Consider the following 54,637-nt stretch of genomic DNA (forward strand, 5'->3'; position numbering starts at 1 on the left):
AAACGCCCGGTTACATTCCGAACCCGGAAGCTAAGCCTCACAGCGCCGATGGTACTGCAGGGGGGACCCTGTGGGAGAGTAGGACACCGCCGAACTCCTTTTACAGCTCCGGCTCTTGGGTACTGCCCAGGGGCCGGAGCTTTTTTGCGTTGAGGTAGGGTCAGGGGGCATCGTTGGCTCATTTCGCACAGGAGGCTCCCGGGTGGAGGTCCAGGAGACCCGTGTCCAGACGGACCGGGTCCTCACCATCCCCAACATCCTCAGCATGGCACGGCTCGTCGGCGTACCCCTCTTCCTGTGGTTGATCCTCAGGCCCGAGTTCGGGGGCCCCAAGAGCGACGGCTGGGCTCTTCTCGTGCTGGCTTTCAGCGGGGTCAGTGACTACCTGGACGGCAAGCTCGCCCGGCGCTGGAACCAGATCAGCAGTCTCGGCCGGCTTCTCGACCCCGCCGCCGACCGGCTGTACGTGCTTTCCACACTGGCCGGTCTCACCTGGCGGGAGATCCTCCCGGTCTGGCTGACTGCCCTCCTGCTGGCGCGAGAGCTGATGCTCCTGGTGATGGTGGGCATCCTCCGGCGTCATGGCTATCCGCCGCCGCAGGTGAACTTCCTCGGGAAAGCCGCCACGTTCAACCTGATGTACGCCTTCCCGCTCCTGCTCCTCAGCGACGGACACACTTGGATCGCGTCACTCGCTGCTGTTTTCGGATGGGCGTTCGCCGGATGGGGTACAACCCTCTACTGGTGGGCAGGAGTGCTCTACGTGGTACAAGTCCGCCGATTGGTTCGCGCGGACACCATGGCCGATTGAGCTCGGCGATTGTCCGGACGTACGCCTCGATGGCCCGTGGTGGAAAAGTGCGGGACAATCTGGACGGGTGAAGTCGGCTAGACCGTCGTCTCTTGGAGGAGGACGCTTCCGACATGAAGGCCGTCGTGATGGCCGGGGGCGAAGGCACCCGCCTGCGCCCCATGACCTCTAGCATGCCCAAGCCGCTCCTGCCCGTGGCCAACCGCCCGATCATGGAGCATGTGCTACGGCTGCTCAAAAGGCACGGGCTCACCGAGACCGTAGTCACCGTCCAGTTCCTGGCCTCGCTCGTCAAGAACTACTTCGGCGACGGCGAAGAGCTCGGAATGGAGCTCACTTATGCCAATGAGGAGAAGCCACTCGGTACCGCCGGAAGCGTCAAGAACGCCGAAGAGGCGTTGAAGGACGATGCCTTCCTCGTCATCTCCGGCGATGCCCTGACCGACTTCGACCTCACGGAGCTGATCAATTTCCACAAGGAGAAGGGCGCGCTGGTCACGGTCTGTCTGACCCGGGTGCCCAATCCGCTGGAGTTCGGCATCACCATCGTCGACGAGGAAGGCAAGGTCGAGCGCTTCCTGGAGAAGCCGACCTGGGGGCAGGTCTTCTCCGACACGGTCAACACGGGCATCTACGTCATGGAGCCCGAGGTGTTCAACTACGTCGAACCGGATGTTCCGGTCGACTGGTCCGGCGATGTCTTCCCGCAATTGATGAAGGAAGGCAAGCCGGTCTACGGCTTTGTCGCCGAGGGCTACTGGGAGGACGTCGGCACCCACGAGAGCTATGTGAAGGCTCAGGCCGACGTGCTCGAGGGCAAGGTCAACGTCGACATCGACGGCTTCGAGATCTCGCCGGGTGTGTGGGTGGCGGAGGGCGCCGAGGTGCATCCCGACGCCGAACTGCGCGGGCCGCTGTACATCGGCGACTATGCGAAGGTCGAGGCCGGCGCCGAGATCCGTGAGCACACCGTCGTCGGCTCGAATGTCGTCGTCAAGAGCGGCGCCTTCCTGCACAAGGCCGTCGTGCACGACAACGTGTACGTGGGACAGCACAGCAATCTGCGTGGCTGTGTCGTCGGAAAGAACACCGACATCATGCGTGCCGCGCGGATCGAGGACGGCGCGGTCATCGGTGACGAGTGTCTGATCGGCGAGGAATCGATCGTCCAGGGCAACGTCCGCGTCTATCCCTTCAAGACCATCGAGGCCGGTGCCTTCGTCAACACCTCCGTCATCTGGGAGTCCAGAGGACAGGCCCATCTGTTCGGCGCCCGTGGAGTGTCCGGCATCCTGAACGTGGAGATCACACCGGAACTGGCCGTACGGCTGGCCGGCGCCTACGCCACGACCCTCAAGAAGGGCACCACGGTCACCACGGCCCGTGACCACTCCCGAGGCGCCCGCGCGCTCAAGCGGGCGGTCATCTCCGCCCTGCAGGCCAGCGCCATCGACGTACGAGACCTGGAGAACGTGCCGCTGCCCGTGGCGCGGCAGCAGACCGCGCGCGGCAGTGCCGGCGGCATCATGATCCGCACTTCGCCGGGTGTGCCGGACTCGGTCGACATCATGTTCTTCGACGGCAACGGCGCCGACCTGTCGCAGGGCAGCCAGCGGAAGCTGGACCGGGTGTTCGCGCGGCAGGAGTACCGACGGGCGTTCCCCGGTGAGATCGGCGACCTGTACTTCCCGGCCAGCGTCTTCGACTCGTACACCGGGTCGCTGCTGCGGAATGTCGACACGACGGGGATCGCCGAGTCGGGTCTGAAGGTCGTCGTCGACGCCTCGAACGGCAGTGCCGGGCTGGTGCTTCCCAGTCTGCTCGGCAAGCTCGGTGTGGACTCCCTGACCATCAATCCCGGTCTCGACGAGTCCCGGCCCACGGAGACGGCCGAGATGCGGCGCAACGGTCTGGTCCGGCTCGGCGAGATAGTGGCGTCCTCGGGGGCCGCGTTCGGTGTCCGGTTCGACCCCGTGGGCGAGCGGCTGTCGCTCGTGGACGAGAAGGGCCGGATCATCGAGGACGACCGCGCGCTGCTGGTGATGCTGGACCTGGTGGCCGCGGAGCGGCGCAGCGGCCGGGTGGCGCTGCCGGTGACCACGACCCGGATCGCCGAGCAGGTGGCCGCCTACCACGGCACCCAGGTCGAGTGGACCACCACCTCGCCCGACGACCTCACACGGGTCGGCGGCGAGGAGGGCACCATCTTCGGAGGTGACGGAAAGGGCGGGTTCATCGTCCCCGAGTTCAGCAGTGTCTACGACGGCACGGCGGCCTTCGTACGGCTGATCGGGCTGGTGGCGCGCACGCAGCTCACGCTGAGCCAGATCGACGCGCGGATCCCGCGGGCGCATGTCCTCAAGCGGGACCTGGCCACGCCGTGGGCCGTCAAGGGTCTGGTCATGCGCCGGGTGGTCGAGGCCGCCGGGGATCGTTTTGTCGACACGACCGACGGTGTGCGGGTCGTGGAGACGGACGGACGCTGGGTGATGGTGCTGCCGGACCCGGCCGAGGCCGTCACCCATCTGTGGGCCGAGGGGCCCGACGACGCCTCGGCGCAGGCCCTGCTCGACGAGTGGTCGGCCGTCGTGGACAGCGCCGGGCGGTAGGGCCGGAGGACAAGGGAGTCCACGCCACCGGACGGCAGAACCCACGCACGCGCGCGTGCCGGACAAGTGTCCCCAAGGGGGCCTGTCCGGCACGCGGGCGGGGCCATTCGGAGGTACTGGTCGCGACATGCGACGATGTGCGGCATGCCGCAGCAACCCCCCGTTCGGAGCAGCCCCACGCGGCCGCAGCGCCCGGACGCCTCCATGTCGTTGATCACCAACGTCATGGACCACAGCCTCGACGACGGGTACGCCGAGGCCGCCGCCCGGAAGAAGTCCCAGGGCGAGGGCGGGCTGCCCAAGACCCTCAGGGCGAAGCTGGGCCTCGCGGCCGGGCTCGTCCTGGCGGCGCTGGTCGTGACCGTCGGTGCGGCCCAGACGCGGGCGGCGGCGCCCGTGGTGGCGAAGGAGCACCAGGAACTGATCGACCGCATCGACAGCGAGACCGCGGCCGCGGACAAACTGGAGGGCACCGTCGACACGCTCCGGGACGAGGTCGGCGCGCGCCAGCGGGCGGCGCTGAAGTCGAGCGGCGGCAGCCCGAAGGCGGACCTGGTGGACGTTCTGTCGGGCGCCACCGCCGTCCACGGGCCGGGTGTCAAGCTCGTCGTGAACGACGCCAAGGAGGCCAGCTCCGGCGGTGACGGCACCAACCCACGGGAGACCTCGGGGTTCTCCGACACCGGCCGGGTGCGCGACCGGGACATGCAGCGCGTGGTCAACGGGCTGTGGGAGTCCGGCGCGGAGGCCGTCTCCATCAACGGGCAGCGGCTGACCGCCCTGTCCGCGATCAGGGCCGCGGGGGACGCGATACTGGTCGACAACAGGCCGCTGGTGCCGCCGTACACGGTGCTGGCGGTAGGGGGCGGGGACAGCTTGAGCAACGGGTTCCAGAACAGCGCCGACGGCCTGTACCTGCATGCCCTGGAGCAGGACTTCGGCATCCGCGCCACCATCTCCGTCGAGCGCGACGTACGGTTGCCCGCCGCACCCAGTGTGATCGTACGCACAGCACAGCCGAGCACCGAGAAGACTGGGAAGGGCACATCGTGATCGCCGTACTGGGCCTCGTCGTGGGAGTCGTGGCCGGCCTGTTGGTCCGGCCCGAGGTTCCGGCGGTTGTCGAGCCTTATCTGCCGATCGCCGTCGTGGCGGCACTGGACGCCGTGTTCGGCGGTCTGCGGGCCATGCTCGACGGCATCTTCGACGACAAGGTCTTCGTGGTGTCGTTCCTGTCGAACGTGGTCGTCGCCGCGCTGATCGTGTTCCTGGGCGACAAGTTGGGCGTGGGCGCGCAGCTGTCCACGGGTGTCGTGGTCGTCCTGGGCATCCGGATCTTCTCCAACGCCGCGGCGATCCGGCGGCACGTGTTCCGGGCGTGACACCGATGAGCGAACAGAACGAGCAGCCGGACAAGCCGGACAAGCCGGATAACCCGGAGCAGCCGGAGAACAGGCTGCGCAAGGAGCTGCCCAAGGAGGTGCCCGCGCGGGTACCGGAGCCGGCGCCCGCGCAGCGGACGCAACAGCCGCTGACCGGCCGGCAGCGGCTGGTCAAGGGGCTGTGGCCGCCGCGGGTCAGCCGGGCCCAACTCATCGTCGCGCTGTTGTTGTTCGGCCTCGGCTTCGGTCTGGCGGTGCAGGTGGCGTCCAACAGCGACAGCGACAGTGCGCTGCGCGGCGCACGTCAGGAAGATCTTGTTCGCATCCTCGATGAACTGGATTCGCGTACTCAGCGTCTTGAGGACGAGAAGCAGGGACTCGAAAAGCAGCGCCAGGAACTGCAGAGCAGCTCCGACCGGGCCGCGGAGGCCCGCAAGCAGACGGCCGAGAAGGAGAAGCAACTCGGCATTCTGGCGGGCACCGTGGCGGCGCAGGGTCCCGGCATCACGATGACGATCGAGGACACGAAGGGGACGGTCAAGGCGGACATGCTGCTCGACGCGATCCAGGAGTTGCGCGCGGCCGGTGCGGAGGCGATCCAGGTCAACGGGGTACGGGTGGTCGCGGGCACCTACTTCACGGACTCCGGCAAGAGTGTCGGCGTCGACGGGAACAAGATCAACGCTCCCTATCGTTTCAAGGTCATCGGCAAGCCGCAGGACCTGGAGCCGGCGTTGAACATCCCGGGAGGCGTGGTGCAGACGCTGGAGAAGGAGCAGGCCACGGTGACCGTCGAGCAGTCGGACAAGATCGTCGTGGACGCCTTGCGGCAGGCGAAGCGGCCTGACTACGCTCGGTCGTCCTCCCAGTGAACCGGCGGTGCATGGGCGACGTCCGGCAGGGGCATGAGGTTGCGGGGGGTCGGCGCACCGAAGAGGTGGTGCGTGATGGAAACTGTCTGGTGGATACGGACGTTGTGAGAATGTCCGGCTCGGCCGGTGTAGGCAATCAGGGTTCGTCCTGCCCCACGGGCGGGTCTGTTTCGGTCAAGGGGAATCGCCCGTGAAGTTGTTTGCGAAGTTGTTCGGCAAGAGCGCACGAGAGGGCAGCGGCAGCAACGCGACCGCTCGGCATCGCGCACAGCCTGACGCAGAGGGCCAGCGCCCGCTGTTCCGGGACCAGGTCGCTGGTCCGGGCGGTGACATTTCCGGAGGTCAGGGCGGGGCGTCGGTTGACCCTGCCCAGTCCGGCGGCATAGGTTTCGGGCAACCGTCAACCTCAGGTGCGGGCGGAGGGTTCGCCCCCGGTCCGTACGCGTCCCATGCCCCGGCGGGGCAGCCGCAGCAGGAGGATCCGTCCATGTCGGCCCTGGTGTGTACGAGGTGCGGTAACCGCAATGCGGAGAACGCGCGCTTCTGCTCCAACTGTGGTGCGCCACTGCGCCCGGGAGTGGCGCCGGAGCGTGCCTCCGAGACGACGTCCACGATCTCGATCTCCGGTCTGGAGGCCTACGACTCCGAGGTCACCGGCCAGACACAGATGCCGATGCTGTCGCCGGAGGCACAGGCCGCGGTGGACGCGCTGCCGCCGGGCTCGGCGCTGCTGGTGGTGCGCCGGGGACCGAACTCGGGCAGCCGCTTCCTGCTGGACAGCGACTTGACCACGGCGGGCCGTCATCCGCAGAGCGACATCTTCCTGGACGACGTCACGGTCTCGCGTCGGCACGTGGAGTTCCGGCGCTCGCCGGACGGCTCCTTCACCGTGGCCGACGTGGGCAGTCTGAACGGCACGTACGTCAACCGCGAGCGGATCGACCAGGTCGCTCTGTCGAACGGTGACGAGGTGCAGATCGGCAAGTACCGGCTGGTGTTCTACGCGAGCCGGCAGGGCATCTGACCCGCCCCCGGACCGGCGTCCGGGGGGATTCCCAGGGAAGTTCCATGCTTCAAACACCGAGCGGCGGTGCCGGAAGCGGTACCGCCGCCAGGGACAGTGGGCTGATGAGCATCGGCACGGTGCTGAACGTGCTGCGCGACGAGTTTCCCGAAGTCACCATCTCCAAGATCCGTTTCCTGGAGTCCGAGGGGCTCATCGAGCCGCAGCGGACCCCGTCGGGGTACCGCAAGTTCAGCGCCGGGGATGTCGAGCGCCTGGCTCATGTGCTGAGGATGCAGCGGGACCACTATCTGCCGCTCAAGGTGATCCGTGAGCGGCTGGACGCCCTGGAGCGGGGCGAGGCCGTCCAGCTGCCCCTCGTGGGGCGTCAGCGCACCGGGGAGGACGTTCCGGAGTCGCCCGGCGCGCCCACGGTGGCCCGGGTGGGCAGGGCCGAGTTGCTGGCGGCGGCGGACATCGACGAGGGGGAGCTGAAGGAGTGGGAGTCCTACGGGCTCATCGCTCCCCTGGAGGACGGGGTGTACGACGCCGAAGCGGTCACCGTGGCCTCGCTCGTCGCCGAACTGGGCCGGTTCGGGATCGAGCCGCGCCACCTCCGGGTGATGAAGGCCGCCGCCGATCGCGAGGCCGGACTCGTCGACCAGGTGGTCGCCCCGCTCAAACGCCACCGCAACCCGCAGACCAGGGCACACGCCGAGGCTCGTACGAAGGAGCTGGCGGCGCTCACCGTGAAGCTGCACGCGGCGCTCGTGCAGACCGCTCTCGGCGTGCGGCTGCCCTGAACTCCGGCGGCTCCCCGGCGGCCGGATCGGGCAGCTGTTCCCGGCCCGACTACCCAAACGTCCCGGGCACGGCCTAGGGTTGCTGTGTGAACGAGCTCGATGTCGTAGGTGTCCGGGTCGAAATGCCCTCCAACCAACCGATCGTGCTCCTGCGCGAAGTGGGAGGCGACCGTTACCTCCCCATCTGGATCGGGCCGGGGGAGGCGACGGCGATCGCCTTCGCCCAGCAGGGCATGGCCCCCGCCAGGCCACTGACCCACGACCTGTTCAAGGACGTGCTGGAGGCCGTCGGCCAGGAGCTGACCGAAGTACGCATCACCGATCTGCGGGAAGGCGTCTTCTACGCGGAGCTGGTCTTCGCCAGCGGCGTCGAGGTCAGCGCCCGCCCCTCCGATGCCATAGCGCTGGCCCTGCGCACCGGAACGCCGATCTACGGCAGTGACACGGTGCTGGACGACGCCGGCATCGCCATTCCGGACGAGCAGGAGGACGAGGTGGAGAAGTTCCGCGAGTTCCTCGACCAGATCTCGCCCGAGGACTTCGGCACCAGCAGCCAGTGATCATGAGCAGCCGGTGAGCGCCGACCCCCGATGAGACGGGCATGTGCCACCGGCCATTGAGAGCGTCCTACGGCTTCCCCGAACGCATTCGGCTAGCCTTTCCCCGCGGCGGGACACGGGAAACCACTCCTAGGGTGATTATCACTCGGCGTGCCGAGTGTGGCGATCGTTGACGCACCCCTGGTGACTGCCTACCGTCGTGAGGGCAGGTCAAGGACGGAGGTCGGCGTGAGAACCAGCGGCGACGGTACGGCTGGGGGTGCTCCCGTGCGTGGTTTCGGGGAGAGCGGTCCGTACCCGGTTCACAGCGGCGCGGTGGATCACGCTCCGCACCGGCCGACGGCGGTGCCGAACGGCGGAGGGGCGGCGTCCATGACATCCGAGCAGATCGGCTATCGCGGGCCCACGGCCTGCGCGGCCGCCGGCATCACCTACCGACAGCTCGACTACTGGGCCCGCACCGGCCTGGTCGAGCCGAGCGTGCGGCCCGCCTACGGGTCGGGCACGCAGCGGCTGTACAGCTTCCGGGACGTGGTCGTCCTGAAGATCGTGAAGCGGTTCCTGGACACCGGGGTCTCGCTGCAGAACATCCGCGCGGCCGTGCAGCACCTCCGAGAACGCGGTTTCCGTGACCTGGAGCGGATGACCCTGATGAGCGATGGGGCCACGGTCTACGAGTGCACCTCGCCGGACGAGGTACACGCCCTGCTCCAGGGCGGTCAGGGGATCTTCGGGATCGCCGTCGGCGTGGTGTGGCGGGACGTGGAAAGCGCGCTCTCCCAGCTGCACGGCGAGCGCATCGACACGGGCGAGACCCTCGTCGGGCACAACCCCGCGGACGAGCTGGCGCGGCGCCGCAACCGGGCGGTCTGACGCTGCTCCTTCCGGGGCGGGCATTGTCAGTGCCGTGGTGCAGCATCGGAGATGTGAGAAACGCGCCCACGATCCTGCATCTCGACATGGATGCCTTCTACGCCTCGGTGGAGCAGGCATCCAAGCCGAGCCTGCGCGGGAAGGCGGTCGTCGTGGGCGGCCTCGGACCACGCGGGGTGGTGGCCACCGCGTCGTACGAGGCCCGGGTCTTCGGGGTCCACTCGGCGATGCCCATGGCCCAGGCCCGCCGGCTGGCACCCAACGCCGCCTATCTGGTGCCGCGCTTCACTCTGTACCGGGCGATCAGCGAACAGGTGATGGCGCTGCTGCGGGAGCTGTCACCGCTGGTGGAGCCGCTCAGCCTGGACGAGGCGTTCGTGGACCTGGAGGCCGGGGGGACGGCCTGGGACGAGGAGTCGGCGCGGCTGGCCGGGATCAGGCTCCGCGCGGATATCCGGGCGGTCACCGGGCTCACCGGATCGGTCGGGCTCGCCGCCTCCAAGATGCTCGCCAAGATCGCCTCCGAGCAGGCCAAGCCGGACGGCCTGGTAATCATCGAGCCGGGGTCCGAGCGGGCCCTGCTGGGGCCCATGCCGGTGCGGACCCTGCCCGGGGTCGGCCCGGCCACCGGCGACCATCTGCGCAGAGCCGGGATCACCACGGTCGGGGAACTGGCGGAGGCGGGCGAGGACGAACTGGTCCGGTTGCTCGGCAAGGCTCATGGGCACGCGCTGTACGCCATGGCCCTGGCCGATGACGAGCGGCCCGTGGTGGCCGAGCGCGAGGCGAAGTCGGTGTCGGTCGAGGACACGTACGACGTGGACATCCATGACCGGCTGCGGATCGGCCTCGAGGTGCAGCGGCTCGCCGACCGGTGTGTGGGGCGGCTGCGCGGGGCCGGGCTGTCGGGGCGGACCATCGTGCTGAAGGTGCGGCGGTACGACTTCTCGACGCTGACCAGGTCGGAGACGCTCAGGGGGCCGACGGACGATCAGGCGGTCGTGCGGGAGGCGGCCGCGCGGTTGCTGGACTCCGTGGACACCACGGGCGGGGTACGGCTGCTCGGCGTGGGTGTTTCCGGGCTCGCCGACTACACCCAGGAGGACCTGTTCGCGCAGGCGTTGCCCGCACGGGCGGCGGAGACGCCGGAGGAGGTCGTGGCTGAGGCCGTTGTGGTGCAGCCGGAGCCGGTCGAAAAGCACTGGCGTGCCGGGCAGGACGTGCGGCACGCCGAGTACGGGCCTGGGTGGGTGCAGGGGAGTGGGCTGGGGCGGGTGACCGTGCGGTTCGAGACTCCGCAGTCCCCTCCGGGGCGGGTGCGGACGTTTTCTGTCGATGATCCTGCGCTGGAGTCCGCCGATCCGTTGCCCTTGGTTTGGGAGAGCGATCAGCTCTCCTCCGACCCCGCCAGCTTGCCGAAGTCGTGGTCCGGGACCGACGGGGGCGGGGTCACGTCGAGACCGTAGTGGTGGTAGAGCTGGAGTTCCTGATCGGGGGAGAGGTGGCGGCCCACGCCGAAGTCGGGAGCGTCCTTGATCAGGGCGCGGTCGAAGGGGACGTGGAGGGAGCCTTCGATCAGTTCGCTGGGCTCCAGGGGGACGAAGGCGTCCCGGGAGAACAGGCCGGTGCGTATGGCCGCCCACTCGGGCACACCGGTCGCGTCGTCGAGGTATACCTCGTCGATGGTGCCGATCTTGGTCCCATTGCGGTCGAACGCCTTGCGGCCGATCAGGTTGCGCGGATCGATCTCGGTCTGCACGGTCCCTCTACCTCCTTCTGGTCGCAATACATCCGTAAGCACTACGAAAGAGCACATTCAGGGAGGCGGCCACTCGAAGGCTCGGGCGTTGACCTCGCTGGTAGGCTGACAACGGCTGCTGACCCCGTGCGGGAGAGTCCTCCGACCACCTCGGAGGCGCCGAAGGAGCAACTCCTCCCCGGAATCTCTCAGGCTCACGTACCGCACGGACGAGGTCACTCTGGAAAGCAGGGCGGGTGTCAACGGCTTCCGCTCTCACCGACGGTGAAAGCCGGGGCTCTCGGGTCCCGGTGAAGCTCTCAGGTTGAGATGACAGAGGGGGAGGCCGTCCGGGCACCCGCGCCGTGGTGCCCTCGAAGGTCGCGTCAGACCAGGAGGCCTCCGCAATGACCGCCCACCGCATTCCGCTCTCGGAGCTCGAAGCGGGCATCCCGTTCGAGCAGCGCCACATCGGGCCCGACCAGGAGGCGCGGGCCAAGATGCTCGCGCACGTCGGCTACGGCTCCCTCGACGAGCTGACCGCCGCCGCGGTCCCGGATGTGATCAAGAACGCCGACGCCCTCGACCTGCCGGGTGCCCGCACCGAGGCCGAGGTGCTCGCCGAACTGCGCTCGCTCGCCGACCGCAACCAGGTCCTCGACTCCATGATCGGCCTCGGCTACTACGGCACCTTCACCCCGCCGGTCATCCTGCGCAACGTCATGGAGAACCCGGCCTGGTACACCGCGTACACCCCGTACCAGCCGGAGATCTCCCAGGGGCGGCTCGAGGCCCTGCTGAACTTCCAGACCGTGGTCGCCGACCTCACCGGTCTGCCCACCTCCGGCGCCTCCCTGCTCGACGAGGGAACGGCCGCCGCCGAGGCGATGGCTCTGTCGCGGCGCATGGGCAAGAACAAGAAGGGGCTCTTCCTGGTCGACGCGGACGTGCTGCCGCAGACCATCGCCGTCATCGAGACGCGCGCGGAGCCGACCGGTGCCGAGGTCGTCGTCGCCGACCTCAGCGAGGGCATTCCGGCCGAGGTGGCCGAGCGGGAGATCAACGGCGTGCTGATCCAGTACCCGGGAGCCTCCGGCGCCGTACGGGACATCAAGCCGGTCATCGACCAGGCGCACGAGCTGGGCGCCCTGGTCACCGTGGCCGCCGACCTGCTCGCGCTGACCCTGCTGACCTCGCCGGGCGAGCTGGGCGCGGACATCGCCGTCGGTACGACCCAGCGCTTCGGTGTGCCGATGGGCTTCGGCGGTCCGCACGCGGGTTACATGGCCGTGCACGAGAAGTTCGCACGCAGCCTGCCCGGCCGCCTCGTGGGCGTCTCGGTCGACGCCGACGGCAACAAGGCCTACCGGCTCGCGCTGCAGACCCGTGAGCAGCACATCCGCCGGGAGAAGGCCACCAGCAACATCTGCACCGCGCAGGTGCTGCTCGCCGTGATGGCCGGCATGTACGCCGTCTACCACGGGCCGGAGGGCCTGCAGACCATCGCCCGGCGCACGCACCGGTACGCCACGATCCTCGCCGCGGGCCTGAAGGCCGGCGGTGTCGAGATCGTCCACGACGCCTTCTTCGACACCCTCACGGCGCGCGTGCCCGGCAGGGCCGCCGAGGTCGTCGCCGCCGCCCGGGACAATGGCGTCAACCTGCGGCTCGTCGACGCCGACCACCTCTCCCTCGCCTGTGACGAGACGACCAAGCGGGCCCAGCTGGCCGCCGTCTTCTCCGCCTTCGGTGTCGAGGGCGACATCGAGGGGCTGGACGCGAGCGCCGAGGACACCCTCCCCGAGGCGCTGCTGCGCACCGACGCCTACCTGACCCACCCGGTCTTCCACCAGTACCGCTCCGAGACCGCGATGCTGCGCTACCTGCGCAGGCTGGCCGACCGCGACTACGCGCTCGACCGGGGCATGATCCCGCTGGGCTCCTGCACCATGAAGCTCAACGCGACCACGGAGATGGAGCCGGTCACCTGGCCCGAGTTCGGCCAGCTGCACCCCTTCGTCCCGGCCGAGCAGGCCGAGGGCTACCTCACGCTCATCCGCGAGCTGGAGGAACGTCTCGCCGAGGTCACTGGCTACGACAAGGTCTCCCTGCAGCCGAACGCCGGTTCCCAGGGCGAGCTGGCCGGTCTGCTGGCCGTACGCGGCTACCACCGCGCCAACGGCGACGAGCAGCGCACCGTGTGCCTCATCCCGTCCTCCGCGCACGGCACCAACGCCGCCAGCGCCGTGATGGCCGGCATGAAGGTCGTCGTCGTCAAGACCGCAGAGGACGGCGAGATCGACGTCGATGACCTGCGGGCCAAGATCGAGCGGTACCGTGACGAGCTGGCGGTGCTGATGATCACCTACCCGTCGACGCACGGTGTGTTCGAGGAGCACGTCGCCGACATCTGCGCTCAGGTGCACGAGGCCGGCGGCCAGGTGTACGTCGACGGCGCGAACCTCAACGCCCTGGTCGGCCTAGCCAAGCCCGGCCACTTCGGCGGTGACGTCTCGCACCTGAACCTGCACAAGACCTTCTGCATCCCGCACGGCGGCGGCGGCCCCGGCGTCGGCCCGGTCGCGGTCCGCGGGCACCTGGCGCCGTACCTGCCGAACCACCCGCTGCAGCCGGCGGCGGGCCCGGAGACGGGCGTCGGCCCGATCTCGGCCGCGCCCTGGGGCTCCGCGGGGATCCTCCCCATCTCCTGGGCGTACGTCCGCCTCATGGGCGGCGAGGGTCTCAAGCGCGCCACTCAGGTGGCCGTGCTCTCGGCGAACTACATCGCCAAGCGCCTGGAGCCGCACTACCCGGTGCTCTACACCGGCCCCGGCAACCTGGTCGCGCACGAGTGCATCATCGACCTGCGTCCGCTGACCAAGGCGACCGGCGTGAGCGTGGACGACGTGGCCAAGCGCCTGATCGACCACGGCTTCCACGCGCCGACCATGTCCTTCCCGGTGGCCGGCACGCTGATGATCGAGCCGACCGAGTCGGAGGACATCACGGAGCTGGACCGGTTCTGCGACGCGATGATCGCCATCCGCGCGGAGATCGAGAAGGTCGGCTCCGGCGAGTGGCCGGCGGAGGACAACCCGCTGCGGGGCGCCCCGCACACGGCCGCCGCGCTCGGCGGTGAGTGGACGCACGCCTACAGCCGCGACGAGGCCGTGTTCCCGGCCGGTGTCTCGGCCGCCGACAAGTACTGGCCGCCGGTGCGCCGTATCGACCAGGCCTTCGGCGACCGCAACCTGGTCTGCTCCTGCCCGCCGCTGGACGCGTACGAGGACTGAGCGAGCGGTGGTTCTCAGGGCCCCGTCCGGTTTCCGGGCGGGGCCCTCGCCGTGTCAGTCCGTCGCCAGGGACACCTCGGTCGCCTTGATGAGAGCGACCACGTCGGAGCCCACGAAGAGGCCCAGGTCGGTGGCGGCGTCCTTGGTGATGGCCGCGGTCAGTTCGCCGCCGGGGACGGAGATCTTCACGGAGGCCATCGCGTCGCCGGTGGTGAGGCCGACTACCGCGCCCGGGAGCTGGTTGCGGATCGACAATCCCTCGACGCGGTGCGTGGCGAGGGAGACCTCTGTCGACTTCACCAGGGCCCGCACGGGAGAGCCGGGAGCGAGGGCGAGGTCCTCGGCGGACTCCTTGGTGATGGCCGCGGTGAGGTTCTGCCCGCCCTCCAGGCGGAGCTTGACGGTGGCCATGGCCTCGCCCGACTGGATCGCGGTCACCGTGCCGGGGAGCTGGTTACGGATGCTGAGTGTCATGGGCACTCACGCTAGAGCGCCCGCCCGATCAGGCCGGGTATGCGTGTGTCTGCGTCGCTTTGACCGTCGCCCAGACGGATGCGCCGGGGCGAAGGTCGAGGTCGGCGGCGGCGAGTGTGGTGAGGTCGGCGGCGAGGGAGAGTTCACCGCTGAGGTCGGCGCGGATCTGGTCGCCGTGCGTCTCCAGTCCGGCCACCTCGCAGCGCCAGAGGTTACGGGCACTGGCTCCGGTGGGCCGGTCCCGGAACAGGGTGACGGCGCTGGGCGGGAACGCCACGAAGACCGGGCCGGACAGGTCTTCCGTGGTGGTGATCGCGGGCCCCGCGTCGAGCCGTACCGTGTGCCGGTCCGCCTGTCCCCGGTAGAGGTTGAGGCCGACGAGCTGGGCGATGTAGTCGGTGCGCGGATGGCGTGCGATGTCCGCCGGGGTGCCCTCCTGGACGACCCGGCCGTGCTCTATGACGACCAGCCGGTCCGCGAGCACCATGGCGTCCAGCGGATCGTGTGTGACGAGGACGGCGACCCCTTCGAACTCGGCGAGGTGGCGGCGGAGTTGGGCGCGCACCTCCAGGCGGGTGCGGGCGTCGAGGGCGGCGAGCGGTTCGTCCAGGAGCAGCAGCCGGGGATTGACGGCCAGCGCGCGGGCGAGCGCCACGCGCTGGGCCTGGCCGCCGGAGAGGCGGCGGGGCTTGGCGCCCGCGTGGCCGGCGAGGCCCATGCGGTCCAGCCAGGCCGCGGCCTGGGCGCGGGCCTCGGCCTTGGTCATGCCCTGGCAGCGCGGGCCGAAGGCGACGTTGTCCAGGGCGGAGAGATGGGGGAAGAGCAGGTAGTCCTGGAAGACCACGCCGACCGGTCGGGACTCCGGGGGGGTGCGGTCCAGGGCCGCGCCGTCGAGGCGGAGATGGCCGTCGGTGAGGGGGGTGAGGCCGGCGAGGGCGCGCAGGGCGGTGCTCTTGCCCGCGCCGTTGGGGCCGAGGACGGCGACGACGTCTCCGGGGGCGGCGGTGAGGGTTACGTCCAGGCGGAATGCGGCTCTGTCGACGAGCAGGTGGGCGTCGAGGCCGGCTGTGGGCGGGTGCGGGTGCGGGTGTGTGGTGGGGTGCCGGGCTTCGGCCGGCTTCGGGTTCCCGCCCGCACCACCCGGGCGGCTGCCGTCGTCGGCTCCGGGTGGCCCCTTCGGGGGCTGAGCCCCGTGCGGGGCTGTGGGGTGGGGGTTTGTCATGATGTTGTCATCCAACGGTCTCTGAGGCCGGCCAGCACCGCGATCGACACCGTCAGCAGGACCAGGCTGAGGGAGAGGGCGGCGTCGGGGTCGTTCTGCAGGGCCAGGTAGACCGCGAGGGGCATGGTCTGGGTGCGGCCGGGGAAGTTGCCGGCGAAGGTGATCGTCGCCCCGAACTCGCCGAGTGCCCGTGCCCAGGCCAGGACCGCGCCCGCGGCGATACCGGGCGCGATGAGCGGCAGGGTGACCCGGCGGAACGCGGTGAACCGGGACGCGCCGAGCGTGGCCGCCGCCTCCTCGAAGCGCGGGTCGGCCGCCCGCAGGGTGCCCTCGACGCTGATGACCAGGAACGGCATCGCGACGAACGCCTCCGCGATCACGACTCCGGTGGTGGTGAACGGCAGGGTGATCCCGAACCAGGCGTCCAGCCACTTGCCGATGACCCCGTTGCGTCCCAGGGCCAGCAGCAGGGCCACACCGCCGACCACCGGCGGCAGGACCAGGGGCAGGGTCACCAGGGCTCGTACGAGGCCCCGGCCGGGAAACTCCGTACGGGCCAGCAGCCAGGCCAGCGGCACGCCCAGCACGAGGCTCACGGCCGTCGCCGCGGTGGCGCTGACCAGGGACAGCTGGAGCGCCTGCCACACCTCCGTGCTGGTCAGCTGGTCCGGCAGGCTGCGCCAGGGAGCGCGCACCAGCAGCGCGAGCAGCGGCAGCAGCAGGAACGCCAGCGCCAGCACGCCCGGCAGCAGCAGCGGCAACGGCACCCCGCGCCGGCCCCCCGCGCCGACGTGCCGGCGCCGCGGACGGCCCGTGCGGGGGCCGGCCGCGACGCCGGGTTTGTGGAGCGAGGTCACGGCTTGAGGAACCCGGCCTCGCTCAGCACCTTCTGGCCCTCGGCGGACTGCACGAGGGCGATGAACGCCTTGGCGGCCTCGGCGTTCTGCCCGTTCTTCAGCTGGACGATCGGGTACGCGTTGACGGCCTTGGCGGACTCGGGGAACTCCACGCCCTCCACCTTGCCACCCGCCGCCTTCACATCGGTCTTGTAGACGACCGCGGCGTCGGCCTCCTTCAGCTCCACCTTGTTCAGGGCGCTCTTGACGTCCTGCTCGTAGGAGACCGGAGTGAGCTTGAGCTTGGCGGCGTCCAGGGCCTTCTGCGCGGCGGCGCCGCACGGCACGGTCTTGTCGCACAGCACCACCTTCAGACCGGACTTGGTCAGGTCCTTCAGGGAGGACACCTTGTCCGGGTTGCCCGGCAGGGTGGCGATCTCCAGCTGGTTGCGCACGAAGGTGGCCGGGGTGCCGACCGCGTCCTTCTTGTCCGTCACGATCGCCATGGTCTTGGGGCTGGCGGCGGCGAAGACGTCCGCCGGGGCGCCGCCGGTGATGCTCGCGGCGAGGGTGTCGCTGCCGCCGAAGTTGAAGCTGACCTTGGTGCCCGGGTGCTGCTGCTCGAACTCCTTGCCCAGCGTCGTGAAGCTCTCCTTCAGGGAGGCGGCGGCGAACACGGTGACCGTGCCGGAGAGCTTCGGTGCCGCGGAGCCGTTCTTGGCCGGCTTGGCGGAGGAGTCGGTGGAGGAGGAGCAGGCGCTGAGTGCCATCAGGGCGGCGGCTCCCGCACCGGCCAGCTGCAGCATTCGCCGGGTCCGGCGCACGGAACGGGTCATCACGGATCTACTCCTCTGGTTCTGTGGAACAGCTGTCGCGCCCTGTCACGGCCGGGGGCACCGGCCGTGCGGCGATGATACTGCCGCATCTGCCAGCCGTAAGTCTCCTGTTTCATCGCATGAGCTGCGGACCTGTGACTTGTAGCTTGCATGTGCGTTTGCACGTGGCGCAGCGGCGGGTACGGTCCTGCGGGAGGTGGTCGCAGGTGACGCTCGCGGAACTCGCCCTGAGCGGCGATCTGGCCCGGCCCGGGCGGCTGCGGGTGCCGGACCTGCTGCGCTGGCCGCAGCACCGGGTGGATGTCAGCTTCGAGTGCGCGACCAGCGGCATCCAGCGCCACCGGTTCGCCGGCCCGCGCCTGTACGACGTCCTCACCGACGCGGGGCCCGGCTTCGACCCGGTGCGGCGCAAGGACCGGCTGCGCTTTCTCATCTCCGTCACCGGCACGGACGGCCACCACGCGGTGCTCTCCTGGGCCGAGATCGACCCGGACTTCGCGGACGCGCCCGTCCTGCTGGGCGTGCGCATCGACGACACCCCGCTGGATACGGCCGGGCCCCAGCTGGTGCTGCCGCAGGACCGGTGCGGGGCCCGGCACATCAGCGGGATCACGGCGATCCGGGTGGACGGCGGTTACCGCTGCGGCGCTCCGGTGCCGGCCACACCCGGTCACGCGTCAGCGGCAGCCCCGTGAACCGCACGCCGGTCGCGTCCCGTCCCGGGTGCGGTAACGGCTCGATCCGTGCGGCGGCCCCGATCTGCCGGTGACGGGTAGGTCCGGCCTGTGTCAGACCCGGTCGATGTGCACGTTGGTGGACTTCACGCGCGCGGTGGCCTCCATGCCCACCTCCAGGCCCAGTTCCTCGACGGCCTCCCGGGTCAGCAGCGACACCAGCCGGTGCGGGCCCGCCTGGATCTCCACCTGGGCGGCCACGTCACCGAGCTTGATCGCCGTGACGATGCCGGGGAAGGCGTTGCGCACGGAGGTGTAGGGGGCGTCCTCCTCCCCGCTGCCGGCCTTGGCCAGTTCCACCGAGAACGCGGCCAGGTCCCTGCCGTCGATGAGCCGCCGCCCGGCGTCGTCGCGATGGGTCGCCACCCGGCCCGCGTCCGCCCAGCGGCGGGCGGTGTCCGGGCTCACGCCGAGCAGCCGTGCCGCCTGGCCGATCGTGTAGGACTGCATGCCGGTCACGATAGGGCCAACCCCGGGAACCGCGGACCTGGGGTTGGCCGTTGGGTATAACGCGATATAGCGTCAGCTCTTGACGATGGCTCCCTGCGGGGACGTTCCGAATCGGGGTGGGGGTATGGCGGCCGAGCTGCTGCACACGGAGACACCGTCCGGACTGCGTGCCTCGCACGCGGACCGGGACCGGGTGGTGGAGGTGCTGACGGGCGCCGCGGGAGACGGCCGGCTCACGCCCGAGGAACTGGACGAGCGCGTGGCGGCCGCGCTGTCCGCCCGCACGTTCGGCGAACTGGCGGTGCTCACCGCCGACCTGCCGGACGCGGCCGCTGCGGCACCGGCCGAGGATGTCGTCCGGATGGAGCAGCGGGGCGCGTCGGCCACGCGCGCGGACGGCTGGGCGGTGCCGCGGCGGATGGAGATCGAGTCCGCCTGGGGAGACGTGACCCTCGACTTCACCAGCGCGGTGATCGCGCAGGACGCCCTCCGCATCGATCTGGACATGCGCGGCGGCACCCTGCGGCTGCTCACCCGGCCCGGCGTGGTGGTGGACGCCGACTCGCTGGTGATCGGCTACGGCGAGACCAAGGTGCGGTCGGCCGGCGACCTGGGGGCGCCGGTCGTGCTCCGCGTGGAGATACACGGCCGGCTCACCATGGGACGGCTGGAGGTACGGCCGCCCCGGCGCTGGTTCGGCCGGTAGCCCGCGTCCGGGCGGCGTCTTGCGGTGCCCCCGCAGGCCCGCCGTCCTCCTGCTGAACAGGACGGCCGAGCGCACGGCGACCCGGGCGGGCAGACCTCCGGCCGGACCGCGCCCGGTCTCACCCGGTGTGCATCCGCGGCCGGCGTATGCGGTCCGGTCTCACCCGGTGTGCACCCGCGGCCGGCGTATGCGGTCCGGTTCCGCCTCGCGCAGCACCTCGCGGGTCACCGGGGCGACCTCGCCCTGTCCGAAGAGGAAGAAGCGCAGGAAGTTGGCGAACGGGTTGCCCTCGGTCCACTCGAAGTAGATGTGCGGGGTGCAGCCCATTCTGTCCCGGACGTGGAGGAGGAGCGCGGCCAGGGCATTGGGGATGGACGCGGACTCCAGGGTGAGGACGCGGTAGCGGCCGTGCAGGACCTCGCCGCGCACGGTCAGGCCCGCCTCGAACTCGGAGGGGTCGGTGACCGTGACCTCCACGAAGACGAAGTCCTCCTGCTCGGGCATGTCGTTGTCGGCGCGGATCTGCTCGATCTTGTCGCGGTACTCGGCCTTGTCCCGGTGGCCCGGCTCATTGGCGATGAAGCGCATCTTGCGGCTGGCCATGTCCCTGATGAATCGTTCCGCCAGCGGGTCGAGCGTCACGCTGGTCACACGCAGCTCGAAGGCGCGCGCCAGCCGGGACGCCAGCGAGACGAGGATGATGCCGGCGATGAAGCAGGCACCGATCTTCACACCGTCCGGGCGCTCGATGACGTTCACGACGGTCGTGTAGAGGAACACCGCCGAGATTACGCCGAACCCGATGGCCCAGTTGCGCTGCCGGGCCTTGTGCGCGGCAATGGTCACCGCGATCGCGGCCGAGCTGATCAGCACCAGCACACCGGTGGCGTAGGCGCCGCCCTGCTTGTCGACGTTGGCGTCGAAGATCCAGGTCACCAGGAACGCGACCAGGGTGAAGACGATCACCATCGGACGTACCGCGCGCGCCCAGTGCGGGGCCATGCCGTAGCGGGGCAGATAGCGCGGCATGAGGTTGAGCAGGCCTGCCATCGCGGAGGCGCCGGCGAACCACAGGATGGCGATGGTCGAGATGTCGTAGACCGTGCCGAAGGCGCCGCCGAGGTACTCGTGCGCGAGGTAGGCGAGGGCGCGGCCGTTGGCCGGGCCGCCCGTCTTGAAGTCCTTCTCCGGGATCAGCAGCGTGGTGATGAAGCTGGTGGCGATCAGGAAGCAGCTCATGATGAGCGCTGCGGTCGTGAGCAGCTTCTTGGTGTCCCGGATCCGGCCGGTCGGCTTGTCCTCGGTGTCCCCGGCGTCGCCCTGCACGTGCGGCATGACGGCGACACCGGTTTCGAAGCCGGACAGGCCGAGGGCGAGTTTCGGGAACACGATCAGCGCCACGCCCACCATGACGAACACGTTGCCGTGCTCCGCCGTCAGCGCGGTGGTCCAGTCGGTGACCACATGACCGGCGGTGAGGACGTGCCACAGGCCGACGACCACGACGACCACGTTGAGCCCCAGGTAGATGCCGACCAGGGCGACCGCGACACCGATCGCCTCCAGGAAGCCCTTCAGGAACACCGCGCCGAGCAGCGCCACCAGGAACAGGGTGATCACCATCTGGTGGCCGCTCAGGGTGCTGGTCAGATGGGGGTTCTCCACCAGGTGGGTGGAGGCGTCGGCGGCCGACAGGGTGATGGTGATCAGGAAGTCGGTGGCCGCGAAGCCCAGCAGGGTGAGCACGAACAGCTTGCCCTGCCAGAACGACAGCAGCCGCTCCAGCATCGCGATGGAGCCCTCGCCGTGCGGGCTCTCCTCGGCCACCCGGCGGTAGACCGGCAGGGCGCCCGCCAGGGTGACGATGACCAGCACGATGGTCGCGACCGGCGACAGCAGACCGGCCGCGAGGGCCGCGATGCCCGGCTGGTAGCCGAGGGTGGAGAAGTAGTCGACACCGGTCAGGCACATCACGCGCCACCAGCGCTGGCCCTTGTGCGGAGGCTCCGGTTCGGCGTGGGGCCCGGTGTGGCCGCCGTGCTTGCCCATGTCGGACAGCCCCTCCAGCATCCAGTTGCGCAAGCGACTGGGAGGGGGGTGCTCGGTCGTGGCCATCGGCGTGCTCCTGTGTGCGCTCAGCTCTTTTCCGGCCATCACGCGGACGGCGGCACCAGCGTAAGCAGAGAGTGACGCCAGGGCCCACGGATCAGGGCTCAGGAGGCGTCAATCTTGCGTTAAGAATGGCGTGAGAGCAGCAGAGCCGCATCAAGAAGGCGAGGCCGGAACCGGTTGCCGGGGCATCGGCCGTCCGGGGTAACGGACCGCACCGCGGGGCCGGGCCGGCCACCGAGTGTCATCGCCTGGGCCGGCGCACCACCTCACTCCAAGCCGGAGGCGCGGAACACACCCAGGGCCGTCTCGCGGTCGATGCGGCGGGCGAGGTGGTGCAGGGCGGTCGTGCCGCACAGCAGGGTGCCCGCCGCCTCGGACACCCGGGCGCCCTCGGCGAGCAGGTACCACAGACCGGGATTGCGGATCAGCACCTCGGGGTCGATCTCGACCCGGTTGCCGAGGGCGTCCCGCAGGACCAGTCGCTGGGACACACCCTCCAGCGGGCGCGCAGCGATCAGCAGATCCGTGCGGACCCGGCGGGTGCGCAGCAGACGGCGGGTGGCCAGCCAGCCCGCACCGGCCGAGACCCGTACCGGCAACAGGACGAGGAGCAGCAGCAGCGCGACGGCCAGCCACAGGGCACCGCGCCACCAGGTGAGGGAGCCGGCCGCCCAGTCGACGAACAGCAGCAGGCCGAGCAGGACACCGGCGCAGCGGAACGACGTGCGCACGTCCGCTTCCCAGTCCCGGTCGTCCACCACGCCGGCGGTGCCGGTCGGGTAGGAGCCCGTGAGCCGGGGATACGTGCCGTTGTGGTGCCTCATGTCTCAGACGGTAGACACGGCCGGCCCCGGTGCAGCGGGTCCGTAGCGCACCTTGACGGTGTCCTGATGGCCGTCGGGCCCTTTTTGACGCGACGCCAGCGCCCGCCGTCCGGCGCTGTCCCCGGTGGCGCCTTCACAGGCCCCGGATGTCCATGCGCAGATGCCAGGTGTTGCGCCGGTGGACGGCGAGCAACTGCGACTCCAGCGGGGACGGGGGCACCGCCAGCACCGGGCAGACCGCGTGCGCCAGGCAGTGCCGGGAGACCCGGCCCGAGAAGGCGCGTTGCAGGCCGCGTCGACCGGCGCCCACGACCAGGACGTCGTTCTCCCGGTTCGCGGTCGCCACCAGTGCCGGGCCCGGGGCGCCACGGACGATGACGGCGTGCATCGGCACACCCGGTGTGTCCCCGCCGAAGATCTCCTCGAGTACGGAGGCCAGCCGCTGTCCGGCCAGCCGCTGCCAGTCGTCGACCAGCAGGCCGGCGGCGGGGGAGCGGCGCGCGGCGGAATCACCGCCCGGCGGTTCCCATGCCAGCACCGGCCACAGTTCGGCTCCCAGCCGGCGGGCCAGCGCGGCGGCCCGCCGCAGGGCCGTGACGCTGCCCAGGGACCCGCTCACACCGACCACCACCCGCGCGGTCGCCGAGGCGTCGTAACCGGACATCGCTCCACCGTTCCTCGCGGGCGACGCCGAGGTCTCGTGCGCGGACGTGCCCGCCCTGCAAGGCCGTTGCCTTCTTCCATCCCACTCCCGTACCGGCGATTCGACCAGCCGGGCAGAGGATGTTCTCCGGGCGGCTGAAACCTGCCTCGTCGACCGACCTTCCTCGTGTTGGGATTCGGCGCCGCAGCCGAAACATTCGGAGACCGTGCTGCTGCTCGTCGAGGGCGGGGCCGCGCTCGTACTCGCGCCGTACCCCATCACGGCGCCCACGACGTCCTGCACGACACCTTGCGCTCCCCCCGCGCCTCTCTGTAGCTGCCCCCGGACACAGGTCGGGGCCGGTGCGCACAGAATGTGTGCGGGCCGGCCCCTCAGGTCGCTCTCGCTCTCGCTCCGCTCAGGCGGCGGTCATCACCTGCTCCGCACCGAGCGGACGGTGCGGAGCGATGATCCTGCCGTCGGGCAGCAGCTCACCGGTGTCCTCGAAGAGCAGGACGCCGTTGCACAGCAGACTCCATCCCTGCTCCGGGTGGTGCGCCACGAGACGGGCGGACTCCCGGTCGGCGGACTCGGCTGGTGGACACGGTGGCTGGTGCTGGCACATGGGTGGGATCTCTCGCTCTGTCGTGGTCATGGCCGTCCCCCCGTGGTGATAAGTCGGTCGGAACCCAGTGTTGCCCTCTGGGCGGCATTCCGCAGGGATTTCGCAGCACCGCTTCTCACAGGTTCATGACGCGTCACCCGGCCGGACGGTTCAGTCGAAGTGCACTGTCACTTCGGGTGGTTCTCAGTGGCCGGATAGGGCTAGTCCATGCAGACCAGACCCGCTGACATGGTCGTACCCCGCTTCCCTTCCGGGCGGCGGGGTACGCGGACGTGCGTCAGGCGGCGGGCGAGTCGAGCACGGGCGGCCCGAGCAGGGGAAGGGGAGTCGCGCGATGAGTCAGCACCGGCAGCAACTCGGTGACCCGGAACGGCCGGTGCGCCGGTATGCCGGGCGGGGCGGGCGCCAGCGGGACGAGCAGATCGGTGCCCCCCGGGTGCCCCTCGGCTCCGTCGGCGGTCAGGTCGCCGTGCAGCCACAGGGTGAGCATGTACAGGCCGGGCACGGACAACAGCCGTGCCTGGTACGGCTGTTGCAGCGCCTCGGCCTGGTGCAGGGCGCGCTCGGTCGAGGCGACGTAAGGGCCCTCGAAGAAGTGCGAGAAGGCCCAGCCGTCGGGCGTGAGCATGGTCTCCGCCGCAGCCACCGCCCGGTCACCGCAGCGGATCAGGAAGCGCCAGCCGGCCAGCCGGGTCGCGGACAGACCCTGGGCGGTGATCCGGTCCAGCACATGTACCGGCAGCGGGAGTTCGGGTGTCGTCGGGCCCTGCGCGGCACGCAGGGAGGGGGTACGGGCCTCACGGACCGCGGTGGGAGAACCCAGGGCGGTCAGGACGGAACGCAGGGCAGGCGCGGGGGCAGGGGGCACGTGCAGCGGCATGTGGGTCGCCTCTCTCATACGACAGGCGCGACGGCGCGAGGAGGAGGGGTGGGGCGGACGGCGCTGTCTGCTCACGCAAGGCCGGAAGGGGTGAGGCCCGGGTCGGTGAACAAGGGTGCGGCTCGGCCTGCCGCCCGTCGTGGGACGGCCTGAACACGGCAGGAAACCAGGACCGAGGGTGTCACCCTTCTGCCTTGTGGGCGAAGTTTATACGACGCGTGTTCGGCCGTTGTTTCATCTATCCCATTTCCGGAAGCTCCGCAAGGCAGTAATGCGCCGCAGATTTGCGGGACTCCTCCCGATTTTCCGCCCGCCTGCCGTCGCTGACCACGGCATACGCGCCGGTAACGGTCGGCCGAATGGCATCGGCGTTTTTCACGAGGCGTTGCGGGCACCCGAGAGTGCACGCTGCGGCATGCCCCGTGAATGTGCCGCGGGGAACATTCCGAAAGACTAGCGGGCGCCGGGCCCGCGCGGGACGTTATCGATCGCTTCCGCTGGGCATCATCCCCCCTGACCCGGGAGCCCGGCGGCCGGATCGCCGGCCCGCCCATCCGAGGAGGGACACTTCGATGGGGGAGAAGGTCGTGGCAGGGCAGTTCGACCTGTCCGATCGCCAGCGCTACCGCGAAAAGCTCCAGAAGTGCCTGACGGGACTGGAGCGACTCCTGCGCGAGAAGCGATTCGACCGTCCCAAGAACCTCATGGGCGTCGAGATCGAATTGAATCTCGCCGGGCCCGACGGTATGCCGAAAATGTTGAACGGGCAGGTACTGGAGCGCATCGCGAGCCGCGATTTCCAAACAGAGCTCGCCATGTTCAACCTCGAAGTCAACATCGCACCACACCGTTTGGGCGGCCGGGTATTCGACCGGCTCGCCGAGGAGCTGCGCACCTCGCTCGCCTATGCCGACCGCAAGGCCGGCGAGGTGGACGCGGGCATCGTCATGATCGGCATCCTGCCCACTCTCGACCGCGACGACCTGGTCTCCTCCAACCTCTCCGAGGTCGACCGCTACACCCTGCTCAACGAGCAGATCGTGGCGGCGCGCGGCGAGGACTTCCGGCTCGACATCGAGGGGGTGGAACACCTCGTCTGCACGTCCAAGTCGATCGTCCCCGAGGCCGCCTGCACCTCCCTGCAGCTGCACCTGCAGGTCACCCCGGCCCGGTTCGCCGACGTGTGGAACGCGGCGCAGGCCGCGAGCGCCGCGCAGATCGCCGTGGGTGCCAACTCGCCGTTCCTGTTCGGTCACGAGCTGTGGCGCGAGTCCCGGCCCCCGCTGTTCCTGCAGTCCACCGACACCCGCCCGCCCGAACTCCAGGCGCAGGGCGTACGGCCGCGCACCTGGTTCGGTGAGCGCTGGATCAGCTCGGCGTACGACCTGTTCGAGGAGAACCTGCGCTATTTCCCCGCCCTGCTGCCGATCTGCGACGACGAGGAGCCGCTGGACGTCGTCGAGGCGGGCGGCACACCGCGACTCGCCGAACTGGTGCTGCACAACGGCACGATCTACCGCTGGAACCGCCCGGTGTACGGCATCGCCGACGGCGTCCCGCACCTCCGAGTGGAGAACCGGGTGCTGCCGGCCGGGCCGACCATCACCGACGTGATCGCCAACGCGGCCTTCTACTACGGCCTGGTGCGCGCCCTGGCCGAGGAGTCCCGGCCGGTGTGGACCCGGCTGCCCTTCGCCGCGGCCGAGGCCAACTTCGACGCGGCGTGCCGGTACGGCATCGACGCGCGGTTCGTATGGCCCCGGCGGGGACGCTACGGCGGCACGGGCGAGGTCGACGCGGTCACCCTGGTCCGCGACGAGCTGCTGCCGCTGGCCTCGGCCGGGCTGGACGGGTGGGGCGTGGAAGCGGCCGACCGTGATCTCTACCTGGGCGTCATCGAGGAGCGCTGCCGGCGCCGGGTGAACGGGGCGTCCTGGCAGGCGGCCACCTTCCATCGGGCACTGGAGCAGGGGCTGACCCGAGATGCGGCGCTGGCCGCCACGACGCGGAGGTATGCCGAGCTGATGCACGTGGGAGAGCCGGTGCATACGTGGCCGGTGGGATTGCCGGAGGCGGTGGCCTTGGGCTGACGACGGGGCCGTGAGCGGGTGAGCGCCGCGCAGACGGCCACGTGATGAGGGGCGGGGCCACGAGGTGCGCGGGCTGCGGGCGGTGTGGCCACGTGGGGTGTGGGCGGGGAGGCGTGAGTGACATGTGCGGGTTGCGCTCGTGTGCGGCCCGTTCGCTGTCCGCACCTCTCCTTCTGCGATCCTTGCCGGGCAGAGGTGGGCCGCGCGGCCCATGAGCCGGCTGGAGGCAGGGGTGCAGGTGGAGGCTGACTCGGTGGCTGACCCGGGGGTGCGGGAGCGCGACCGGCGGCGGGTCCTGCGGGACGAGACGCTGCTCGTCCTGGGACTCTCGCTGGGAGCGAGCGGGGTCTCCGCGCTGATCAGTTTCATCGGCTCGGTCACCAAGCCGGGCGGCCTGAAGGACCAGGCGGCCACCCTCAACGCCTCGGCCGCGCCCGGCCGCCCCTGGCTGGACCTCGCCTGGCAGCTGTTCGGCATCGCCACCGCGCTGGTCCCCGTCGCCCTGGTCGCCCACCTGCTGATGCGCGAGGGCGGCAGCCTGCGCACCCTCGGCTTCGACCGCACCCGCCCCTGGCCCGACCTGGCACGGGGCGCGGGCATCGCGGCCGTGATCGGCAGCACCGGCATCGCGTTCTACCTGGCCGCCCGCGGCCTCGGTTTCAACCTCACGGTCGTCCCCGAGGCGCTGCCGGACGTGTGGTGGAAGTACCCGGTGCTGATCCTGTCCGCCCTGCAGAACGCGATCCTCGAAGAGGTGATCGTCGTCGGCTATCTGCTGCGCAGGCTGGGCCGGTTGGGCTGGACCCCCGGGACGGCCCTGGTCGCCAGCGCGGTGCTGCGCGGCTCGTACCACCTCTACCAGGGCATCGGCGGCTTCCTCGGCAACATGGTCATGGGCGTGGTGTTCGTGTACCTGTACCGCCGCTGGGGGAGGGTCGGCCCGCTGGTCGTCGCGCACTCCCTGCTCGACATCGGCGCGTTCGTCGGCTACGCCCTTCTCGCGGGCAAGGTCGGCTGGCTGCCCACGGCCTGAGGGCCGGCCGGGCCGGTGGCGCAGGCAGCCGCCGCCCATGATCCACCGGCCTGCGGCGCGGCGCCCGCTCAGGCGTGTAGGTCGCCCTCGATGACCGTGACCGCGCGGCCGGTGAGCAGGGTGCGGTCGCCGCGCAGGCCGGTGCGGACCAGGCCGGTGCGGCGGGAGGCCTGCAGCCCGGTGAGGTCGTTCCGGCCGAGGCGCGCGGACCAGTGCGGGGCGAGCGCGGTGTGGGCGCTGCCGGTGACCGGGTCCTCGTCGATGCCGACGTTCGGGAAGAAGCAGCGGGAGACGAAGTCGTAGCCGCGGGAGGCGTCGTCGGCGCGGGCGGTGGCGATGATGCCGCGCGCGGAGTAGGCACCGAGGGACTTGTGGTCCGGTGCGAGGCCGAGGACCGTCTTCTCGTCGGCCAGCTCCACCAGCAGGTCGCCGATGTTCGGACCGGTGTCGAAGGCCGCGACCGGCTGCGCGCCGAGCGCCTCGGCGACCCCGGCCGGGACCTCGGCCGGGGTGAGCGGGGCCGTCGGGAAGTCGAGGGTGATCGAGCCGTCCGCGGCGGGCATGGCGATGAGCACGCCGCTGCGCGTCGCGAACCGTACCCGGCCCGCGTGGGCGCCGGTGGTGTGCAGGACATGGGCCGTGGCGAGGGTGGCGTGCCCGCACATCGCGACCTCGGCCACAGGCGTGAACCAGCGCAGCGCCCAGTCCGCCTCGCCGCCCTCGGGCAGCCGGTGGGCGAACGCCGTCTCGGCGTGGTTGATCTCCATGGCGACGTTCTGGAGCCAGTCGTCGTCCGGGAAGACGTCGTCCAGGAGCAGGACTCCGGCCGGGTTGCCGGCGAAGGGGCGGTCGGTGAAGGCGTCCACGATTCGCATGCGCATGCTGCCGACGCTAGCGGCTTCGACGGGCGCCGGCCCAAGGCCAATTCACGAGTCCTGGTACCTTTCCGGCACACCGGCGGTGCGCGCCCGCGCCCATGGGGCGAGTTGGGCGATGCCGAACGAGGCCTCCAGCACGAGGAACGGCCACAACACCCCGGGCCCTCCGTGCGCCAGGGCGTACGCCTGCCACAGGGAGAACAGGACGCGTGCGGTGCCGTCGAGGAGGCCGTGCAGGGGGAGCGGGCGTACGACGCGCAGGACGGACCAGACCACGACGACCGAGCCCATCAGGTTGGCGTACAGGGTCTGCATGGGGGTGAGGGCAGGCATGGTGCCGAGACCGGCCGCGTCGCCCCCGGCCGACAGCAGGCGGTGCACCAGTGCGTACGTCCACGGGGTCGCGAAACCGGCCGTGACGATCAGGTCGTACCAGCCGCTCGTCCGGACGAGGCGCAGATAGGCAGGGGTTGCAGGGGACATCGGGGGCTCCTCGGGAAGGCTCGCTGGGGCGCCGCCCACGCTAAACAGCGGAGTACGCTCCAAGGTCAAGTCGACCTGGTGGCGGGGGAGTCATGCGCATCGGAGAACTGGCCGCGCGTACGGGGCTGTCGAAGGACACCCTTCGCTTCTACGAGCGGATCGGCCTGCTCGACGGCGACCGCCTGCCCAACGGCTACCGCGACTTCCCGCCGGAGACCGTGACCTGGCTGCGATACGTCCGCACCGCTCAGGCGCTCGGCTTCACCTTGGCCGAGATCGCCCGCCACGGCGAGGAACTCCGTGCTGCCCCGGACAGTGCCGAGGCGCTGTCCGCCCTGTTCGAGGACAAGATCCGCGTCATCGACACGCGCATGGCCGAACTGACCGCCCTCCGCGCGGACCTGACCTCCCGCGTCGGCACCGGCTGCCCTTTGCGGGCGGCGGACCGGACGTAACGCCGAGGCGGACCCCACTGTCTGTGACAGTGAACCTTGACCGATTGCCACTGAAGTTTGACCGCCTGGAGGCGCTCTACCGGCGGACCGCCGAGATCAGTCCGCCGGGCCGCTCCTCGCGCTGCGGAGGGGTGTTGATCGGGCGGCCGTAGGCGGCAGCGCGCTCGCGCAGGGTGTGGCTGTCGGCCTCCCAGCCGTGCCCGGCCAGCCAGCCCACCGGGTCGTCGGGCATCTCCGAGACCCACATGGACGCCGCCGATCCCGGCTCGGCGTCCGCGCCGAAGCGCTCGATCACGCCGCGCGAGCCCAATGTCAGCCCCATCCGACTGCCTGCCGCCGACTGCGCGCTGATCCGGGCCAGCAGTAGCTCCACCGCGTCCTCGGGCAGATAGATCAGCAGTCCTTCGGCGATCCACGCGGTCGGCACCGCCGGGTCGTGCCCTGCGGCGGCCAGCGCGGCTGGCCAGTCCTCACGCAGATCCACCGCGACGGTGATCCGCTCGCAGCGTGCGACGGCCCGCTCCTGGCGCAGCACCGAAGCCTTGAAGGCCAGTGGCGCGGCGGTGTCGACCTCGAACAGCCGGGTGCCTTCGGGCCAGTCCATCCGGAAGGCCCGGCTGTCCATGCCGGCGCCGAGCAGCACGACCTGCCGGACCCCGGACGCGGAGGCCTGCTGCAGCAGGTCGTCGAGGAACTTCGTCCTGATGACGATGGAGAACGACACAGCCAGCCGGCGGCGGCGCGCGGCCTCGTCATCGGGCAGCGGCGGCGAGGAGGGCCATAGGCCGCCGGCGGTGGCGAAGGCCTGTGCCAGTGGGTCGCGGAACAGCGCGTCCTCCCGCTCGGTCTCCAGCGCCCGCACCCTGGCCACCCCCACCGCCGTGGCCCACACTCCCGACGGCTGCACCCGCTCCTGCTCATCAGTCACCGCGCCAGCTTAGGCGGAGGCCAGCTGTGCCTTCCGCCGCCGGTATGCCTTCTGGCGGCAGCGCTGTGAGCAGGTCCGGCGTTGTTGCTGGCAGGGCCCTGCTGGTAGCGGTTCTCCGCAGGTCTCGCAGGGTCTCGTTGATGCCGTGGGGGCTGGTTCGGGTGGCTGGGGTGGTGGTGCGTGCTGTGGTGTCGGCGATGTCACCGGCGGTGGAGAAGGGGGGCGCGGGAGGCTGCCTGTGCTGTTGACGACGTGCTCGCTGGCGGCATCGGTCTGAGCATGTCCGGCGTGCTGCCGAGAACATCGGGCCGTCGCAGACGGGGCAGATGCCTGGTCCGGATGGATCAGCGGCAACGCTCACCCGCCGCAGGAAGGGTCTTGTCATGCGACCGGTACCGATATATCGTTGAAGCATCGCGAGCGATACGCGATGCAGACGTGACAGATCATCGATTGAATGGAGTGATCGCGATGCGTACCCACGGATTCGAGCGTGGACATCGGCACGAGGGCCACGGCCTGCGCGGTATGGGTGGCTTCGACGGGCGGCGGGCCGCCTTCGGGCCCTTCGGGCCGGGTGGTCCGGGATTCGGTCCCGGCGGGCCCGGATTCGGGCCCGGCCCCTGGGGGCCCCGGGGGCGCGGTGGCCCGAGGGGGCGGGCGCGGCGCGGGGACGTACGGGCCTCGATCCTGGCCCTGCTCAAGGACCGTCCCATGCACGGCTACGAAATGATCCAGGAGATCGCCGAACGCAGCGGCGGCGCCTGGAAACCCAGCCCCGGCTCGGTCTACCCCACGCTCCAGCTGCTGGAGGACGAGGGTCTGATCGCCAGCGAGAGCGAGGGCGGCAAGAAGCTGTTCGCCCTCACCGAGGACGGGCGCGTCGTGGCCGACGAGGGCCCGGACGCCCCCTGGGAGGAGGCCTCGCGCGGGGTCGACTGGGAGGCGCTCGGTGAGATCCGCCAGGCCGGCTTCGGCCTGATGGAGGCCTTCGGGCAGGTCTGGAAGACCGGCAGCAAGGAGCAGCGTGAGAAGGCGCTGGCCGTCATCAACGAGGCACGCAAGAAGCTGTATCTGATCCTCGCCGACGAGCACTGAGGCTCGCGGGCGGGAAAGGCGCCCCGCGCGGTGATCCGCGCGGGGCGCCTTCGCACGCCCGGCCCGCCGGGGCTCAGGCGACCAGGCCGGCCAGCTTGCGCAGCGACTCGTTCAGCGCGGCCGTCGCCGAGTCCTTCAGTTTGCCCGCCATCAGCGACACCGCGGCGCCGGTGAACTCGCCGTCGATACGGACGTTCGTGGCGTCGCCGTCGGGGGTGAGGGTGTAGCGGGTGGCGACCGTCACCGCCATCGGGCCCTTGCCCCGGATGGCGAACACCCGTGCCGGTTCCAGCTCCTCGATGGTCCAGTCGACCTCGGCCGGGAACCCCATCAGCTTCATGTTCTCCTGGAACGTCCCGCCCACGGCCGGCGTTTCCGGCCCGCCCTCGGGGAAGCTGGTGTGGGTGGCGTTCCACTCTCCGTACGACGACCAGTCGGTGAGCCGGGTCCACACCTTCTCGGCCGGTGCCTCGATGCGTGCCTCCGCGCTGACTTCGGCCATGCGACCACCCCTTCGGATCGGGCGTAGCGGGCTACGGTGTCGCGGAACGTAGCCGCAAGGGCGCGAACATTCAATACTGATGAACCGTCAGAAGGGCCGGGAAGTCATCCGGTGCGCGGACCCGGTACACGTCCTGGTCGCCATCGACCGCGGATCGGCCGGATCTCCTCCCTGAGGAGGAGATCCCGACCGGCGATGTCCACTCTGTGTGGGACGCAAAGATGGTCCCGCTCGTGGATGACTCGGCCCGTTGAGGCTGATGGGGTAGAGGTTGTGCAACCCCGTACAGCTCGCCGGACCGCCCATGACGAGGCGGCTGCGCACACGGACGACGATGCCGTGCTCGGCGGCGAGCTGGCAGCGGTGGTCGCCGGTGCCCGCCGGAGGGCCGTCCGGGACGGCGACCGGCAGACCGACACCGCCCATCTGCTGCACTCCCTGCTGGAACACGACCCCGAGGTGCGTGCCGCCGTCGGCGGGCCGCCGCAGCTCGCCCGGCTGCTCGGCTATCTCGTGCAGCGCAGCATCGGCTACGGACTGCGCTGGCAGGGCAGCGTGGAGGACTCAGGCGCGCTCGCCGTCGTCCCCGCCGAGGCCGTCCGCGGCGCCCGGGACCCGAGGGACACCGCCGGCTGGTCGCCCGCCGCGGCCGCCGCACTGGCCGGCGCGCGCGACCGCGCCCGGCTGCGCGGCGAGCCCCGCGTCCACGGCATCGACCTCCTCGCCACCCTCACCGCGGACCCCGCCTCCCGGGCCGTCGAGGTCTTGGAGCGGGCAGGCATCCGTGACCTGAACACCCGGCTCGACGCCGGCGCAGGGCAGTACGCCGGCGACGGAGGTTCTGCCCGCTGAGGCCCCCGCACGTCCAGCCCCTGAGACAGGTGTCAACGGGGATGACGCTCATGTCGCCGCCTGTCATCATGTGCCGGTGCATAGATCAGACAGCAGTCAGGGCAGCCGCGGCAAGGGCGTCGGGCTCGGTCTCGCACTCGCCTCGGCGGTCGCCTTCGGCGGGTCCGGAGTGGCCGCCAAACCGCTGATCGAGGCGGGACTCGACCCGCTCGACGTGGTCTGGCTGCGGGTGGCCGGCGCCGCCCTCGTCATGCTGCCGCTCGCCGTACGGCACCGCGCGCTGCTGCGCCGCCGCCCCGCGCTGCTCGCCGGGTTCGGACTGCTCGCCGTCGCCGGGGTCCAGGCCTGCTACTTCGCCGCGCTCTCCCGGATCCCGGTGGGTGTGGCGCTGCTCATCGAGTACCTGGCTCCCGCGCTGGTGCTCGGCTGGGTGCGGTTCGTGCAGCGGCGGCCCGTCACCCGCGCCGCCGCGCTCGGCGTCGTTCTCGCCGCCGGCGGTCTCGCCTGTGTGGTGGAGGTCTGGTCGGGGCTGAGCTTCGACGCCCTCGGACTGCTGCTCGCCCTCGGCGCCGCCTGCTGCCAGGTCGGCTACTTCGTCCTGGCCGACCAGGGCAGCGACGCGGGTGACGAGGCACCGGACCCGCTCGGCGTCATCGCCCACGGCCTGCTCGTCGGCGCCCTCGTCCTGACGGTCGTCGCCCGCCCCTGGAGCATGCGCTGGTCGGTGCTCACCGGCTCCGCCGACATGAACGGCACCGCCGTACCGGCCCTCGCCCTGCTCGGCTGGATCGTGCTGATCGCCACCGTCGTCGCGTACGCCACCGGTGTGCTGTCGGTACGGCGGCTGTCCCCGCAGGTCGCCGGTGTCGTCGCCTGTCTGGAAGCGGTCATCGCGACCGTGCTGGCCTGGGTGCTGCTCGGTGAGCACCTGTCGGCGCCGCAGGTCGCCGGCGGGGCGGTCGTCCTGCTCGGCGCGTTCATCGCCCAGTCGTCCACCCCGGCCAGGGGTTCCGCCGAGCCGGTGGCCACGGGCGGAGCCGAACGCGAACTGTCGGCCCGTGGCACGGCCGCATAAAGTGCCGGTCATGCCGTCCACGCTCGTCCTTCCGCCCCCGGCCGCCTGAGGCGGGCCTCCGGGACACCAGCCCTGCGCCTGTGCGCCGGGCCGGACGGTGCTGCCCGCAGATGAAGTCCGCGCGTCCCGCTCCAGCGGGTCGCCCTCGAACTTCCGCACCCCTGGTGCGTTTCTGCGGAGAGAATCCCTTGACGACGAATTCGTCTATGACGTCGAACCCTGCTTCCGGCCTGCCCGTCGGGCGCGGCCTGCTCTACCTGATCACCACCGGTGCCGCCTGGGGCACCGCCGGCGCCGCCGCCTCCCTGGTCTACCGGACCAGCGACATGGGCGCCCTCGGACTGTCCTTCTGGCGCTGCGCGCTCGGCCTCGTCCTGCTGCTCGCCGGACGCGGACTGCGCCCGCGCCTCCGTCCCGCCACCACCGAACCCCTGCTCCGCAGGGCCGGCAAGGTCCTCGCCACGGGCCTCGGTCTGGCCGTGTTCCAGACCGCCTACTTCGCCGCCGTGAAGTCGACCGGACTGGCCGTGGCCACCGTCGTCACCCTCGGCGCGGGCCCCGTGCTCATCGCGCTCGGCGCCCGGCTGCTGCTCGGGGAACGGCTCGGTGCCGGCGGGGCGTCGGCCGTCGCCGGGGCGCTCGCCGGGCTGGCCGTCCTGACCTTCGGCGGCTCGGCCGCGACCGTGCGGCCCGCGGGTGTGCTCCTCGCGCTCGCCTCGGCCGCGGGCTACGGCGCCATGACCCTGCTGACGCGCTGGTGGGGGAGGGGCGGCGGCGCCGACGCGTCCGGCACCACCGTGGGGGCCTTCGCGGTGACCGGCCTGTGCCTGCTGCCGTTCGCGCTGCACGAGGGCCTGCTCCCGCACACCGCCCACCCGGCCCGGCTGCTGTGGCTGGTGGTGTACATCGCCGCGGTGCCCACGGCTCTCGCGTACGCGCTCTACTTCGCCGGAGCGGCCGTCGTACGGTCCGCCACCGTCTCCGTGATCATGTTGCTGGAACCGGTGACCGCGGCCGTGCTCGCCGTCGTCCTGCTCGGCGAGCGGCTCACGGCGACCACCGCGGCCGGCATCCTGCTCCTGCTCGGCGCGGTCGCGGGCCTCGCGGTGAGCGAGGCCCGCGGGGGCGGTGGCCGGGAGTCGGCCCCGGCGTAAGTCCTGTCCGGGTCTACCGCGCCTTCAGATAGTCCGGCAGCTCGACGCCGGCCGCCAGGTCGGCGTTGGGCACCGGCGCGTCGTAGCCCTTGCGGAGCGGGACGACGCCGGCCCAGTGCGGCAGCGCGAGGTCGTCCGGCTCGTCGTTCGCGCCGCCGGTGCGGACCTTGGCCGAGACCTCGTCCAGATCCAGGCGGATCACCGCGGTGGCGGCCAGCTCCTTCTTGTTCGCGGGCCGGGAGTCGGCGGCGCGGCCCGGCACGACGTGGTCCACCAGCGCGTCCAAGGCCACCCGCCGCTCCTCGGGGTCGGTGACCTGGCGCGCGACGCCGTGCACCACCACGGAGCGGTAGTTGATGGAGTGATGGAAGGCGGAGCGGGCCAGCACCAGCCCGTCCACGTGGGTGACGGTCAGGCACACCGGCAGACCCGGGTCGGCCTCGCCGGTCATCCGCAGCGGACGGGAACCGGTGGACCCGTGCACATAGAGCCGCTCCCCGACCCGTCCGTACAGCGTCGGCAGCACCACCGGTGCCCCGTCGCGGACGAAGCCCAGGTGGCACACGTACCCCTCGTCGAGTATCGCGTGCACCAGTTCCTTGTCGTACGACGCCCGGTCCGCGGAGCGGGTGGGCACGGTGCGGTGGGTCGGGGTGTAGGCGGCGGCCTGGGTTTCCTCGGTCGTCCCCTGCATGACGGTCCCTCCAAGGCGAGCAATGGCGAGCATTGGCGATCTGTATTGCACTAGTGCATAATGTTCTTTGTGCTAGGAGAGTATCCCATCGAAGGGCGCGGTGCGGCAGAGATCGCGGCCAGCGTCGAGCGCGCGGTCGGCGCCGGTGAGCTGCGGCCGGGTCAACCCCTTCCTCCCCTGCGGGAGTTGGCGACCCGGCTAGGAGTGAACCCGAACACCGTCGCGGCGGCCTACCGCACCCTGCGTGAACGCGGAGTGATCGAGACGTCCGGCCGTCGGGGCAGCCGCATCCGGCCCAAGCCGGCCACCACGGGCCGCGAGGAACTGCGCGTGGAGGTCCCCGCCGGAGGCCGTGACCTGGCCGCCGGCAACCCCGACCCGGCCCTGCTGCCCCGCCTCGCCCCGGCCCTGGCCGCGGCGGCCGAGGAGGGCGACCGGCGGCCCGTCCTCTACGGCGACGATCCGGTCGACCCGGACCTCGTCCGCGTCGCCCGCGCCGAACTCGACGCCGACGGCGTCCCCGACGGCCCGCTGACCGTGACCTCCGGCTCCCTCGACGCCATCGAGCGCGTCCTCGCCGCCCACCTCAAACCGGGCGACGCGGTCGCCGTCGAGGACCCCGGCTGGGGCAGTGTCCTCGACCTGGTCCCCGCCCTGGGGCTGCGCACGGTCCCCGTGGGCGTGGACGACGACGGACCGAGCCCCGACGACCTGCGGCGCGCCCTGGAGTCCGGGGCCCGCGCCCTGATCGTCACCGACCGCGCACAGAACCCGACCGGCGCGTCGGTGACCGCCGCACGCGCGCGTGCCCTGCGCGCGGTCCTGCGCGAGCACCCGCAGACCCTGCTGATCGAGGACGACCACGGCCACGGCATCGTCGGCCTTCCGCTGCATCCCCTCGCGGGCACCACCCGCCACTGGGCCGTCGTCCGCTCCGCCTCCAAGGCCTACGGCCCCGACCTGCGCGTGGCCGTCCTCGCCGGCGACCCGGTCACCATCGACCGCGTGCGGGGCCGTCAACGCCTGGGCCCCGGCTGGGTGAGCCTGCTGCTGCAGCGGACCGTCGTCCGGCTCTGGACCCAGGGCGCAGTGGACCGGACGGCGGTGGCGAAGGCGTACGGGGCCCGGCGGGACGCGCTCGTCGGGGCACTGGCAGAGCGTGGGGTTGCCTCGCATGGGCGGAGCGGCATGAACGTATGGGTTCCGGTCCCCGACGAGACGGGCGCGGTGGCCCGTCTCGTCCAGCGGGGCTGGGGGGTCGCCCCGGGCGCCCGATTCCGCCTGAACAGCGGCCCGGCGATCCGGATCACGATCTCGACGCTCACGGAGAAGGACATCGGCCCCCTGGCGGAGGCGGTGGCGGCGGCGGTACGTCCCTCTCCAGCACGGGTCTACGGCTAGGCCCTGTCGTCAAATTCCCGCCTGCCCGATGGCGACAGGACCTAGGGGTGGGCGTCGCGGGGGGACTGGTCCCGCCAACCCGGCGGGAACCGTACACGGCCGCCGGCAGTCTCTGTGGGGGGAGGGGTTGCCGCATGGATGCCGACACTGTGACCGCCATATGCGCGACTGTCATCGCCACCGCCTCATTCGGTGTGTCGATCCAGCAGGGCCGTGTCGCCCGGCAGCACAACCGCCACTCCGTTGCCCCTGTCCTGGAGATCTGGACACAACGGCGCCTGGGCGGGCAGACCGGCATCAGCCTGGCCAATCATGGTCTGGGGCCCGCATTCGTCACCCGCTCGAACGTATGGCTCGACGGCGTCCACCTCGGAAGCTGGGGCGGAGAGGCGCTGGAGACCATCCGCAACGCCGTCCGGGAGCGTCCCGCAGGTATGGGCATGACGCGACGCCCCTGGGTGATACCAGCAGGTACCTCACGCTTCCTGCTCCACGTCGAGCATTACGACCCCCAGCGACACGAGGATCTCTGGCACTTGGTCAGACACCGGCTCGCCGTTGAGATCACCTACGAATCGATCTACGGCGACAGCTACCGGATCTCGCGCCTCCCCGAGGGCGATTCTCCGCCCCTGTGAAGCCGTGAACGGATCGACGTCATCGTGTCGGCCGTGATCAGGCGCCCTTCTTGGCCCGCACCTGAGTAAGCGCGGCCCCCGCAAGAACGATCACGGCCCCCACCGGCGTGGTCCACCGCAGCGACTCCCCGAGGATCGCAACGCCCGCTCCCGTGGCGACGACCGGAATGAAGTACGTGACCATCTGCGCGGTCGTCGGACCGACCTCCGCGACCAAGCCGTACTGGATCAGCACCGCCAGCCCGGTGCCCAGCGCCCCCAGCGCGGCGACCGCCAGCAACGGCACCAGGGAGACATGCGTCGGGAAACCGGCGAACACCGGCGTGACAACGGCCAGTTGAAGCGTCGCCAACAACAGCTGCGCCCCCGTCATCGACAGATGGGAGTTACCCGTCCCCGCCAGCGTCCGCCGGACGTAGATCCAGCCCACCGGGTAGCTCAGCGACGCCAGCAGTGCCATGGCCGTACCCGTGGCGTCCAGCCCGTGGAAGCCCTGCCACACACCCAGCACCGTCAGAACGCCCAGGAACCCCAGTCCGAGTCCGGCCACGCGGACCCGGGTCGGCCGGTCCTCGGAGAGCGCGACCAGCGACAGGGCCATCCCCCACAGGGGCGACGTCGCGTTGCAGATACCGGCAAGCGTGGACGGAATCGTCAGCTCCGAGTAGGCGAAGAGGGAGAACGGCAGGGCGTTCAGGAGGAACGCGGCGACCGCCATGTGGCCCCACAGCCGGGCCCCGCGCGGAAGCCGCTCCCGCTTGGCCGCCATCGCCGCCGCCAGTACCGCCGTACCGAACACGAGGCGCCCGAGTGTGACCTGGAAAGGCGCGTATCCCTCCGTGCCCACCTTGATCAACAGAAAGCTGAAACCCCAGATCAGGGACAGTGCGCCGAAGCGCAGCCGCCAGTCGAGGCGGGCGCGGGGACGGACGGGGGCGGGGGACTGGGTGCGGGTTGTGGTGACCGTGCTCATGACCTCAACGATGGTGCAAGCAACCTCGTAGCACAATCGAGATTTTCCACGAGACATCTCTTAGAATCACTTACATGTTGAACCTGGAGCGCCTGCGCACCCTCGACGCCCTCGCCCGGCACGGCTCGGTCAGTGCGGCGGCGGACGCGCTGCACGTCACGACGTCCGCCGTCTCCCAGCAACTGGGCAAGCTGGAGCGCGAGATCGGCCAGCAGCTCCTCGCCAGGAACGGCCGGGGCGTGCGGCTCACGGACGCCGGCCGGCTGCTGTCGGAGCACGCGGCGCGCATCCTGTCGCAGGTCGAACTGGCCGAGTCCGACCTGGAGGCGCACCGCGGGCAGGTCGTCGGCGAGCTACGGCTGTCGGCGTTCCCGACCGCCGCCCGCGGGCTCTTCCCGGCCGCGCTCGGCGCGCTGCGGGCCGAGCATCCCGGGCTGCGCGTGCGCTCCAGCGAGCTGGAACCGGAGCCGGGCATCGCCGGCGTCGTCCGCGGCGATCTGGATCTCGCGGTGGTCCTGGACTGGTACAACAAGCCGATGCCCGTGCCCGACGGCCTGGTCAAGGCGCCCCTGCTGGACGACCCGGCCGATGTCGCCATGCCCCTCGGGCACCGGCTCGCCGACCGGGACGAGGTGGACCTCACCGAGTTCGCCGAGGACGAGTGGATCACCTGGGGCGAGGGCCAGTTCTGTCACGAGTGGCTGATGTTCACGCTGCGGTCCAAGGGCATCGAGCCGATCGTCGGCCACCGCGCCGGCGAGACCCACACCCAACTCAGCCTCGTCGCTTCGGGGTTGGGTGTGTGCATCGCGCCGCTGCTGGGCCGTCACCCGGTCCCGGACGGTGTGGTCCTGGTACCGCTCAGGCAGCGGGTGCGCCGGCATGTGTACGTGGTCTGGCGGGCGGACGCCGACCGCCGCCCCTCGATCCGGGCCGCGGTCGGGGCCCTGCGCACCGCCGCGCAGGAACTGGGCTGAGCCCTACGCCCCGCCCAGCTTCCGGAAGTCCCAGGAGACGATCTCCTCCGGGGTCAGCCGGGCCCAGGCGTGCCGGCCGTCGTGCGGCATCTCGTCCAGGCCGAAGTTCTTCCGCGCGAACAGCGTCTCGGCCGTGTCGAGTTCGGCGCACAGCTCCCCGGTGCGCGGCACCTCGCCCACGAACTCCACCCGGCCGGACAGCTCGACCCCGCGCAGCTGGTCGTACTCCTCGCCGGAGTCGATCACCACGGCCACCCGCGGATCGCGGCGCAGCTGTGCCCAGCGCCGGCTGCGCACCACCGAGTACAGCCACAGCGAGGTGCCGTCCCAGGCGAACCAGAGCGCGCTGACATGCGGAGTGCCGTCCGCCGAGACGGTCGCGACCCGGCAGGTGCGCTGACTGGTGAGGAACGCGTCCAGCTCGCCGGGTGTCATCATGATCTTCCGGCCCCGGCGCTGCTGAGTGACGGTCATTGGCCCCCCTCTTCTCCCACGTCGTGCCAGAGAACTATCGTGTCCCGGAGATCCTCTGACATCACGTCAGAAAAGAGAAGGGTCGTCTTCAAAAGGGGCGTGCCATGCCGTCGCACGAGCAGCTCGGCCAACTCCTCGACCCCGTGCACACCGTCCTGCTCACCGTGGAGTGCCAGCAGGGGGTCGTCGGACCCGGCAGCGCGCTGCCCGAACTCGCCCGCGAGGCCCGCTCCTCGGGCGCGCTGCGCCAGGTGGCCCGGCTCGTCGCCGCCGCCCACGAGACCGGTGTCCAGGTCGTCCACGCAGTCGCCGAGCGCCGCCCGGACGGCCGGGGCGCGAGCCGCAACGCCCGGCTGTTCCGGGCCGCCGAACGGCTTCCCGTGCAGCAGTTGAGCGGCAGTACGGCGGTGCGCGTGGCGCCGCCCATCGAGGTCACCGAGGAGGATCTCGTCGTACGCCGGCTGCACGGCCTGTCCCCGATCCACGGCACCGAGGCCGACGCCCTGCTGCGCAATCTCGGCTGCCGCACGCTGATCGTCAGCGGTGTCTCCGCCAACGTGGCGATACCCAACGCGGTGTTCGACGCGGTCAACCTCGGCTACACCGTCGTCGTCCCGGCCGATGCCATCGCGGGGGTGCCCGCCGACTACACGCCCGCGATGATCCGGCACACTCTCGCGCTCATCGCCACGGTCTCCACCACCGACGAGGTGCTCGGTTGCCTCGGACGGCCGCGCGGGCGGGCCTGAGAAGGCTCAGGCCAGCTTGATCTCGTCGCCGGAGACGGTGATCTTCGCCGCGGGCAGCGGCTGCGTCGCGGGACCCTTCTTCACACTGCCGTCCTCGGCGGAGAAGTGACTGTTGTGACACGGGCACACGATCACGCCGTTCGCCACGCTGCCCACGGCACACCCCTGGTGGGTGCACTTGGACGAGAACGCCTTGTACTGGCCCGCTGCCGGCTGGGTGACCACGACACCCCGGTCCTTGAAGACCTTGCCGCCGCCCTCGGGGATGTCGGAGGTCTTGGCGAGCGCGATGCCGCCGGTGGAGCCGCCGCCGTTCTGCGAGGCTCCCGTGGAGCCGGTGCTGCCCGCGGTCCCGGTGGAGCCTGCCGTGCCTGCCGTGCCGGCGGAACCGGAGCCGGTATCGGCCTTGTCCGCCGAGTTGTCGCCCGAACCGCAGGCGGTCAGCGCGGCGGCGAGCCCCGCCGCTCCGGCCGCCGCCACAACGGTACGGCGGGCGGGTCCGGTGGCCGGCTGGGGCGATGCGCTGGTCATGTGGCGTTCCCTTCCACGGAGCTTCTCGTGATCCGCCCAGGGGTACGGCGCTCGGGCGCCACCCGTTCAGACGGGCACCCGGATCCTTGCCGTCCGGGCACGAGACGGCCGTGAGCCACAGCCGTCGATCTGCTCCCGGCCCCACCCCGGCAACCCGCGGCGGTCCCAGTAACCTGGGGCGATGCTCAAGGAAGTCACCGCGACCCGCTACATCACGCCGCTGCGTGAGGGGGGCTCGCTGCCGGGGCTCGTCGAGGCCGACGACTTCGGGACGTACGTCATGAAGTTCACCGGCGCCGGACAGGGCCGCAAGACGCTGGTCGCCGAGGTGGTGTGCGGCGAACTCGCCCGCCGCCTCGGATTCCGGATGCCGCGTCTGGTCACCGTCCAGCTGGACCCGGTCCTCGGACTCGGCGAGCCCGAGCATCAGGTGCAGGACCTGCTCAGGTCCAGCGGCGGCACCAACCTCGGCATGGACTTCCTCTCCGGGGCCCTCGGCTACGACCCGCTCGCCTTCCCGGTGAGCCCCGAGGAGGCCGGCCGGATCGTCTGGTTCGACGCGCTGATCAACAACGTGGACCGCTCCTGGCGCAACCCCAACCTCCTCGTGCACCGCGGAGAGCTGTGGCTCATCGACCACGGCGCGACGATGATCTGGCACCACAACTGGCCCTCCGCCGAGGCCTCCGCGGCCCGCCCCTACGACGCTCGCGACCACGCCCTCGCCCGCTTCGCCCCGGACGTCACCGCCGCCGCGGCGGAGCTGGCACCCCGGGTCACCGAGGACCTCCTCGCCGAGGTCACCGCCGAGATCCCCGACGCCTGGCTCGCCGACGAGCCGGGCTTCGACACCCCGGACGAACTGCGGCGGGCCTACGCGCGACCGCTGCTCACGCGGGCGGGAGCAGTCCACGAGCGCATCACCGGCACCGAGGGGACCAAGTGAGCGAGACCCACATCCACATGGCCGGCCATGTCACCGAGCGGCACATCACCCGGGCGGGCCAGGGCGGCGACCGGGACGTGTTCGAGTACGCGCTGCTGCGGGTCGTACCGCGCGTGGAGCGCGGCGAGTGCATCAACGCGGGCGTGGTCGTCTACAGCCGCGCGCAGGGCTATGTCGGCGCCCGTACCCATCTCGACGAGGCCCGGCTGCTCGCCCTCGACCCGCGGGCCGACGTGGCCGGGATCCAGGCCGCGCTCGACGCGGTCGAGCGGCACTGCGCGGGCGGCGAGGAGGCGGGGCAGGCGGCCCGGGACGACGCCGGGCGGCGCTTCCGCTGGCTGATCGCGCCCCGTTCCACCGTCGTCCAGCCCGGCCCCGTGCACACCGGGCTCACCACCGACCCGGCCGCCGAGACGGTGCGCTTGCTGGACCTCCTCGTGAGGTAATGGATCACAACGGCAGGGTGGGCCGTTGACACCGGGTGCCAGGGCTTCTAGCGTCACCTGTGCTGAAGGTACTAAGCGGTCGCTCACCGCATCACCAGGCCCCTGAAGGGCCTGACAGGTTCTCTCAAGGGCGAGGAGAAGCAGCAATGTCCACCACTGAACAGCGGGTCGCGGTAGTCACCGGCGCGGCGCGCGGCATCGGCGCCGCCACTGCCGTACGGCTGGCCGCCGAGGGCCGCGCCGTCGCCGTGATCGACCTCGACGAGGCCGCCTGCAAGGACACCGTCGAGAAGATCACCGCCGCCGGCGGCAAGGCGATCGCCGTCGGCGCGGACGTCTCCGACGAGGCGCAGGTCGAGGCGGCAGTCGCCCGGATCGCCGAGGAGCTGGGCGCCCCGACGATCCTCGTCAACAACGCGGGCGTGCTGCGCGACAACCTGCTGTTCAAGATGAGCGTCTCCGACTGGGACACCGTCCTGAACGTCCATCTGCGCGGCTCCTTCCTGATGACCAAGGCCGTGCAGAAGCACATGGTCGACGCGGGCTTCGGCCGGATCGTCAACCTGTCCTCCTCCTCGGCGCTCGGCAACCGCGGCCAGGCCAACTACTCCGCCGCCAAGGCGGGCCTGCAGGGCTTCACCAAGACCCTCGCCATCGAGCTGGGCAAGTTCGGCATCACCGCCAACGCCGTCGCCCCCGGCTTCATCGCCACCGAGATGACCAAGGCCACCGCCGACCGCGTCAAGATGGACTTCGACGACTTCAAGAAGGCCGCCGCCACCCAGATCCCGGTGCAGCGCGTCGGCGAGCCCGAGGACATCGCCAACGCCATCGCCTTCTTCACCGGCGAGGCGGCCGGCTTCGTCTCCGGCCAGGTGCTGTACGTCGCCGGCGGACCGCTCAACTAAGGGATACAGGTACATGACTTCCGCTGAACTGCCCGAGCTGTCGGGCAAGGTCGCCCTGGTCACCGGCGCCAGCCGCGGCATCGGCTACGGCGTCGCCGAGGCCCTCGTCGCCCGCGGCGACCGCGTGTGCATCACCGGCCGGGGCGAGGACGCCCTGAAGGAGGCCGTCGAGAAGCTCGGCTCGGACCGGGTCATCGCCGTCGCCGGCAAGGCCCACGACCTGGCCCACCAGGCCGAGGCCGTCGAGCGCACCATGGAGGCCTTCGGCCGCCTGGACTTCCTGGTCAACAACGCGGGCACCAACCCGGTCTTCGGGCCCATCGCGGACCTCGACCTGGACGTGGCCCGCAAGGTCTTCGAGACCAATGTGATCTCCGCGCTCGGCTTCGCCCAGAAGACCTGGCACGCCTGGCAGAAGGACAACGGCGGCGCGATCGTCAACATCGCCTCGATCGCTGGCCTCGCGCCCTCGCCGTTCATCGGCGCCTACGGCGTCAGCAAGGCCGCGATGATCAACCTGACCCAGCAGCTGGCGCACGAGTTCGCGCCCCGGGTGCGGGTCAACGCGATCGCCCCGGCCGTGGTCAAGACCAAGTTCGCGCAGGCCCTGTACGAGAACCGCGAGGAGGAGGCGGCCGCCGCCTACCCGCTCGGCCGGCTCGGCGTGCCCTCCGACATCGGCGGCGCCGCGGCCTTCCTCACCTCCGAGCAGTCCGACTGGATCACCGGTCAGACGCTCGTCGTGGACGGCGGCATCTTCCTGAACGCCGGGGTGTGAGCCACCTCCCGGGCGTCGATTTTCGGACGGATCGGCGCCCGGGAGGCCGCAGGGAGTCCGCACAGCGGACTGACAACGTCGTCATGACGAAGTCGATCAAGAAGCCCTTTTTCAGGGGTGGTTCAGAGCGCCGAACGCTGCGGTATGGTCTGCCGACCCTTGGTATGGCAGATCGAGGAGCGTGCGCGTGTTCAACCGGAACCGATTCCTGCGGAGAGTCGCGGCGATCGCGTCCATATCCCTGGTGGCCGGCTGCAGTCTGCTGTCCGGCGGTGACGGCGACAGCAAGGGGCCGATCGTCGTGGGCACCACCAGCGCCCCCAGCACGCTGGACCCCGCCGGCGCCTATGACGGCTCCTGGGAGCTGTACCGCAACATCTTCCAGACACTGCTCGCCTACCCCAACGGTGCCACCACCCCCCAGCCCGACGCCGCCCAGCGCTGCTCCTTCACGGACTCCACCAGCCGCACCTACCGCTGTACGCTGCGCGCGGGCATGAAGTTCGCCGACGGCGACCCGCTGAACGCCCAGGCCGTCAAGCACTCCATCGACCGCATCCGCACGATCAACGCCCCCGGCGGCCCCGCCGGACTGCTCGGCAGCCTGGACCGGGTGCAGGTGCTCGGCGACCGCGACGTCGTCTTCCACCTCAACCAGCCCGACGCCACCTTCCCCTTCGTGCTGGCCACCCCCGCCATGTCGATCGTCGACCCGGACGACTACCCCGCGCGCTCACTGCGCAAGGACGACCAGGTGTACGGCTCGGGGCCGTACAAGCTCCAGTCGTACCAGGACGACCAGCAGGCCGTCCTGGTCCGCAACGAGAACTACCAGGGCTTCGCCAAGCGGCAGAACGACGCGGTGACCATCCGCTACTTCCAGGACTCGGCCGGCATGGTCAAGGCGCTGCGTGACAAGCAGATCGACGTCACCTACCGCGGTCTCGCCGCCGACGACATCCTCGCCCTCCAGCAGCACGACGACACCAGCCTCCAGCTGGTCGACGGCGCGGGCACCGACATCAGCTATCTGGTGTTCAACCCCAAGGACCCCTGGGCCAAGGAGCCCGCCGTACGCAAGGCCGTCGCCCAGATCGTCGACCGGGGCGCCATCGCGCACAAGGTCTACAAGGACACGGTCGACCCGCTGTACTCGATGGTCCCCAAGGGCCTGACCGGACACGCCACCGGCTTCTTCGACGACTACGGCGACCCGAGCGTCCCCAAGGCCCGCAAGATCCTCTCCGACGCGGGCATCCACCAGCGCGTCCCGCTCACCCTCTGGTACACCACCGACCGCTACGGCTCCGAGACGGCGCTGATGTTCCAGGAGCTGAAGCGGCAGCTGGAGGCCTCCGGGCTGTTCACCATCACGCTCAAGAGCCGCCCCTGGAAGACCTATGTGGTCGGCTACCAGAAGGGCGAGTACCCGGTGTTCGGCCGCGGCTGGTTCCCGGACTTCCCCGACGCGGACAACTTCATCGCCCCGTTCGTCGGCGAGCACAACGCGCTCGGCACGCCCTACCCGTCCAAGGAGATCACCGGCCAGTTGCTGCCCCACTCGCGGGCGGTGAGCGACCGCGCCCAGACGGTCAAGGACATGGAGCAGGCCCAGCAGATCATGGTGAACGACGCCCGGCTGATCCCGCTGTGGCAGGGGAGGCAGTTCGTCGCCGCGAGCGACGACATCTCCGGCGGCGAACAGGCCCTCGACCCGTCGACGATCATGATGATGTGGACGCTGCACCGCAAGACCAGCTGGTGAGTACGGGGAACGGCCCTCGCGGCACCGATTGTCAGTGGTCGCCTGTAGGTTCTGAGAACGGAAGTGACCGCACGCCGTAATTGATCGACATCGTGAGGACGTTGACGTGACCGACATCGCCATGCTGCCCGAGTCCTGGCGCGGGGTTCTGGGCGACGAGCTGCAGCAGCCCTACTTCAAGGAGCTGACCGAGTTCGTCGAGGAGGAGCGGGCGAAGGGCCCCGTCTATCCGCCGCGCGAGGAGGTCTTCGCCGCGCTGGACGCGACACCGTACGACCAGGTCAAGGTCCTCGTCCTCGGTCAGGACCCGTATCACGGCGAGGGCCAGGGCCACGGTCTGTGCTTCTCGGTCCGCCCCGGGGTGAAGACCCCGCCCTCGCTCCGCAACATCTACAAGGAGATGAAGGAGGAGCTGGACCTGCCGGTCCCGGACAACGGCTATCTGATGCCGTGGGCCCGACAGGGCGTGCTGCTGCTCAACGCGGTCCTCACGGTCCGGGGCGGGGAGGCGAACTCGCACAAGGGCAAGGGCTGGGAGAAGTTCACCGACGCCGTCATCCGCGCGGTGGCCTCCCGGCCGGACCCCGCGGTCTTCGTCCTGTGGGGCAACTACGCGCAGAAGAAGCTGCCGCTGATCGACGAGACCCGGCATGTGGTGGTCAAGGGCGCGCACCCCTCACCGCTGTCCGCGAAGAAGTTCTTCGGCTCCCGCCCGTTCACCCGGATCAACGAGGCGATCGCCGCGCAGGGGCATGAGCCGATCGACTGGCGCATCCCGAACTTGGCGTGAGGGCCGCCCCGGGGCGGGCGGCGCCTCGAAGTCGACGGCGCCGCAGCTCGCTGGGGGTGCAGGGGTGTGTGTGATGTGCGGCTGCGCCGCGTGGACGCGCCCAGCCGCTACGGACCCGCAGGTCATCACCGGCCCCCGGCACAACGGCGCCGCCTGACCCGCAAAACCCGCGGAGCCGGTTAGCGTCGGAGCGGACAACCGACGACGGCCCGGAGGACGCGGTGACGGAGCGGCAGGAGCAGGCGGCACTGGATCCCATGCTGACGCGGATCGGGCAGGTCGTGATGCTCCACCACGGCGGCGACCGCGAGGAGGCCCGCAGCCGCTTCCTGGACCTGTGGGCGGAGATCGGCGAGGCCGGCGACCCGCTGCACCGCTGCACCCTCGCCCACTATCTCGCGGACACCCAGGACGACCCGGAGGACGAACTCGCCTGGGATCTCAGGGCGTTGTCGGCGGCGGAGGAGCGGGGAGCTCCGCTGGGCGTGCGGGGCTTTCTCCCCTGCCTGCATCTCAATCTTGCCGCCGATTATGTGAAGCTGGGCCGTGATGACGCCGCCCGCAGTCAGCTGCGCCGGGCGCGGGCGACCGCCGGTGCTTTGGCCGACGACGGATACGGTGACGGGGTGCGGGCCGCGATCGGCCGACTGGAGTTTCGGCTGGGGGAAGACGCCTGAGAGCGTGCCGCGCTGCGCCGTCGTGCGGGGTGCCGCGCCGTCGTGGCTGGTAGCGCCGTCCCCCGGTCAGTGGCCGTAAGCCCGGTCGCAGATCACCGACTCCGGGCTGTCGGTGCGCCAGCCGCCGTACTTCCTGCCGAGGGCGCACACGTCCGGGGTCTCGGGGACGGAGGTCGGCAGGTTCGGGTCGGCCGTGTGCGAGCGCCGGTGATGCTCGGGGCGGGCGCGCCGGCGCGGGGGAGCAGGAGGGGCGGCCGCGGGCCGATGCGGCACCGGGGCCCCCTCCGCCCGGCGCTGCGGCGTAGCCGGTCCCGGGTGCTTCGGATGGTGGGACGGGCCGGTCATCTCCAGCGCCTCCTGGGCCGGTGCCTGCACCACGCGGGGCTCCGCGCTGCCGTCCGGCCGGGGCGCCGTCGGCAGTGAGGGTGCCGTGTCGCGGGGCGGCGCGGGTGACGCCGGGCGCTGTACCGTCACACAGCCGGAGAGGGCCGAGACGGCCACGGTGGCCAGGAGCACTGCGGTGGTCGTCGTTCGATGCACCCGCGCAACTCTGCTGGGTCGGCCCCCGGCTTGGCAGCAGGGAGCCGATGTCGATGCCCCCGCACGGGTGATCTCGTGCCCCGTGCGGAGGATTCCGGCGTACCGAAGGTGACGTTCAGTCGCCGGTGGCGCCGTCGATCCGCTCACGGACCAGATCGGCGTGGCCGTTGTGCCGGGCGTACTCCTCGATCATGTGCGTGTAGATCCAGCGCAGGCTGAACGGATCCTCGGTGGACCTGCTCTTTCCCTTCGACAGGTCGTCGAGCTCGAAACCGGCCGCGTTCCGCCGGGCGACGTCGATCTCCGCCTGCCAGGTCGTGTACGCCTCCTGCCAGGTGTCGGCCTCGGTGAGATGGAACTCGCCGTCCCGGTCCTCGTCGGTGTAGTAGATCGGCCCGGGGTCGTCGCCCACCAGCACCTTGCGGAACCAGCTCCGTTCCACCTCCGCCATGTGCCGCACCAGCCCCATGAGGGACAGCTCGGAGGGTGGCACGGACGCCGTCCGCAACTGCTCGTCGCTCAGCCCCTCGCACTTCCAGGCCAGTGTCCGGCGGTGGTAGTCCAGCCAGCCCTCCAGCATCTCGCGTTCACCGGCGGTCACGGCGGGCTCCAGGCGTTCGGTCGTCATGCTCGTATCATCACCGATGATCATGCGGCCCCACCAGGCGTTTACCGGCCCAGCAGGCCCGTGAGCAGTTCCCGCAGGCCTCTGCGGACCTCCTCCAGGCCCGGCACCTGTGCGCTGAACGAACCCGCGACGCACGAGAACATCAGCCCGTCCGCCCAGGCGACCAGGGACAGCACGTGCCGGGACGGGTCGGGCGAGCCGACGGCGGTGAGCAGCGTGGCCAGCTGTTCCTTGAAGACGGCACCGGTCCGGTCGTAGAAGGCGCGCAGTTCGGGGCGACGGGTGGCCTCCAGGGCGAGTTCGTAGCGGGCGATCAGCAGCTCGCGCCCCTGGGTCAGGGAGCGGTGCACGGCGAGGGCAAGCCCGTCGGCCAGCGCGTCGACCCCGCCGCTCGGATCCGGCAGCTCCGCCACGTCCAGTACCCGGGCCTCACGTTCGGCATGCCGTCGTACCGCCAGCTCCAGCAGCGCCTGCCGGGTGCGCGCCACATTCGAGGTCGAGCCCGGCGGCAGCCCCGCCGCCTCGTCCACCGCCCGGTGTGTCAGCCCGCGCATCCCGCGCTCGGCGAGCAGGTCGAGGGCGGCGTCGGCGACGAGATCGGCACGGGAGGCGCCGGGGGTGCGTACGGACATGAGGTGACCCTATCGGCCTCACTACGGCTGTAGTAGTGTCGGAGAAACTACAGGTGTAGTCAGCGGGGCTCGGGAGGAACCATGGCTCAGTCGGGGCGTGCGATCGTCATCGGGGGCGGCATCGGAGGTCTGGCCGCGGCGGCGGCCCTGCACCGCAGGGGCTGGGATCTGACCGTGCTGGAGCGGGCCGGCTCCCTGGAACCGGTCGGCGCGGCCATCTCGCTCGCCCCGAACGCCCTGCGCGCCCTCGACGTGCTCGGCATCGGCGAGGAGATCCGCGACCTCGCCGCCTGGCAGGGTGACGGCGGGCTGCGCACCCCGGGCGGGCGCTGGCTGTCCCGCTCCAGCGCCGAGGCGGCCGCCGCCCGCTTCGGCGGCCCGCTGGTCCTGCTGCCCCGCGCCACCCTGGTCGACCGCCTCGCCGCCCTGCTCCCACCCGGTGCCGTGCGCACCGGGTCCGCCGCGGTCCTCGCCGACCCCGGCGACGGCCGACGCCCCGCCCGGGTCACCACGGGCGACGACGAGTTCGAGGCCGCGCTGGTGGTCGGCGCGGACGGCATCAACTCCCGGGTGCGCGGCGCCCTGTTCCCGGCGCATTCCGGCCCGGTGTACGCCGGGTTCACCACCTGGCGGGTCCTGGTCCCCGTGCCCGGCGTCGAGTTCGCCTCGCACGAGACCTGGGGCCGGGGCCGCATCTGGGGCACCCACCCGGTCAAGGACGGCCGGGTCTACGCCTATGCGGCGGCCATGACCCCGGCCGGCGGGCGGGCGCCGGACGACGAAAAGGCCGAACTGCTGCGCCGGTTCGGCGACTGGCACGAGCCCGTCCCCGCCGTCCTCGCCGCAGCCCGCCCCGAGGACGTGCTCCGGCACGACGTCCACCACCTCGCCACGCCCCTGCCCGCCCACCACTGTGGCAGGGTCGCCCTGCTCGGTGACGCCGCCCACGCCATGCCGCCGACCCTCGGCCAAGGCGGCAACCAGGCCATCGAGGACGCCGTGGTGCTCGCCCACCACTCCCGCGACCTCGCCGCCTACAGCGCCGCGCGCCTCCCGCGCACCACCGCCATCGCCCGCCAGGCCGTCAAGATCGCCCGCCTGAACATGGCCGGCAACCCCGTCGCCGTCGCCGTACGCGACACCGTGATCGCGGCCCTGTCGAAGGCCGGTCCCGCGCTCTTCCTGCGCGGCTTCGACGGCATCGCCGACTGGCGGCCCCCGTATGCTGCCGGGGAGGCAATCAAGCGGTAGGGGAGAGCACGTGAAGGTCGGCTGCATCGGACTCGGGGACATCGCACAGAAGGCGTATCTGCCGGTGCTGGGCGCCCAGCCGGGGATCGAACTGCACCTCCAGACGCGGACGCCCGCCACCCTGGACCGGGTCGCGGACACCCTGCACCTGCCGGCCGACCGGCGGCACACCACGCTCGACTCGCTGCTCGCCGCCGGCCTCGACGCGGCCTTCGTACACGCGCCGACCGCCGTCCACCCCGAGATCGTCACCCGGCTGCTCCAGGCCGGCGTACCGACGTACGTGGACAAGCCGCTCGCCTACGAACTCGCCGACTCCGAGCGGCTGGTGGCGCTCGCCGAGCAGCGTGGGGTGTCCCTCTCCGTCGGCTTCAACCGCCGGTACGCGCCCGGGTACGCCCAGTGCCTGGAGCACCCGCGCGAGCTGATCCTCCTGCAGAAGAACCGGATCGGGCTGCCCGAGGAACCGCGCTCGATGATCCTGGACGACTTCATCCACGTCGTCGACACCCTGCGGTTCCTGGCGCCCGGCCCGGTGGACGACGTCACCGTGCGCGCCCGCGTCCAGGACGGGCTGCTGCACCACGTGGTGCTCCAGCTGGGCGGCGACGGCTTCACCGCGCTCGGCGTGATGAACCGGCTCAGCGGTTCCACGGAGGAGATCCTGGAGGTCTCCGGGCAGGACACCAAACGGCAGGTGCTCAACCTCGCCGAGGTGATCGACCACAAGGGCCAGCCGACCGTACGCCGCCGCGGTGACTGGGTGCCGGTGGCCCGGCAGCGCGGCATCGAACAGGCGGTTCTCGCCTTCCTCGACGCCGTGCGCGCCGGCAAGCTGCTCAGCGCCCAGGACGCGCTGGCGACCCATGAGCTGTGCGAGCGGGTGGTACGAGCGGTTCGGGACCGCTTCGCCGCAGCCTGAGCGCCCGCACACCCTCGGTCGCACCCAGCGCGGCCAGTACCAGCAGCGCGCCGTGCACCGGCCAGTCGCCGTACCGGACGTACGGCGTGACGCCGTGCGCGAGCGGTACGTCGTACACGTGCGCGGCGCTCGCGTCCGTGCCGAGCCACGGCCCGAGCCGCTGCCCGGCCGGCCCGTACACCGCCGAGACACCGGTGAGGGTCGCGTGCACCATCGGCCGGCCGGTCTCGGCGGCCCGCAGCGCGGCCAGCGAGGCATGCTGCTCCGGCGCCCAGCTGCCCTGGAACGTGGAGGTGGCGGACTGGCCGAGCAGGACGTCCGCGCCGTCTTGCGCCAGATGCCGGCTCATGTCCGGGAACGCGGTCTCGAAGCAGATCAGCGGGCCGATCCGCAGCCCGTGCCCGACGTGCATGACGACCTGCTCGGTGCCGCGCCCGCGGTCCTCGCCGGCCGCCTTGCCGACCGAGGTGGCCCAGCCGAGGAGCGAGCGGGCGGGTATGTACTCGCCGAAGGGGACGAGCCGCATCTTGTCGTACCGTTCGCCGGTCGGGCCGTCCGGGCCGACCAGCACCGAACTCTTGTAGATGCCGGGCCGGTCGGAGCGGCGCGCGTCCACGTTCACCAGCACATCGGCGCCGGTCCGACGGGACAGCGCGGCGATCCGCCGGGCCAGGTCGGGACGGTGGTCCAGGTCGAAGCCGACGCTGGACTCGCCCCACACGACCAGGCCGACGCCCTGCCCGGCGAGCCGCCGGGTCAGCTGTTCCTCCCGGGCGAAACGCTTGTCGCCGCTGTCGTGACCGTCCACGACTCCCGGCTGTACGACGGCGATCCGGACCTGACCGTCGGTCTGCGGGCGCGGCGCCCACGCCCACGCGGCCGAGGCCGCGGCGGCCGTGGCGACCAGCGAGGCCACGGCCGGCACTCTGGACTCCCGCACCGACATCAGGACGGCCGCCGCCACGTTCACGGCCACGATCAGAAAGCTGAGCAGCCACACCCCGCCGACCGAGGCCAGCCGCAGCGCGGGTGACACCTGCCACTGGCTGGCGCCCAGCATGCCCCACGGCCCGCCGAGCCCCTGCCAGGACCGCACCAGCTCCACCATCAGCCAGGCGGACGGCAGCACCAGCAGCGCGGCGGCGCCCCGGCCCGGCCCGGGCCGCCCGCCGAGGAAACGGCGCACCAGCAGGCCCCAGGGTGCCCACAGCGCGCCGAGCAGGGCGGCGATCAGGAAGATGAACACGTGCAGGCTCGGCAGCAGCCAGTGGTGCACGGCCACCAGGTAACCGAAGCCGCCGCTCCAGCCGTCGTACGCCGCCCGCCGGGCGGTCGGGGCCGAGCGGGCCAGCAGGATCCAGGGGACCAGGGCGACGTACGCGAACCACCACAGGGACGGCGCGGGGAACGCGAGCACGGGCAGGGCGCCCACGAGAGCGGCGGCGCAGCTGCGACGCCAGGGGGAGGTCAGCCAGCGGTCGATCGTCCTCATGTGGACCCTCCGTACCCAGGGCTGGCTCCAGTGTGCGCGATCCGAGCGATCTCCTCCAGGGATGCGGTTCATGCCAATCGGCCGGCCCCTACAACCACCACCGCTGCCACACCGCACTCGGCGGCCGGCCACTGATCAGCCGTGTGAACAACGCTTCAGGTCGATACACCTAGGCCCTGTCGTCACCTTCCCTGGCCCAGGGCTCCGCAGGCGACCGGCGCCATTTTTCGTGGACGACCACCTCGCGCAGGCGCCACCCCTGTGACGTGCGGAGCAGCGCGAAGGCGTAGCGGCCCCCGCAGACCATGTCGGGGGCGGTGGGGCCGGCATCACTCGTGAAGCGCATCGGGTTCAGGTAGTCGGCCCGCACCGCGGCGGTGTCGCCCGTGTCGTGTTCCAGGACGCCGAAGCGCAGCCGGCGGTTGACGATCAGATGCTGGCGCATGGAGAACGCCGCGAGACTCTCGGCGAGCCATCCGGCGACCTGCCCCGCGTCGCCCTCGACGCCGCCGGCCGAACGGTAGTCGGCCCGCCCGTCCGCCGTGAACAGCCCTCGGTACGCCGTCCAGTCGCCGTCGTCCACCGCCACCGCGTACGCGGTGATCAACTCGTCGACGGCCAGCCGGTCCATCACGGTCGCGAGCTCCGCGCGTTGCGTCATCGGCACAGTGTTGGGCATCGCGGGCGCGGAGCCAAGAGGCGTGCGGGGGCATTCGGCCGTGTCGGGGTATCAGCGGCGGCGTGGAGCCATGACCGTTGCCGGCTGAACAGGGCCTGGTCGGCCCGTCGCAGGGACACCGACCCGAGCGGGCCCGGTCCCGGTCCAGCACCGACTGTCCGGGCAGAGGCACGGGCTGCGCCAATGGCCGCGACCGCCGTGGACCCGCGGCCGGCTACTCGATGCCCAGCGGTCCGATACCCAGGTCCTCACGCATGGTGTGACGCATCTGAGCCATGGCCGTGCGCCGCTGCGCTACCAGGGGCGCCTCCTCGGCGGAGCCGACGGTCACGCCCCGGGCGTAGGCATCGCGTAGTGCGCGCAGACCGTGGAACGCCTCGTTTCCCGCCGCCACGACCTGCGGTGGTCCCACGAGCCAAAGGCGTTCACTCGCTGTGTAGATGCCGGTGCCACGGACGGCCTCCCGCACGGCCGCGTCACGGGCCGACGCGGACATGTGATCGCCCAAGGCGACGGCCCGTATCTCTTCACCTGCGGCTTTGAGGGCGGAAACGAACTCGGTGTACACCTCGCGCCGTATTTCCAGCGCGTGTCTGGCCTCCTCCCGTTTCCACCGGTTGCGATCGGCGATCAGCGTGGCCGCGATACCGATGGCGGCACCGGTCAGTGTGGAAAGCAGGGGCATCCAGTCCATGGGCCGCAGCCTGTCCGACACGGCGCGCCCACACCAGTGGCTCTCACCGTGAACGCGGGTTCGCCGATCGCGACCGGCCGACCGTGGAGCGCGGCCCGCATCAGGCCGCCTCGATGATCTCGCCGCGGATCGCCTCGGCCCACTCGACCACCAACAGCTCGTACTCCGCGCGTTCCTGGGCCGACAGGGTGCCGCCCGCACGCAGCCACAGCGCCCGT

Annotated in this window: 59 protein-coding genes, 1 rRNA gene and 1 riboswitch (1 of these 61 cut by a window edge); of the genes, 34 read left to right on the forward strand and 26 right to left on the reverse strand. The window is 71.1% G+C overall.

The window, feature by feature from the left end; all coding sequences use genetic code 11:
- The 11 genes from rrf to ABZ624_RS11010 form a co-directional block, all read left to right on the forward strand.
- A 5S ribosomal RNA gene (rrf, locus tag ABZ624_RS10960) occupies nucleotides 1–95 on the forward strand; the annotation flags it as partial.
- Between the two features lie 107 nt (nucleotides 96–202).
- The gene (locus tag ABZ624_RS10965) at nucleotides 203–811 is read left to right on the forward strand and encodes a CDP-alcohol phosphatidyltransferase family protein (RefSeq protein WP_360085225.1); all 609 of its coding nucleotides are present in this window, start codon (nucleotides 203–205) and stop codon (nucleotides 809–811) included.
- Between the two features lie 113 nt (nucleotides 812–924).
- The gene (locus ABZ624_RS10970; RefSeq protein WP_360085228.1) at nucleotides 925–3,420 is read left to right on the forward strand and encodes a mannose-1-phosphate guanyltransferase; all 2,496 of its coding nucleotides are present in this window, start codon (nucleotides 925–927) and stop codon (nucleotides 3,418–3,420) included.
- A 135-nt stretch (nucleotides 3,421–3,555) separates the two neighbouring features.
- On the forward strand, nucleotides 3,556–4,473 hold the full coding sequence (locus ABZ624_RS10975; RefSeq protein WP_360085231.1) for a DUF881 domain-containing protein: 918 nt from the start codon (nucleotides 3,556–3,558) through the stop codon (nucleotides 4,471–4,473).
- The gene (locus ABZ624_RS10980; protein WP_003988855.1) at nucleotides 4,470–4,802 is read left to right on the forward strand and encodes a small basic family protein; all 333 of its coding nucleotides are present in this window, start codon (nucleotides 4,470–4,472) and stop codon (nucleotides 4,800–4,802) included. Before ABZ624_RS10975 ends, ABZ624_RS10980 begins: the two co-directional genes overlap by 4 nt.
- A gap of 5 nt (nucleotides 4,803–4,807) precedes the next feature.
- The gene (locus ABZ624_RS10985; RefSeq protein WP_360085234.1) at nucleotides 4,808–5,674 is read left to right on the forward strand and encodes a DUF881 domain-containing protein; all 867 of its coding nucleotides are present in this window, start codon (nucleotides 4,808–4,810) and stop codon (nucleotides 5,672–5,674) included.
- A 190-nt stretch (nucleotides 5,675–5,864) separates the two neighbouring features.
- Nucleotides 5,865–6,698: an FHA domain-containing protein gene (locus tag ABZ624_RS10990; RefSeq protein ID WP_360085237.1), complete on the forward strand. Its 834-nt coding sequence runs from the start codon at nucleotides 5,865–5,867 to the stop codon at nucleotides 6,696–6,698.
- 44 nt (nucleotides 6,699–6,742) lie between these two features.
- Nucleotides 6,743–7,480: a MerR family transcriptional regulator gene (locus tag ABZ624_RS10995; RefSeq protein ID WP_360085240.1), complete on the forward strand. Its 738-nt coding sequence runs from the start codon at nucleotides 6,743–6,745 to the stop codon at nucleotides 7,478–7,480.
- A gap of 86 nt (nucleotides 7,481–7,566) precedes the next feature.
- Nucleotides 7,567–8,040, forward strand: coding sequence for a bifunctional nuclease family protein (locus tag ABZ624_RS11000; RefSeq protein ID WP_026253112.1), 474 nt, complete (start codon nucleotides 7,567–7,569; stop codon nucleotides 8,038–8,040).
- Nucleotides 8,041–8,268: 228 nt separating this feature from the next.
- Nucleotides 8,269–8,913 (forward strand): MerR family transcriptional regulator, encoded by a 645-nt coding sequence (locus tag ABZ624_RS11005; protein WP_360085243.1) that lies wholly within the window; start codon nucleotides 8,269–8,271, stop codon nucleotides 8,911–8,913.
- Nucleotides 8,914–8,966: 53 nt separating this feature from the next.
- Entirely contained in the window at nucleotides 8,967–10,379 is a 1,413-nt protein-coding gene (locus ABZ624_RS11010; RefSeq protein WP_360085246.1) for a DNA polymerase IV, read from the forward strand.
- On the opposite strand, the gene ABZ624_RS11015 is transcribed toward ABZ624_RS11010, so the two are convergent.
- Entirely contained in the window at nucleotides 10,301–10,672 is a 372-nt protein-coding gene (locus ABZ624_RS11015) for a PRC-barrel domain-containing protein (protein ID WP_360085249.1), read from the reverse strand. The genes ABZ624_RS11010 and ABZ624_RS11015 overlap by 79 nt on opposite strands.
- Nucleotides 10,673–10,791: 119 nt before the next feature.
- Nucleotides 10,792–10,886: riboswitch (glycine riboswitch) on the forward strand.
- 172 nt (nucleotides 10,887–11,058) lie between these two features.
- On the opposite strand from ABZ624_RS11015, the gene gcvP reads away from it, so the two are divergent.
- On the forward strand, nucleotides 11,059–13,944 hold the full coding sequence (gene gcvP / locus ABZ624_RS11020) for an aminomethyl-transferring glycine dehydrogenase (protein ID WP_360085251.1): 2,886 nt from the start codon (nucleotides 11,059–11,061) through the stop codon (nucleotides 13,942–13,944).
- Nucleotides 13,945–13,998: 54 nt separating this feature from the next.
- Here gcvP and ABZ624_RS11025 read toward each other — a convergent pair whose 3' ends face one another.
- Genes ABZ624_RS11025 through modA form a run of 4 tightly spaced genes read right to left on the reverse strand, consistent with a single transcriptional unit; the run spans nucleotide 13,999 to nucleotide 17,312 of the window.
- The gene (locus tag ABZ624_RS11025; protein ID WP_360085254.1) at nucleotides 13,999–14,418 is read right to left on the reverse strand and encodes a TOBE domain-containing protein; all 420 of its coding nucleotides are present in this window, start codon (nucleotides 14,416–14,418) and stop codon (nucleotides 13,999–14,001) included.
- A 28-nt stretch (nucleotides 14,419–14,446) separates the two neighbouring features.
- Nucleotides 14,447–15,640, reverse strand: a complete 1,194-nt coding sequence (locus ABZ624_RS11030) for an ABC transporter ATP-binding protein (RefSeq protein WP_360085257.1) — start codon at nucleotides 15,638–15,640, stop codon at nucleotides 14,447–14,449.
- A complete protein-coding gene (gene modB, locus ABZ624_RS11035) occupies nucleotides 15,637–16,497 on the reverse strand; it encodes a molybdate ABC transporter permease subunit (protein WP_360085260.1) in 861 nt (286 codons plus the stop codon). Before modB ends, ABZ624_RS11030 begins: the two co-directional genes overlap by 4 nt.
- A complete protein-coding gene (gene modA / locus ABZ624_RS11040; protein ID WP_360085263.1) occupies nucleotides 16,494–17,312 on the reverse strand; it encodes a molybdate ABC transporter substrate-binding protein in 819 nt (272 codons plus the stop codon). The genes modB and modA overlap by 4 nt, the downstream gene beginning before the upstream one ends.
- Before the next feature lie 206 nt (nucleotides 17,313–17,518).
- Here modA and ABZ624_RS11045 point away from each other — a divergent pair, with 206 nt between their 5' ends.
- Nucleotides 17,519–18,007 (forward strand): molybdopterin-dependent oxidoreductase, encoded by a 489-nt coding sequence (locus ABZ624_RS11045; protein ID WP_360085266.1) that lies wholly within the window; start codon nucleotides 17,519–17,521, stop codon nucleotides 18,005–18,007.
- Nucleotides 18,008–18,100: 93 nt separating this feature from the next.
- On the opposite strand, the gene ABZ624_RS11050 is transcribed toward ABZ624_RS11045, so the two are convergent.
- On the reverse strand, nucleotides 18,101–18,496 hold the full coding sequence (locus ABZ624_RS11050; RefSeq protein ID WP_360085269.1) for a helix-turn-helix transcriptional regulator: 396 nt from the start codon (nucleotides 18,494–18,496) through the stop codon (nucleotides 18,101–18,103).
- 124 nt (nucleotides 18,497–18,620) lie between these two features.
- Between ABZ624_RS11050 and ABZ624_RS11055 the strand changes: the two genes are divergently transcribed.
- Entirely contained in the window at nucleotides 18,621–19,202 is a 582-nt protein-coding gene (locus tag ABZ624_RS11055) for a DUF1707 domain-containing protein (protein ID WP_360085272.1), read from the forward strand.
- Between the two features lie 159 nt (nucleotides 19,203–19,361).
- On the opposite strand, the gene ABZ624_RS11060 is transcribed toward ABZ624_RS11055, so the two are convergent.
- From ABZ624_RS11060 to ABZ624_RS11080, 5 genes are all read right to left on the reverse strand, one after another.
- Entirely contained in the window at nucleotides 19,362–21,317 is a 1,956-nt protein-coding gene (locus ABZ624_RS11060) for an amino acid transporter (RefSeq protein ID WP_360085275.1), read from the reverse strand.
- 263 nt (nucleotides 21,318–21,580) lie between these two features.
- Nucleotides 21,581–22,138, reverse strand: a complete 558-nt coding sequence (locus ABZ624_RS11065; RefSeq protein ID WP_360085278.1) for a hypothetical protein — start codon at nucleotides 22,136–22,138, stop codon at nucleotides 21,581–21,583.
- Nucleotides 22,139–22,271: 133 nt separating this feature from the next.
- Entirely contained in the window at nucleotides 22,272–22,802 is a 531-nt protein-coding gene (locus tag ABZ624_RS11070) for a universal stress protein (protein ID WP_360085281.1), read from the reverse strand.
- A gap of 397 nt (nucleotides 22,803–23,199) precedes the next feature.
- Nucleotides 23,200–23,406: a DUF5999 family protein gene (locus ABZ624_RS11075; RefSeq protein WP_030603474.1), complete on the reverse strand. Its 207-nt coding sequence runs from the start codon at nucleotides 23,404–23,406 to the stop codon at nucleotides 23,200–23,202.
- Between the two features lie 277 nt (nucleotides 23,407–23,683).
- Nucleotides 23,684–24,286, reverse strand: coding sequence for a hypothetical protein (locus ABZ624_RS11080; RefSeq protein WP_360085283.1), 603 nt, complete (start codon nucleotides 24,284–24,286; stop codon nucleotides 23,684–23,686).
- A gap of 572 nt (nucleotides 24,287–24,858) precedes the next feature.
- Between ABZ624_RS11080 and ABZ624_RS11085 the strand changes: the two genes are divergently transcribed.
- Entirely contained in the window at nucleotides 24,859–26,376 is a 1,518-nt protein-coding gene (locus ABZ624_RS11085; protein WP_360085286.1) for a glutamate--cysteine ligase, read from the forward strand.
- A gap of 232 nt (nucleotides 26,377–26,608) precedes the next feature.
- Entirely contained in the window at nucleotides 26,609–27,409 is an 801-nt protein-coding gene (locus tag ABZ624_RS11090; RefSeq protein WP_360086034.1) for a type II CAAX endopeptidase family protein, read from the forward strand.
- A gap of 68 nt (nucleotides 27,410–27,477) precedes the next feature.
- Here the strand turns inward: ABZ624_RS11090 and ABZ624_RS11095 are convergent, their stop codons facing one another.
- Both ABZ624_RS11095 and ABZ624_RS11100 read right to left on the reverse strand, forming a co-directional pair.
- The gene (locus ABZ624_RS11095) at nucleotides 27,478–28,290 is read right to left on the reverse strand and encodes a PhzF family phenazine biosynthesis protein (RefSeq protein WP_360085289.1); all 813 of its coding nucleotides are present in this window, start codon (nucleotides 28,288–28,290) and stop codon (nucleotides 27,478–27,480) included.
- Nucleotides 28,291–28,335: 45 nt separating this feature from the next.
- Nucleotides 28,336–28,770, reverse strand: a complete 435-nt coding sequence (locus ABZ624_RS11100; RefSeq protein WP_360085292.1) for a hypothetical protein — start codon at nucleotides 28,768–28,770, stop codon at nucleotides 28,336–28,338.
- A 92-nt stretch (nucleotides 28,771–28,862) separates the two neighbouring features.
- On the opposite strand from ABZ624_RS11100, the gene ABZ624_RS11105 reads away from it, so the two are divergent.
- Entirely contained in the window at nucleotides 28,863–29,225 is a 363-nt protein-coding gene (locus tag ABZ624_RS11105; protein WP_360085295.1) for a MerR family transcriptional regulator, read from the forward strand.
- A gap of 76 nt (nucleotides 29,226–29,301) precedes the next feature.
- On the opposite strand, the gene ABZ624_RS11110 is transcribed toward ABZ624_RS11105, so the two are convergent.
- Nucleotides 29,302–30,153, reverse strand: a complete 852-nt coding sequence (locus tag ABZ624_RS11110; protein ID WP_360085298.1) for a class I SAM-dependent methyltransferase — start codon at nucleotides 30,151–30,153, stop codon at nucleotides 29,302–29,304.
- A 471-nt stretch (nucleotides 30,154–30,624) separates the two neighbouring features.
- Here ABZ624_RS11110 and ABZ624_RS11115 point away from each other — a divergent pair, with 471 nt between their 5' ends.
- Nucleotides 30,625–31,251 carry a PadR family transcriptional regulator gene (locus ABZ624_RS11115; protein ID WP_360085301.1) on the forward strand — a complete coding sequence of 209 codons (627 nt, stop codon included), beginning with the start codon at nucleotides 30,625–30,627 and terminating at the stop codon, nucleotides 31,249–31,251.
- Nucleotides 31,252–31,324: 73 nt separating this feature from the next.
- On the opposite strand, the gene ABZ624_RS11120 is transcribed toward ABZ624_RS11115, so the two are convergent.
- Nucleotides 31,325–31,753: an SRPBCC family protein gene (locus tag ABZ624_RS11120; protein WP_360085304.1), complete on the reverse strand. Its 429-nt coding sequence runs from the start codon at nucleotides 31,751–31,753 to the stop codon at nucleotides 31,325–31,327.
- Nucleotides 31,754–32,026: 273 nt separating this feature from the next.
- Here ABZ624_RS11120 and ABZ624_RS11125 point away from each other — a divergent pair, with 273 nt between their 5' ends.
- The 3 genes from ABZ624_RS11125 (at nucleotide 32,027) to ABZ624_RS11135 (ending at nucleotide 34,834) form a co-directional block, all read left to right on the forward strand.
- On the forward strand, nucleotides 32,027–32,605 hold the full coding sequence (locus ABZ624_RS11125) for a Clp protease N-terminal domain-containing protein (RefSeq protein ID WP_360085307.1): 579 nt from the start codon (nucleotides 32,027–32,029) through the stop codon (nucleotides 32,603–32,605).
- A gap of 70 nt (nucleotides 32,606–32,675) precedes the next feature.
- Nucleotides 32,676–33,680, forward strand: a complete 1,005-nt coding sequence (locus ABZ624_RS11130) for an EamA family transporter (RefSeq protein WP_360085310.1) — start codon at nucleotides 32,676–32,678, stop codon at nucleotides 33,678–33,680.
- A gap of 206 nt (nucleotides 33,681–33,886) precedes the next feature.
- The gene (locus ABZ624_RS11135) at nucleotides 33,887–34,834 is read left to right on the forward strand and encodes an EamA family transporter (protein WP_360085313.1); all 948 of its coding nucleotides are present in this window, start codon (nucleotides 33,887–33,889) and stop codon (nucleotides 34,832–34,834) included.
- 13 nt (nucleotides 34,835–34,847) lie between these two features.
- On the opposite strand, the gene ABZ624_RS11140 is transcribed toward ABZ624_RS11135, so the two are convergent.
- Complete coding sequence (locus ABZ624_RS11140) at nucleotides 34,848–35,528, reverse strand: pyridoxamine 5'-phosphate oxidase family protein (protein WP_360085316.1); 681 nt, start codon at nucleotides 35,526–35,528, stop codon at nucleotides 34,848–34,850.
- Nucleotides 35,529–35,597: 69 nt separating this feature from the next.
- On the opposite strand from ABZ624_RS11140, the gene ABZ624_RS11145 reads away from it, so the two are divergent.
- Entirely contained in the window at nucleotides 35,598–36,929 is a 1,332-nt protein-coding gene (locus ABZ624_RS11145; protein ID WP_360085319.1) for an aminotransferase class I/II-fold pyridoxal phosphate-dependent enzyme, read from the forward strand.
- Nucleotides 36,930–37,063: 134 nt separating this feature from the next.
- On the forward strand, nucleotides 37,064–37,567 hold the full coding sequence (locus ABZ624_RS11150) for a hypothetical protein (RefSeq protein WP_360085322.1): 504 nt from the start codon (nucleotides 37,064–37,066) through the stop codon (nucleotides 37,565–37,567).
- 37 nt (nucleotides 37,568–37,604) lie between these two features.
- Here ABZ624_RS11150 and ABZ624_RS11155 read toward each other — a convergent pair whose 3' ends face one another.
- On the reverse strand, nucleotides 37,605–38,540 hold the full coding sequence (locus ABZ624_RS11155; protein ID WP_360085325.1) for a DMT family transporter: 936 nt from the start codon (nucleotides 38,538–38,540) through the stop codon (nucleotides 37,605–37,607).
- A 74-nt stretch (nucleotides 38,541–38,614) separates the two neighbouring features.
- Here ABZ624_RS11155 and ABZ624_RS11160 point away from each other — a divergent pair, with 74 nt between their 5' ends.
- Entirely contained in the window at nucleotides 38,615–39,517 is a 903-nt protein-coding gene (locus ABZ624_RS11160; RefSeq protein ID WP_360085328.1) for a LysR family transcriptional regulator, read from the forward strand.
- Between the two features lie 3 nt (nucleotides 39,518–39,520).
- Here ABZ624_RS11160 and ABZ624_RS11165 read toward each other — a convergent pair whose 3' ends face one another.
- Nucleotides 39,521–39,991, reverse strand: coding sequence for a pyridoxamine 5'-phosphate oxidase family protein (locus ABZ624_RS11165; RefSeq protein ID WP_360085331.1), 471 nt, complete (start codon nucleotides 39,989–39,991; stop codon nucleotides 39,521–39,523).
- Nucleotides 39,992–40,095: 104 nt separating this feature from the next.
- Here ABZ624_RS11165 and ABZ624_RS11170 point away from each other — a divergent pair, with 104 nt between their 5' ends.
- Nucleotides 40,096–40,740 (forward strand): cysteine hydrolase, encoded by a 645-nt coding sequence (locus ABZ624_RS11170; RefSeq protein ID WP_360085334.1) that lies wholly within the window; start codon nucleotides 40,096–40,098, stop codon nucleotides 40,738–40,740.
- A 6-nt stretch (nucleotides 40,741–40,746) separates the two neighbouring features.
- Here the strand turns inward: ABZ624_RS11170 and ABZ624_RS11175 are convergent, their stop codons facing one another.
- Nucleotides 40,747–41,271 (reverse strand): Rieske (2Fe-2S) protein, encoded by a 525-nt coding sequence (locus ABZ624_RS11175; RefSeq protein WP_360085337.1) that lies wholly within the window; start codon nucleotides 41,269–41,271, stop codon nucleotides 40,747–40,749.
- A 181-nt stretch (nucleotides 41,272–41,452) separates the two neighbouring features.
- Between ABZ624_RS11175 and ABZ624_RS11180 the strand changes: the two genes are divergently transcribed.
- The 7 genes from ABZ624_RS11180 to ABZ624_RS11210 all read left to right on the forward strand — a co-directional run bounded on the left by ABZ624_RS11180 (nucleotide 41,453) and on the right by ABZ624_RS11210 (nucleotide 47,581).
- A complete protein-coding gene (locus ABZ624_RS11180; RefSeq protein WP_360085340.1) occupies nucleotides 41,453–42,217 on the forward strand; it encodes a HipA family kinase in 765 nt (254 codons plus the stop codon).
- Nucleotides 42,214–42,663: a DUF3037 domain-containing protein gene (locus tag ABZ624_RS11185; RefSeq protein WP_360085343.1), complete on the forward strand. Its 450-nt coding sequence runs from the start codon at nucleotides 42,214–42,216 to the stop codon at nucleotides 42,661–42,663. Before ABZ624_RS11180 ends, ABZ624_RS11185 begins: the two co-directional genes overlap by 4 nt.
- A gap of 146 nt (nucleotides 42,664–42,809) precedes the next feature.
- Nucleotides 42,810–43,571, forward strand: a complete 762-nt coding sequence (fabG, locus tag ABZ624_RS11190) for a 3-oxoacyl-ACP reductase FabG (RefSeq protein ID WP_360085346.1) — start codon at nucleotides 42,810–42,812, stop codon at nucleotides 43,569–43,571.
- 13 nt (nucleotides 43,572–43,584) lie between these two features.
- The gene (locus tag ABZ624_RS11195; RefSeq protein ID WP_360085349.1) at nucleotides 43,585–44,349 is read left to right on the forward strand and encodes an SDR family oxidoreductase; all 765 of its coding nucleotides are present in this window, start codon (nucleotides 43,585–43,587) and stop codon (nucleotides 44,347–44,349) included.
- Between the two features lie 187 nt (nucleotides 44,350–44,536).
- A complete protein-coding gene (locus ABZ624_RS11200) occupies nucleotides 44,537–46,114 on the forward strand; it encodes an ABC transporter substrate-binding protein (protein WP_360085352.1) in 1,578 nt (525 codons plus the stop codon).
- 106 nt (nucleotides 46,115–46,220) lie between these two features.
- On the forward strand, nucleotides 46,221–46,904 hold the full coding sequence (locus tag ABZ624_RS11205) for a uracil-DNA glycosylase (protein WP_360085355.1): 684 nt from the start codon (nucleotides 46,221–46,223) through the stop codon (nucleotides 46,902–46,904).
- A 221-nt stretch (nucleotides 46,905–47,125) separates the two neighbouring features.
- On the forward strand, nucleotides 47,126–47,581 hold the full coding sequence (locus ABZ624_RS11210; RefSeq protein ID WP_360085358.1) for a hypothetical protein: 456 nt from the start codon (nucleotides 47,126–47,128) through the stop codon (nucleotides 47,579–47,581).
- Nucleotides 47,582–47,647: 66 nt separating this feature from the next.
- Here the strand turns inward: ABZ624_RS11210 and ABZ624_RS11215 are convergent, their stop codons facing one another.
- From ABZ624_RS11215 to ABZ624_RS11225, 3 genes are all read right to left on the reverse strand, one after another.
- Nucleotides 47,648–48,121, reverse strand: coding sequence for a hypothetical protein (locus tag ABZ624_RS11215; protein WP_360085361.1), 474 nt, complete (start codon nucleotides 48,119–48,121; stop codon nucleotides 47,648–47,650).
- 115 nt (nucleotides 48,122–48,236) lie between these two features.
- Nucleotides 48,237–48,749 carry a DinB family protein gene (locus ABZ624_RS11220; protein ID WP_360085364.1) on the reverse strand — a complete coding sequence of 171 codons (513 nt, stop codon included), beginning with the start codon at nucleotides 48,747–48,749 and terminating at the stop codon, nucleotides 48,237–48,239.
- Nucleotides 48,750–48,790: 41 nt separating this feature from the next.
- On the reverse strand, nucleotides 48,791–49,381 hold the full coding sequence (locus tag ABZ624_RS11225) for a TetR/AcrR family transcriptional regulator (protein WP_360085367.1): 591 nt from the start codon (nucleotides 49,379–49,381) through the stop codon (nucleotides 48,791–48,793).
- 81 nt (nucleotides 49,382–49,462) lie between these two features.
- Here ABZ624_RS11225 and ABZ624_RS11230 point away from each other — a divergent pair, with 81 nt between their 5' ends.
- Both ABZ624_RS11230 and ABZ624_RS11235 read left to right on the forward strand, forming a co-directional pair.
- Nucleotides 49,463–50,632: an FAD-dependent monooxygenase gene (locus tag ABZ624_RS11230; protein ID WP_360085370.1), complete on the forward strand. Its 1,170-nt coding sequence runs from the start codon at nucleotides 49,463–49,465 to the stop codon at nucleotides 50,630–50,632.
- Nucleotides 50,633–50,642: 10 nt separating this feature from the next.
- On the forward strand, nucleotides 50,643–51,554 hold the full coding sequence (locus ABZ624_RS11235; protein WP_360085373.1) for a Gfo/Idh/MocA family oxidoreductase: 912 nt from the start codon (nucleotides 50,643–50,645) through the stop codon (nucleotides 51,552–51,554).
- On the opposite strand, the gene lnt is transcribed toward ABZ624_RS11235, so the two are convergent.
- The 4 genes from lnt to ABZ624_RS11255 all read right to left on the reverse strand — a co-directional run.
- Nucleotides 51,472–53,046 carry an apolipoprotein N-acyltransferase gene (gene lnt, locus ABZ624_RS11240; RefSeq protein ID WP_360085376.1) on the reverse strand — a complete coding sequence of 525 codons (1,575 nt, stop codon included), beginning with the start codon at nucleotides 53,044–53,046 and terminating at the stop codon, nucleotides 51,472–51,474. The genes ABZ624_RS11235 and lnt overlap by 83 nt on opposite strands.
- 169 nt (nucleotides 53,047–53,215) lie before the next feature.
- Complete coding sequence (locus tag ABZ624_RS11245) at nucleotides 53,216–53,707, reverse strand: nuclear transport factor 2 family protein (RefSeq protein WP_360085379.1); 492 nt, start codon at nucleotides 53,705–53,707, stop codon at nucleotides 53,216–53,218.
- A 232-nt stretch (nucleotides 53,708–53,939) separates the two neighbouring features.
- The gene (locus ABZ624_RS11250; protein WP_360085382.1) at nucleotides 53,940–54,419 is read right to left on the reverse strand and encodes a hypothetical protein; all 480 of its coding nucleotides are present in this window, start codon (nucleotides 54,417–54,419) and stop codon (nucleotides 53,940–53,942) included.
- Between the two features lie 100 nt (nucleotides 54,420–54,519).
- Nucleotides 54,520–54,637: the 3' portion of a hypothetical protein gene (locus tag ABZ624_RS11255; RefSeq protein ID WP_360085385.1), read on the reverse strand. The gene runs 62 nt beyond the window's last position; only the last 118 of its 180 coding nucleotides appear in the window; the start codon falls outside the window, past its right edge; the stop codon is at nucleotides 54,520–54,522.

It is taken from the genome of Streptomyces sp. NPDC007205 (assembly GCF_040634095.1).
Taxonomy (GTDB): Bacteria; Actinomycetota; Actinomycetes; order Streptomycetales; family Streptomycetaceae; genus Streptomyces.

Coding starts and splice junctions, on each gene's coding strand:
- ABZ624_RS11060 (WP_360085275.1), bottom strand. CDS start 21,317: ATGGCCACGACCGAGCACCCCCCTCCCAGTCGCTTGCGCAACTGGATG.
- ABZ624_RS11220 (WP_360085364.1), bottom strand. CDS start 48,749: ATGACGACCGAACGCCTGGAGCCCGCCGTGACCGCCGGTGAACGCGAG.
- ABZ624_RS11160 (WP_360085328.1), top strand. CDS start 38,615: ATGTTGAACCTGGAGCGCCTGCGCACCCTCGACGCCCTCGCCCGGCAC.
- lnt (WP_360085376.1), bottom strand. CDS start 53,046: ATGAGGACGATCGACCGCTGGCTGACCTCCCCCTGGCGTCGCAGCTGC.
- ABZ624_RS11065 (WP_360085278.1), bottom strand. CDS start 22,138: ATGAGGCACCACAACGGCACGTATCCCCGGCTCACGGGCTCCTACCCG.
- ABZ624_RS11140 (WP_360085316.1), bottom strand. CDS start 35,528: ATGCAGGGGACGACCGAGGAAACCCAGGCCGCCGCCTACACCCCGACC.
- ABZ624_RS11055 (WP_360085272.1), top strand. CDS start 18,621: ATGGCGGCCGAGCTGCTGCACACGGAGACACCGTCCGGACTGCGTGCC.
- ABZ624_RS10985 (WP_360085234.1), top strand. CDS start 4,808: ATGAGCGAACAGAACGAGCAGCCGGACAAGCCGGACAAGCCGGATAAC.
- ABZ624_RS11195 (WP_360085349.1), top strand. CDS start 43,585: ATGACTTCCGCTGAACTGCCCGAGCTGTCGGGCAAGGTCGCCCTGGTC.
- ABZ624_RS11180 (WP_360085340.1), top strand. CDS start 41,453: ATGCTCAAGGAAGTCACCGCGACCCGCTACATCACGCCGCTGCGTGAG.
- ABZ624_RS11050 (WP_360085269.1), bottom strand. CDS start 18,496: ATGCAGTCCTACACGATCGGCCAGGCGGCACGGCTGCTCGGCGTGAGC.
- ABZ624_RS11025 (WP_360085254.1), bottom strand. CDS start 14,418: ATGACACTCAGCATCCGTAACCAGCTCCCCGGCACGGTGACCGCGATC.
- ABZ624_RS11095 (WP_360085289.1), bottom strand. CDS start 28,290: ATGCGCATGCGAATCGTGGACGCCTTCACCGACCGCCCCTTCGCCGGC.
- ABZ624_RS10970 (WP_360085228.1), top strand. CDS start 925: ATGAAGGCCGTCGTGATGGCCGGGGGCGAAGGCACCCGCCTGCGCCCC.
- ABZ624_RS11070 (WP_360085281.1), bottom strand. CDS start 22,802: ATGTCCGGTTACGACGCCTCGGCGACCGCGCGGGTGGTGGTCGGTGTG.
- ABZ624_RS11075 (WP_030603474.1), bottom strand. CDS start 23,406: ATGTGCCAGCACCAGCCACCGTGTCCACCAGCCGAGTCCGCCGACCGG.
- ABZ624_RS11105 (WP_360085295.1), top strand. CDS start 28,863: ATGCGCATCGGAGAACTGGCCGCGCGTACGGGGCTGTCGAAGGACACC.
- ABZ624_RS11225 (WP_360085367.1), bottom strand. CDS start 49,381: ATGTCCGTACGCACCCCCGGCGCCTCCCGTGCCGATCTCGTCGCCGAC.
- ABZ624_RS11245 (WP_360085379.1), bottom strand. CDS start 53,707: ATGACGCAACGCGCGGAGCTCGCGACCGTGATGGACCGGCTGGCCGTC.
- ABZ624_RS11155 (WP_360085325.1), bottom strand. CDS start 38,540: ATGAGCACGGTCACCACAACCCGCACCCAGTCCCCCGCCCCCGTCCGT.
- ABZ624_RS11080 (WP_360085283.1), bottom strand. CDS start 24,286: ATGCCGCTGCACGTGCCCCCTGCCCCCGCGCCTGCCCTGCGTTCCGTC.
- ABZ624_RS11170 (WP_360085334.1), top strand. CDS start 40,096: ATGCCGTCGCACGAGCAGCTCGGCCAACTCCTCGACCCCGTGCACACC.
- ABZ624_RS11175 (WP_360085337.1), bottom strand. CDS start 41,271: ATGACCAGCGCATCGCCCCAGCCGGCCACCGGACCCGCCCGCCGTACC.
- ABZ624_RS11135 (WP_360085313.1), top strand. CDS start 33,887: ATGACGTCGAACCCTGCTTCCGGCCTGCCCGTCGGGCGCGGCCTGCTC.
- ABZ624_RS11100 (WP_360085292.1), bottom strand. CDS start 28,770: ATGTCCCCTGCAACCCCTGCCTATCTGCGCCTCGTCCGGACGAGCGGC.
- gcvP (WP_360085251.1), top strand. CDS start 11,059: ATGACCGCCCACCGCATTCCGCTCTCGGAGCTCGAAGCGGGCATCCCG.
- ABZ624_RS11085 (WP_360085286.1), top strand. CDS start 24,859: ATGGGGGAGAAGGTCGTGGCAGGGCAGTTCGACCTGTCCGATCGCCAG.
- ABZ624_RS11115 (WP_360085301.1), top strand. CDS start 30,625: ATGCGTACCCACGGATTCGAGCGTGGACATCGGCACGAGGGCCACGGC.
- ABZ624_RS11030 (WP_360085257.1), bottom strand. CDS start 15,640: ATGACAAACCCCCACCCCACAGCCCCGCACGGGGCTCAGCCCCCGAAG.
- ABZ624_RS11230 (WP_360085370.1), top strand. CDS start 49,463: ATGGCTCAGTCGGGGCGTGCGATCGTCATCGGGGGCGGCATCGGAGGT.
- ABZ624_RS10975 (WP_360085231.1), top strand. CDS start 3,556: ATGTGCGGCATGCCGCAGCAACCCCCCGTTCGGAGCAGCCCCACGCGG.
- ABZ624_RS11250 (WP_360085382.1), bottom strand. CDS start 54,419: ATGGACTGGATGCCCCTGCTTTCCACACTGACCGGTGCCGCCATCGGT.
- ABZ624_RS11120 (WP_360085304.1), bottom strand. CDS start 31,753: ATGGCCGAAGTCAGCGCGGAGGCACGCATCGAGGCACCGGCCGAGAAG.
- ABZ624_RS11150 (WP_360085322.1), top strand. CDS start 37,064: ATGGATGCCGACACTGTGACCGCCATATGCGCGACTGTCATCGCCACC.
- ABZ624_RS10995 (WP_360085240.1), top strand. CDS start 6,743: ATGCTTCAAACACCGAGCGGCGGTGCCGGAAGCGGTACCGCCGCCAGG.
- ABZ624_RS11165 (WP_360085331.1), bottom strand. CDS start 39,991: ATGACCGTCACTCAGCAGCGCCGGGGCCGGAAGATCATGATGACACCC.
- fabG (WP_360085346.1), top strand. CDS start 42,810: ATGTCCACCACTGAACAGCGGGTCGCGGTAGTCACCGGCGCGGCGCGC.
- modA (WP_360085263.1), bottom strand. CDS start 17,312: ATGACCCGTTCCGTGCGCCGGACCCGGCGAATGCTGCAGCTGGCCGGT.